This is a genomic window from Lacihabitans soyangensis, from assembly GCF_024343775.1.
Lineage (GTDB): Bacteria > Bacteroidota > Bacteroidia > Cytophagales > Spirosomataceae > Leadbetterella > Leadbetterella soyangensis.
On the sequence record NZ_RJUF01000009.1, the window covers coordinates 1 to 57,671 of the forward strand.

Below are 57,671 nucleotides of genomic sequence, written 5' to 3' on the forward strand. Positions count from 1 at the left end.
CTTGACTGCGAGACAAACAAGTCGAACAGGTACGAAAGTAGGATATAGTGATCCGGTGGTTCTGCATGGAAGGGCCATCGCTCAAAGGATAAAAGGTACTCCGGGGATAACAGGCTGATCTCCCCCAAGAGCTCATATCGACGGGGAGGTTTGGCACCTCGATGTCGGCTCGTCACATCCTGGGGCTGGAGAAGGTCCCAAGGGTTCGGCTGTTCGCCGATTAAAGTGGCACGCGAGCTGGGTTCAGAACGTCGTGAGACAGTTCGGTCCCTATCTGTGGTGGGCGTAGGAAGTTTGAGAGGCTCTGATTTTAGTACGAGAGGACCGAATTGGACTGACCGCTGGTGTATCTGTTGTCTTGCCAAGGGCACGGCAGAGTAGCTAAGTCGGGACGGGATAAACGCTGAAAGCATCTAAGTGTGAAACCCACCTCAAGATGAGACTTCCCTTGAGGAACGTTAGAGATTATGACGTAGATAGGCTACAGGTGGAAGTGCAGTAATGTATGCAGCCGAGTAGTACTAATGAACCGAGAGCTCTTAAATTTTTATTTTCAGTCTTTCTCAATCACAATGTTTCATCGACTCCCTTCGGCTAAGCTCAGGGAGCAGCTCAGATACCGCAAGGTGGGAGTGAATAGATAAGCATTAATGTCAAAAGAATTTAGATGTCCAAAAGACAACCAGAAGATATTCATGGTGTCAATAGGGCGGGTGAACACCTCTTCCCATTTCGAACAGAGCAGTTAAGCCCCGCACCGCCGATGGTACTTGGATCAAACCCGGGAGAGTAGGTAGATGCCAGTTTTTTATTATAATTAAACCTCAACGCGTAAGTGTTGGGGTTTTTTTGTTTTATGCGTAATTGAACAGAGTCATTAAGTCGGAATGCCGCACCAACTTGGTAATTGGATCAAATGGTAGCGGCTAGTTCTGTGTAAGTAGCGGTTCGACGTTTCGATTGATCACTAGGTGTTCTCACCAGTTTTTTGTTTAAAAAATCGCATTGCGAAAGTTTGTTTTTTTTTAAAAGACTTCCGTAAATCCATATATAATGCAATTGTTATAGTGAAATGTTACATCAGGTTGTTTTTTAATTTAGATACTCCCTGTTATTTACTTCCGTATTTTAAGGTTATTTTTGTGTTTTAATTATGCTCTAATTTTCCTTGGATTTTAATGACCGAAATCTCACCCATCGCCCAAAATGTCATCAATTTTGTTAATCAAACGCAAAAATCTATTTTTTTGACTGGAAAGGCGGGTACTGGTAAGACTACTTTGCTTAATTATATTGTTGGTTCTACTTATAAAAATACTGTAGTGGTAGCTCCTACGGGTATAGCTGCACTTAACGCCAAAGGGGTAACCATTCATAGTCTTTTCCAATTGCCTTTTGCGGGATTTATACCTGAGGAGATTGACCCTGAGCATTTTTCTGAATCGGTTAGATTCGAGACAAAACTATCGCTTACTCGGCATTTTAGGATGAGTACCGTTAAGCGGAATGTAATTCAGGAGTTACAGCTGTTAATCATCGACGAAGTAAGTATGCTGCGGCCTGATGTGTTGGATGCCATGGATTATATGCTGCAAAGAGTTCGTAGAAACAGACAGAGCTTTGGTGGAGTCCAGGTACTTTTTATCGGAGATTTGATGCAGCTTCCACCTGTTATCAAAAATGAAGAATGGGCGGTTTTAAAGAAGTATTATTCGGGCAAGTTTTTCTTTCACGCCCATGCTATTTTAAAAGATCCACCTATTTATGTGGAGTTGGACAAGATTTTTAGACAGCAGGATCCCGTTTTTATAGATATTTTGAACAACCTTCGAAATAACCAGATCACCCAAGAAGACCAGATAAAACTTAACGAAAACCTCAATCCTGAGTTTGTAGCTCCACCTGATGGAGGTTTTATTACGCTTACTACACATAACCACAAAGCCGACGAAATCAACAAAAAGGCTTTAGAGGAATTAGATGGCAAAGCTTTGAAGTATTTTGCCGAAATCACTGGAGAATTTCCTGATAGAATTTATCCTCTTGAAGAAAAACTCGAGCTCAAAAAAGGTGCTCAAGTGATGTTTGTGAAGAATGACTTGAGCATGGAGAAGAATTATTTCAACGGTAAAATGGGCTATATTTCTTCAATTTCTGAAAATGAAATTCACGTCAGATTTCCTCAAGAAAACAAAACGATAGAAGTTGAAAAGTATGAATGGAAAAATATTAGATATTCTGTAAATGAGAATACAAAGGAAATAGAAGAAGAAACGCTAGGCACTTTTGTGCACTATCCTATAAAGTTAGCTTGGGCCATTACGGTTCACAAGAGTCAGGGATTAACATTTGATAAGGCCATTTTGGATGTGTCACAAGTGTTTGTGCCTGGGCAATTGTATGTGGCTCTTTCACGATTGAGAACTTTGGAAGGGATGGTTTTGACAGAACCGATTCGTTTGAATGGCATACAGTCAAGTTATGATGTAATTCAGTATGCCAATAATAAAGCAGATGCAGAGCAAATAGCAGAATCTTTGGCACAAGAGAAGTTGGTTTATGTAAAAGATTATGTTGTGCAAAGTTTCAATTGGACCAATTTTGAGCAGGTTGTTAGAAACCATGTGGTGGGTTATCAGGATGAGTTAGACAAAACATCTAAGGCAAAAGAAATAGAATGGGCAAAGGCCTATTTGGCTAAACAAATGGAACTTTCGGCGTTGGCATCAAAATTTACCCAACAACTCAATTTTGCTTTTCAAAATCAAACTTTTGATTTTGCTTACATTAAACAGCGAGTTGATGCTGCCGTAATGTACTTTTTGCCGCTTTTGAAAGAGCATCACATGACTTTGCTTTTGAGGATTCAATTGGTAAAAAGATTGAAGCGTTCGAAATCCTATTTTGAGGAATTGATGGAAATGGACAGCTATCTGACTTCTCTGATTTTGCAAATTTTCAAAGTTGAGCGGTTTGTTGAATGTATTTTTAGGCAAATAGAAGTTACGAAAGAAAATCTCATAACGGAGAGTCAAAAAAGCTACAAACGGGAAATGCTGGATAATTCTTTGGCTAAATTTTTGGAAGAAAGTGAAAGTCTATTAAAAGAATTGGATGATGTTTCTTATTATGAAGTTCCAAAACCCAAGAAGAAACTCAATCAAAGGCCAACCACAGAGGAGACTTTTGAGCTTTGGCAAAAGAAAATGACGATTGAAGAAATTGCCAAAAAAAGAGTACTTTCGTTAGGTACTATTTATACCCATTTTGCAAAATTAGTTGAGCAAAAACGAATTGATATCATAGATTTGATGAGTCCCGATAGAATTTTGGAGATAGGAACAGCCTTCGAAAGTTTTGATTCCAATACTCCGTTGGGGGAAATCAAGGCTGTTTTGGACGACAGCATCACTTGGGAGGAATTACGTATTTACAAGGCAAGTTTAGTAGCGAAGAATTATTTAAACTGATTAGTTTTCAATATGATTCGTTTTGTCAAAATGTATTTGTAAGTTTAAATATTCAACCTTTATAAAAATGAAAAAAATAAGATTTACCCTTCTATTATCTTTTGCTTTTTCTATTGTTTTCGCCCAAAAACCAGTAAGAATGGGAATTGTTGGCATGACACACGACCATGTCTGGCAAATTTTGAACACTCCAAAACATGAAGGAATGGAGTTGGTAGGTTTTGCAGAACCCAACAAAGAATTGGCTCTGAAGTACCTCAAAAGAGCCAATTTGCCCGAAAGTCTTTGGTTTTCTTCTTTGGAGGAAATGGTTGAAAAAGCCAAACCTGAGGCCGTTTGTGATTTTAGAAGTACTATTGAACATCTAGAAACAGTGCAAAAATGTGCACCTTTGAAAATTCACGTGATGGTCGAAAAACCGCTGGCGGTGAATCTGAAAGCAGCAAAGGAAATGGAATCGTTAGCCAAAAAGTATGGAATAAATATCATTACCAATTACGAAACAACTTGGTACGCTAGCCACCACCAAGCTTTTGAAATGATAAATACAGAGGGTAAAATTGGCGAGATTCGGAAAGTGGTCATCATGGATGGGCATAGCGGACCAAAGGAGATAGGTTGCTCGAATGCTTTTTTGAGCTGGCTTACCGACCCTGTAAAAAACGGCGGTGGAGCCATCATGGATTTTGGATGTTATGGTGCTGACATTATGACTTGGTTGATGAAGGGAGAAAGGCCTATTTCGGTTTCGGCCACTGCCCAAACTAATAAACCCTCGGTATATCCTAAAGTAGATGACGAAGCCACCATAGTGGTGCAATATCCCCGAGCTCAAGGGATTTTTCAGGCATCTTGGAACTGGCCTTTTGACAGAAAAGATACAGAGATATATGGTCAAAAGGGTTATATTTTTGCCAATCGAGAACCTCAAATGCGGGTGAGAATGGGTGAAAGAAATGCTCCGAAAGAATGGACAATTGATGCAAAACCTTTGTCTAATCCTATGAATGACGCTTTTAGTTATTTTGCGGCAGTGGTGCGAGGAGAAATAAATCCTGAGAACGATTTAGGCTCTTTGAAAATCAACATGATGGCTATGGAAATTCTGGATGCTGCCGTGAAGTCTTCAAAAACGGGGAAAGTGGTAAATTTGAGGTAGTGAGTTTTTTACAAAACACTAAATGGCCATTTTTGTCGTTTAAAAACCATTACTCATGACCATTTTTTGAAGAAACTATCCCTTTTAGCATTTTTATTTTTTCCGTTTGTCTGCCTGAGTCAAGATTTCTACTTCCTGCGTGGTTATGTGATGACCGAAACCAATGAACCTATTTTAGGAGCAACAATCAGGTCTATAAACTCAAATGTTGGTACCAATTCCGACGAATTCGGAAAATATGAAATCAAGCTTTTGGAAGGTTTAAATCGAATTTCGGTTTCATCAACGGGATATCAAACCGAGATTTTTGAAGTGGTTTTGGAGAAAGACTTGGTAAAGAATATTTTTCTAAAAATTGACCAAAAGCAACTGGATGAGTTAGTGGTGAAAGTCAAAAAGAAGGATTATTCTTATGAAGTGATAAAGCACTTGATAGATAACAAGACAAATGTGTTGAACCAATATCAGAATTTTCAGAGCAAAGTTTACATAAAAGCTGTTGAGAAAGTAGACAGAAAGCCCGTAAAAAAGAAGGAAAATGATGAGAATGATCAACTTTCTGACGTTTTAGATAAAAAACCAATAATTAAGGATTCGATTCCAAATTTGAACATTTTCGAGTGCTCACTTCTGCGGCATCAAAATGTCATCGGACAGCAAAAGGAAGAAAAAGAAGCGGTAAAAAGGATTGGAGATCAGAGTACACTTTTTTATAAGTCCGTGACGGATGGAGAATTTGATTTGTATAAAAATCATCAAAAAATAGCTAAAATTGGAGACAATGATATCGTTTCGTTTCTGAGCGATTTGACTTTTCTCAATTATAAATTCCAACTTTTGAAGTATTATTTCGAAGAAAATCAAAAGGTTTATCAAATAAAAGTTACTCCAAGATCTTTGGGAAATGCACTCTATGAAGGCACAATTGAGGTGATTGAAGACGAATGGGTGCTCAGAAATGTGGATTTGCAATTGACCAAAAGGGCCTTGCTTCGATATGATGAATTTAGTTTTAAGCAAGAATTTGAGAAAATAGAAAGCCGTTGGATGCCAGTAAAAACGACTTACGAATGGACATTAAAAGAAGGTTCATCCAAGAAAAGCGGTAAGACCGAAGTTTTACAATCAGACTTCAAATTTGACTTAGTGTTGCCAAAGCGATTCTTCGGTGCTGAAGTGGGTGTAACTACCGAAAATGCCTACAAACGAGATTCTACTTATTGGGAGAGTATTCGTCCCCAACCATTGAGCAAAGACGAGCAAAAAGTGGTCAAAGAAAAAGAACGACTGGAAATTTTGATGAACTCAAAAGTCTATCTAGATTCAATTGATAAGATTTACAACAAAATTACTGTTCCGAAAATCATTTATTCAGGTATAGGACATATCAATAGAGCCAAAAAGCAGACATGGTTTTTTGATCCGGCACTTGGTTTTCTTGATCCCTTGGCCATCGGGGGTTGGCGTGTTAGATACGGCGTGGCGTATTATAAACGTTACGAAAATCGGAAACAATTCTCTACGAATACTAACCTCACCTACGGTTTCAGGAATCAAGATTTGAAGGGCCAGATAAACTTCAACTATTTCTATAATCCTATTCGAAATTCAAGTGTAAATCTTCGTGTAGGTTCGGGTTTTAATGTGATAAATGGTTCTGCAACCATCAGTGATATTGCCCGTAGAAGCAATTTTTATCAGAATCGGTTCATAGACATAAGGCACAGAACGGAAGTCTTTAATGGATTTTATCTGAACTCCAATCTTTTGTATGAAAGTCGTAGCGATCTCTCGAATTATAAATTTGCGGCATTTGGCGATAAAATTTTTACCAATAACACGCTTCAGACTTTCCCAACCACGCACGTTTACAAAACTAATTTTGGGATAGAATACACGCCAAGGCAGTTATTTCTTCGTGAACCCAACCAAAAGCAAATTTTGGGCTCCAAATTTCCTACTTTTAGTTTTAATTTTGAAAAGGCCTGGCCCATGTCTGGTAAAATTACCAGCAATTACACACAAATTGCAGGTGCTGTTCATCAGACATTTAATATTGGTACAATTGGCACTTCGGAATATAGAATAAATGTTGGGAAGTTTCTAGACACCACACGTATGGCCGTGATGGACTACCGTTATCAGCGGGGTGGCGATAGATACTTTTTCTCGCCTGCCATGTACACTTATCAACTTATTCCAAAGACATTTCCCACTTTTGATTGGTATTTTGAGTCACACTACGTGCATCAATTCAATGGTTTTTTTACTTCGAAAGTACCGCTTTTGAACAAAACGGGTATCAGGGAAATGGCTGGAGCAGGCTTTTTGTATGTTCCTGAAAGAAAATATCAGTATTCCGAAGTTTATTTTGGGTTTAATAGAATTTTTAAAATCGGCCGTGAACGCATCCGTTTGGGCTCATACTACGTTATTGGTCAATCTAACGATTTCGGGATTCGAAATGGTATTAAATTTTCAATTGAGCCATATAACCAAAACCGCAATACTTGGAGTTTTTGATTTAGGTGATTTTTGCACAAGCCTTTGAGTTAAAATTTATCAACCCCTTAATTTTTACAGAAAATTACTTAGTTAGATCCAACTTATCTTCTTTCATATTCGATTGTTAATTAGATTTTGATGCTACCATAATTTAAAATTTATTTCCTAATCTTCAAGTCAAAGAATAAAGCGTATAGGCCTATTAAATAGAGGGTTGAATGAAAAAGAATATTTTTCAAACATCCATATTTATAGTACTATATTAATATTTTCTAAAAATATTTAGGGATTTTGCGTGCTTAAATGTCTATATTGATAAGCCCTAAAATATATAAATGACAAGAGTACATTCAAACGATTCCTTTTTGTTAGAAAGACTTCGAAAAAATGACCAGAAGGCTTTTGAAGAAATATATGATCAATACTGGAGAAAATTATTCAGTGTGGCCTATAATATATTAGGAGACAAAGAAGAATCTGAAGAATTAGTTCAGGATATATTCGAAAACCTTTGGAAAAAGCGAAATGAAAATCAAATTGAGCACCTAGGAGTGTATTTGGTTGTTAGTGCAAAACATAAAAGTTTAAATTTGATTAAGTCAAAAATAAACTTCAGTAATTTCCAAGAATATTTAATCTATCATGAAATTCAACAAAATCACTCACCAGATTCTATTTTAAACTTTTCGGATTTGTCAAATGCAGTAGATAAGGCCCTGATGAATTTGCCAGAAAAATCTTGTGAGATTTTTAGGAAAAGTAGGTTCGAAAATATGCCAGTAAAGAAGATTGCTTCAGAGTATAATCTTTCTGAAAAGGCCGTGGAATACCACATAACCAAATCCTTGAAGGCCTTAAAAGAGGAATTAAAGTATTATAATTCTCCAAACTAATTAAGAATTTAAACGATGAATCAATTCGAATTCGACCAATTATTACAAAAATACCTTTCAGGGACTTGTAATGAAGAGGAAAAGATACTAATAATGTCATGGTATCAGAATCAAGGATATGAGCTAAACGGGATTCCAGAAAGCGAATTAAGCCAGATAAGAAAGGATATTTGGTCAAAATTAACAATCAACAAAGTAAAAGATAGGTCGCTATATTTTTGGGCAAAAAGAGGAATTGCTGCCTCAATTGCAATTTTAGTTCTTTGTTTTTCATATGTCTATACTACCAGAAAGGCTGAGTTGTCTTATACTAATAATTCTGACGGTGTTGAAATGACAAACAATTCTTCTGAAACTAAGCAAATAATTTTAGAGGACGGAAGCGTGATAGATTTGGCCAGTAAAAGCTCAATTAGCTATAAAGAATCATTTGGTAAGGTTTCCAGAGAGGTCTTCTTAAAAGGAGAGGCATTTTTTAATGTAAAGAAAAATCCAGAAAAGCCCTTTATTGTACATTCAGGGGAGCTAGTAACTCAGGTTTTGGGTACAAGTTTCAGAATTAAACCAAATAGCATTAATGGGAATATTGAGGTCTCAGTTAATACAGGAAGGGTTTCGATATACGAGAATAAAGAATTTGAAAAAAATAAGAAAAATGGCATTGTACTTACTCCAAATCAAAAAATAATTTTCAATACAAATACCAAGGAAATTACTCCAAGTATTGTTGATCAACCTCAAATTTTGAAAGGGCAAAATTCAAAAACTGAGTTTGTTTTTGAAAATGAAACTATTGAAAAAATAGTTAAAAAATTAAGTGAATCCTTCGGTATAGAAATAATAATTGTAAACGAAGAAATTAACCGATGTGTATTCACTGGGGATATTTCTGATATCAGCCTGATAACTCAAATAGAAATAATTTGTAAGGCACTTGGAGTAAACTATGAGCAAAGAGGTGCAGAGATATTTATTTACGGAAAAGGATGCAATAATTAATTAATCTTTAAACATAACCTATGACATAAACCTAAACAAAGAAAACCGACTTTGAACGTATCCATTGTCGGTTTTAATTCCCAAAAAAGATTCGCAGTCAGATTGGGAATGGCTTTTAATTTTTAACCTTAAAAACTTATTAAAACTATGAAGAAAAATCTTCTTACAAAACCTTTTTTGCATAAAATTATGCGAATTACCATTTCTCAAATTTTTATTGTAGTTCTTTTTAGCACAATCGGATTGGCTCACAATTCGCTTGGACAAGAAATCCTTGAAAAAAGGATTACTTTAAATCAGGAAAGGGTAGAATTGAAAAAAATCTTGATTAGTATTGAAAAACTGGCTGATGTTAAATTTGTTTACAGTTCAAATACTATTGAAACTACGCAAAAAATTAACGTTAATCAAACCAATGTTAGACTTGAAAAAGTACTAAATGAAGTTCTCTTGAAAAATGGGATTGATTACGAAGTTTTAAACAATAGAATTATTTTAAAACAAAAAAAGCTAAGTAGTATAACAAGTCCAAATTCTAGTCAAATTCTACCAAAGGAAATTATTGAAAATCCAATAAAGGGTACTATTAAAGATTCCAAAGGAGAATTGATGCCAGGTGTAACAGTGCTCGTAAAAGGAACCTCAAAAGGAGTTTCGAGTGATCAGTCAGGTAATTACGAAATTACTGCTAATAAAGGTGACGTTCTGGTTTTCAGTTTCATAGGTTATAAAACCCAAGAATTAGCAGTAGGTGATTCGCATGTTATTAATGTTACTCTTAGTGAATCTGAATCAAAACTGAATGATTTGGTTGTGGTTGGCTCCAGATTTTCAAAGCCTAGAACAGACGTTGATAGACCTGTTGCAATTGACGTAATAAATGCCAAAGAACTACAAACTTCCGGCCAAGTGGATTTGGGTCAATCGATTCATTTTTTGGCACCATCTTTTAATGCAGTAAAATTTGGAATAAATGATGCAGCTCCATTTGTTGATCCAGCCTCATTGAGAGGATTAGGACCAGATCAAGTTTTGGTTTTGGTAAATAACAAAAGAAGACATAAAGTTTCTTTTTTAAGTATCAACGATGGTGTGGGTAAAGGGCAAGTAGGAACAGATGTAAACGTGGTGCCTGCCTTGTCTTTAAAAAGAGTTGAGGTTTTAAGAGATGGAGCAGCAGCTCAATATGGTTCTGATGCTATTGGTGGTGTAATTAATATGGAACTAAACGATGCTTCTTCTGGCGGTGCGGTTAGTGTATTTACGGGGATTGGAAGTTCAAAACCCAACATGGATGTTAAAAACCTTATAGCTCCCGAAACAATTAATGATGGCCTTACCTATAACCTTGCAGCCAATTTTGGTTTGAAAATGGGTAAAAAATGATTCGTTAACACTACAGTCCAGTATAACCATACCGACGGATACGACAGATCTGGACCTTACAAGGCGGCGGCAGGATTTTATGTAAAAGATGCTGTGCAAGATGCTGCTTTGGTGAAACAAAACAATATTGATCTTGATAGAGCTATTTTAGGGTCAGCAGAAAATACTACCATGGGAATTTTCATTAATTCGGGTACTCAAATTAATGATAAATGGAAATTCTATGCATTTGGTGGATACACAAATAAACATGTGGTAACGGGAGTATTTACTCGCCCTCCTTCTAATGCAAGGAGATCAGCCCTTGAAATTTTCCCTAATGGTTACAATCCAATTGCTCCGGCAGATTTACAAGATTACTCAATCACTACTGGCGTAAAAGGTAAAATTGGTAATGGATGGAACACTGACTTAAGCTTTGGTCAAAGCGGAAATAAGGTTGATTTTTATGCTGAAAACACCGTAAACCCTAGTTTAGGATCTGCATCACCAACCGAATTCTATGTTGGACAAACTAAAATTGGACAGACATTACTAAATGCAGATATAGCAAAAACATTTAAAGAAGGCAGCTACCCTAACTTAAGTGTTGGTTTTGGTACTGAGTTTAGATACGAATCTTTTGGTTTAAAAGCAGGCGATCCCGCATCGTATGAAGCTGGCCCTTTAAAGAAAACTAAAGATGTAGGATCAAGCGGAAGAGAAGGTTTTAGTAACAAAGCTGCTGGTGATTGGGGTAGAACCAACGTGGGTTTATACTCGGAGATCGAATCTGACATTACCAAAAAATTCTTAGTTGGCGGAGCAATAAGAGTTGAGAATTACAGCGATTTTGGTTCAAATCTTTCTTATAAATTAAATTCTAGATTAAAAATAGCAGATCCATTTTCAATCAGAGGTTCGGTTAGCCGTGGATTTAGAGCACCATCTATGGTACAAGCATATTATAGTAATTACGTAAACATATCTTTTGATAATGCCGGAAATTCAATAATTAACCCAATCATCCCAGCAACTTCAGACCTTGCAAAATTGATAGGTGTAAATGGTCTAAAACAAGAAACTTCATTTGATATTTCAGGAGGTGTAACTTCAAAAATTGGTGATCACTTTACCCTTACTGCTGACATGTATAGAGTTGATGTTGACAATAGAATTATGTTATCAGGAAACGTTGATGTTTCAAAAATACCTCAATTTGTTGCAGCTGGATTCCCTCAAACTGCCAATGTTTTTGTAAATGCTATTGACACCAGAACCAAAGGTTTTGAATTTGTAGCTGGATATGATAACAATATAGGATCAAAAGGCAAAATTAGTTTAAATGCAGCCTATTCATCAATGGTAACAACTTTAAGAGCTAATCGCAAAACAGATACTGGAGTGGAAGTTGCAGACAAAGTTGCCACTTTATATATAACAGATGGATTGCCTAAAAACAAACTAATAAGTTCTGTTAATTTTGACTATAGCAAATTTGGAATAATGGTAAGAGCCTCAAGATTTGGAGAAGTAAGTGATCCTTTGGCTACTTTAGCAGTAAAACCAACAGATCCTAATGCCTTAACCTACCAAGTATTTCCGGCTAAAACTTTAGTCGATTTTGCGTTAACATTTAGACCTACTAGCAAAACTTCTGCCTCTTTTGGAGTAAATAATTTGTTCGATGTTTATCCTGATTTATTGCAAGTACCACAAACATCAAATGAAGTGGTATTTTCGAGAAGAACCAACCAGTTTGGTACTCAGGGCCGTTTCTTAAATCTTACCTTGAATTACAATTTTTAATTAAATCTTGAGGAGGCAAAATCTTGTGCTTGCCTCCTCAATTAAAAATAATTTATCTTATGTCTGATGTGGTAATTGTTGGAAGTGGAAATGCAGCCTTATGTGCTGGCATAGCTGCACTTGAAAGTGGAAGTAAGGTTACTATTTTAGAAATCGCAGATGAAAAAGAATGGGGAGGAAACTCTAGATACACTGCAGGAGCAATGCGTTTTGCCTATAATTCTATTGACGACATCAAACCTTTACTTTTGCATCCTGATGATGAAAAACTCAAAATCACCGATTTTGGATCCTATACAAAAGATAAATTTTTAGCTGATTTACAACATTTTAATGAAGGTGTTACGCTTACAGATCTACAAAAATACCTTGTCGATAATAGTCTTACAACCCTTCAATGGCTAGGCTCACATAACATAAAATTCGCTCCAATTTACTCAAGACAATCATTTTTAAAAGATGGACGATATGTCTTTTGGGGTGGCTTAAGTTTAGAAGCCGAAGGCGAAGGTGATGGACTCGTACATGAAGAACTTAAAGAATTTAAAAGATTAGGAGGCGAAATTGTTTTTGGTGCTGGCGTTACCAAAATTATTATGGAGTCTGATAAAGTGTCTGAGATACTTTATACCAAAAGTGATCAACAATTATCGATTAAAACAAGTGCAGTTGTTTTAGCCTGCGGCGGATTTGAATCAAACAAAGAACTCCGAGAAAAATACATTGGTGCTAATTGGGGCAAAGCCAAAGTTAGAGGAACTCGACACAATATGGGTCATGGACTTAAAATGGCCACTGACTGTGGTGCAGCCCTAAATGGTTTTTTTGGCGGATGCCACGCAACCCCAATGGATTTGAATATGCCAGAATATGGCAACTTAGAAATCCCTCATATTGAAAGAAAACATTATAGGAAAATTTCCTACCTATATGGAATTATGCTCAATGCAAACGGCCTACGTTTTGTGGATGAGGGCCTAGATTTAAGAAACTACACATACGCCCAGTTTGGTAAAGCCGTTTTGGAACAGCCCAACCAATTTGCATGGCAAATATTTGATGCAAAGGTTTGGGATATATTGTATGGAGAATATAAAACACACGATGCAAGCTTTGAAATTGCCAATACATTAGAAGAACTTGTTGAAAAACTAGAAGGTGTTGACAAAATTCAAGCCTTGAAAACCATACAAGAGTTTAATGAATCTGTAGATGAATCAAATGAATTTGACCCAACTATTAAAGACGGAAGGTCAACCAAAAGCCTAACCTTAAACAAAACTAATTGGGCAAATAAAATCGACACGCCACCATTTAGAGCTTTTCCTGTTACTGGAGGTATCACATTTACTTATGGTGGTGTTAAAATAAATACCGATTCAGAAGTATTAAATGAAGAAGGAGAACCCATAAATGGGCTTTTTGCATGTGGAGAAATGGCCGGAGGTATATTCTTTTATGGATACCCTGGCGGATCGGGCTTAACCTCTGGTGCAGTATTCGGAAGAAATGCTGGCTATTCGGCATCAAAATATATTCAAGCATTAAAATGAAAATTTTATTTAGGTATCAGCTTTATTTACTACTGTTTGTAATTTTAGGTACTTCCAGTTGCAAGGTCTCAAAGGTTGATTCAAAAACAGAATTTGAAAACAATCTGGCCTTAAAAAGAGTACCTGCAACATATATGAGAGGAGGAACTTCCAAGGGCCCTTTTTTTGATAAACGAGAACTTCCAAAAGATAAAGCTACAAGAGACGCTATCATTTTAAAAGTGATGGGCTCTCCTGACCCAAATCAAATTGATGGCCTTGGAGCTACTGTAACAGTTACTAGCAAAGTAGTCATGGCTGAGCCTTCAAAACGAAAAGGAATTGATGTTGATTACTTATTTGCCCAAGTTGATATTGAAAATCCAATAGTAGACACCCTACCGCCGTGTGGCAACATGATGGCGGGTGTTGGTCCGTTTGCAATTGAAAAAGGCTGGGTAAAAGCAACTCATCCTGAAACAAGGGTTATGATTTATAATATCAATACAAATTCAACTATTGAGGAAATTGTACAAACCCCAAATGGTAAGGTTACCTATGAAGGGAATGCTCAAATTGACGGAGTTCCTGGCACCGCGGCACCAATAATTATGAATCTTTTTGATTTGGTAGGCGGTAAAACAGGCAAGCAGTTTCCTACCAGACAAACCAAGGAAGCTATCAACGGTGTACCAGTAACTATTATTGATGCTGGTAGTACTATGGTTCTTTTGAAAGCTACAGATGTTGGACTCAAAGGAGATGAAAACGAAGCATTTTTTGCTGAAAATAAAGCGATCATGCAAAAACTAGAAGCCATAAGAATTGAAGCAGGAAAACGTGCTGGTATGGGCGATGTAAGCGATAATGTACTTCCGAAAATCGGAATCCTTTCTGCTCCTAAAAATCCTTCTCATAATATACAGTCGAGGTATTTGACCCCAAAAACCTTGCATCCTAGCCATGCTGTTACTGGTGCGATTTGTATTGGTGCTGCCTTAAAAATACCCGGTACGGTGGCTTCGGAAATTGGAAAAAATAATGGACAAAATAGAGAAATGGTCATAATCGAACATCCTTCTGGAATTATTGAAGTAAATATCGAAATGATAGAAAAGGAAGGAAAGCTTCTACTTGAAAAGGCTGGAACGATTAGAACGGTCAGAAAAATTATGGAAGGCTATGTCTATTACTAATTTTCAATTTACCAAAGGCATAAAATATATGTTGATAAGCACTTTCTGCTTTTCGGCAATGCAATCTTTGGTAAAATACAGTACCGAAATCCCAATCTTCGAACACATCTTTTTTAGGTCAATAATTGGATGGCTTTTGTGTGTATTTTTTTTAAAAAGAGAAAGAATTTCACTAATTGGAAAAAACAATAAAATGCTACTGTTTAGAGGATTAGTTGGCTCGGGATCCATGTTTTCTTTTTTTTACTTATTGAGTAGAATACCGTTTGGAACTGCTGTAGCATTTAAATATTTATCACCAGTATTTACAACAGTTTTGGCAGTTTTGATTCTAAAAGAAAAACTAAAACTCCCTCAATGGTTTTTCTTATTTCTTTCATTTTCAGGAATACTCTTGGTAAAAGGCTTTGATCCAAGAATTAGTTTTACAGACTTGACTATTGGCTTGCTGGCAGCTTTTTCTGGAGGATTGTTGTTTATTATTATCCGAAAAATAGGAGAAGACGACCACCATCTTGTCATACTCCATTATTTCATGCTGATATCAACTATTATCAGTGGCGTACTATGTTTCGACAATTTTGTTTGGCCCAATTTATTTCAAGCCTCCATAATTTTAGTCATTGGACTCATTGGGTTTACGGCTCAAAACTTTTTTACCATAGCTATTCAACAACAAGACCAAGTAAGCTTTTTATCAATACTTAGATATACCGAGGCTATATATGCTCTTGTTATTGGCTATATATGGTTTAATGAATCTTATTCATATTTAAGTATGCTCGGTATGTTCATGATTTTTTTGGGAGTAATTCTTAGTATGATATATAAATCAAATTTGAAAAAAGCAGCAATAGAAAATATAAATTAACTAAAAACCCTAATTTAACTATCAATGAAAAAACGTTATCAACTCGTAATAATATTCGTAATATTTGCGATTATTACCTATTTGGATAGAAATTCAATATCAAGTATCGGAGATGATATAACAACCGAATTGGGTCTTTCTGACCAACAATGGGGTTTTATTCTTTCTGCATTTTCATTTGCCTACGGTGCTTTCGAAATTCCGACTGGCATCATGGTAGATAAAATCGGGCCTCGAAAAACATTGTTTAGAATAGTGATTTGGTGGTCAATATTTACAATTCTTACTGGTTTTGCCTCAGGGTTTTATTTCCTATTGATAGTAAGGTTCCTTTTTGGAGCCGGAGAGGCTGGTGCATTTCCGACAATTTCTGTAGCCATTGCAAGATGGTTTCCGACGGTGGAACGAGGCCGTATTCAATCAATAGTTTGGATGGGAAGTAGAATGGGTGGAGCATTAGCACCAATAAGTTCGATTTGGTTGGCTGAGTCATTTGGCTGGAGAGGAGTATTTTATATTTTTGGTGCTATGGGCTTAATTTGGGCTGTAGGTTGGTATTTTTGGTTTAGAGATGAGCCAAGCGAGGTAAAAGGAATTACACAAGAAGAAATAAATTTTATTGAATCAGGTCGTAGTATAAAAAAAGTTACCCATAGTGTTTTGCCATGGAAAGTTGTATTGAAGAACCCAAATTTATGGGCATTGATGGGCATGTATCATTGTCTTTTGTACGGAGCTTATTTTTATATGTCGTGGATGCCAAAATACCTCCAAAATGGCCGTGGAATTCCTAAATCAGAGCTTGGTTGGATGGTTTCGTTACCTTTTGTGATGGGCATGGTTGGATGTTTGGCTGGAGGCTTTGCTTCAGATTATTTAGCAAAGAAAAAAGGATTGAAATTTGGAAGAAGATATGTAGGTATGTTTGGATTAGTTATGGCTGGAATCTGTATGATTATTGGCTCTTTTTCTCAAGATACCAGTACAGCAATTATATTTTTGGCCTTAGGATTGGCATTTAAAGACTTTACCTTGCCTGTATCTTGGGCTGCAGCAACAGACATTGGAGGCACAAACGCTGGATCGGTTTCAGGAACTATGGGCTTGGCAGGTCAAATGGGATCGGCTATTATGGCATCGGCATTTGGCTATATCTTAACACAAACAGGAAGTTATGAATTACCTGTTAGAATAATCGGATTAATTGTTATTCTTGGTGGTCTTTTATGGTTTAGAATCGACGCCTCAAAGCCTTTAGTTCAAGAATGAATGTCTGGCAAGCGTCAATAGATTATTTCTCTATTGATGCTTGTTATTTCTTGAAAACAACTTTTTGTTAAACAAAAGATTTATTTGAAACTAAAATATGAAATTGAAGCCTGATTACTTTTCCCTTCTGATGAAATTATCAAATCCCCATTTGGCGTAAAACAAATTCCTTCGGGTTGAGGAAATTGGTCTTCATCTAAATTATACTGGTCTAATTTTTTACCGCTTGAATCAAAAACTACAAGTTTTTTGCCAGCCGATGCTAGAACATAAATTTCGCCCGAAATTGGGTGAACGGCTATTCCCGAAGGCTTAAATTCTTTTCCATGTTTTCCATTTTTCTTAATGTCATCTTTCGAAATTGAGAATTTCTTGGTGAGGATTTGATTTTTCAAATCAAACTGAAATATGGCTTTCTCGCCTTTCATTTCTTTGGCAGCCAAAAGCAACGAATTTGATTTTGGATCATAGCCCAGTCCTTCGAATTCTTCTACTTCGTCGTTGCTACAATCATATTTTGTGGTGTTTTTACTGTTTGTTTCAAATGCACTTATCTGCCCATCGCTTCTCAAAACATAAGAGATGCCGTCCAGGAAAACTACGTCTTCATAATCTCCATCGGCCTCAAATTCTAAGGTATCAATGATTTCTTCTTTTTCATAATCATAAACAAACAAATGACCCACTTCGTCATTAATGCAAATAATTTGATTTTCAGCAAAATATGAAATACCCGAAATCTCTTTTAGGTTTTTAGATAAGTTTTGTTGGAAGTTTGGCTTGTCAATTTCGTAAGGTTTATGAGCTTTATTTTTTTTGATAAAATAAAAAATCACCAAAAAGGAAATCAGCAAGGCAAGAGCGAGGAGAATCAGCATTTTCAAGGGTGTTAATGTATTTTTATTACGCAATTTAGTAATAAGTTTGTTTGAATATGTAAAGTGTTTTTCTTTGGGTAGTTCATTTTTGTGTCATCATTTGTATTTTATGTATATCATGTAGGGTATAAAAATAAGTTATTTCTTATTTGTAGTCTATTATAGGGTATAATTTTAAAAGAAAATATTATTAATATACCTGATGTAATATAAAAAATTAATATATTTGTATTGTTGTATTTTATAGGGTATAGAAATGAAAGAAAATAGCAGGCTAATAAGATTTGTAAAGCAAAAACGCAAACTTGCAGGCATTACACAAGTGGAGTTGGCCGAAAAAGCCGACGTCGGGTTGAGGTTTGTGAGAGACCTAGAGCAAGGCAAAAAAACACTTAGGATGGATACCGTAAATAAGGTGTTGGCTCTGTTTGGGGCGGAGTTGGCACCAGTAGCTCAAGATCAAGAAAATGAATAGGAAAGCCAATGTATTGTTGCATAATCGGTTAGCCGGCATACTTGCCGAAACCGATTCAGGCTATGCGTTTAGTTATGATGAAAGCTATGTCTTGTCCTCAGAGGCCATGTCCATAAGCAAAACATTGCCCGTAACATCAAAAGCCTATCAAAGTAAGGTACTTTTTCCTTTTTTTGATGGGCTGATACCTGAAGGTTGGCTGCTGGACATAGCCATAGACAATTGGAAAATAAACGCAAGAGATAGATTTGGCCTACTGTTAGCATGCTGCAAGAACACCATAGGGGCCGTCAGTGTAATACCACAAGACGATGAAGAATTATAAAAACAAGAATCCGCTTTACAAGCTGCAGACTCAGAATCATGTTTTTGAGCCAGTGGTGCCCTATGGAAACTCCAAAGATAGGTGCTTGTATTGCTATGATTTTTTGAAAGAAGATGAAGTGAATTATCATCAAGCTTGTAGCAAGCGTTTTTTTGGTCAGGCTTACGTGCCCAAGTTTGAATACGACAAAGAAGCTTTGGCAGCTTTGGCCCAGCAATTTGTAAACGCCAACATGGCCGTTACAGGCGTACAGGCCAAGGTAAGCCTGAGCTGGCATCGCAAACAAGAAAGAAATGCCCTAAAAAAGTTGACGATAGTAGGTCTTTATGGCGATTATATACTCAAACCTCCATCAGATTATTATCGCTCTTTGCCGGAGTTGGAAGATTGCACCATGAAAATGGCTGAAGTGTGTGGGCTCAAGACTGTACCGCACACTTTGTTTCCTTTGCAAGATGGCACCTTGTGTTATTTGACCAAACGGGTTGACCGCACACGCTCAAGTATGCGGCATATGGAAGATATGTGCCAACTTACAGAACGCCTTACGGAAGACAAATACAAAGGCAGCCATGAGCAAATAGCCAAGGTTCTGGTAAAATATTCGGATGCTCCTCTGCTGGATGTCACAAACTTTTACGAGTATGTGGTTTTTAGTTATTTGACAGGGAATGCCGACATGCATTTGAAGAACTTTTCGTTGCTCGAAACAGACGAAAGAGGGAAATATATGCTCAGCCCAGCATACGACATGCTCAGCACTGCTCTTGTAAACAAAGCCGATACTGAAGAACTAGCACTGACTTTAAATGGAAAGAAAAGCAAACTAAAATATGAGGATTTTTTAGCGGCTTACAAACTATCAAATCTTTCACAAAAGCTTTTGGATAAAACTCTCGAGAACTTTTACTACTGTCGGTATGAAATGCTGGAGGTGGTTCATAAAAGTTTTTTGGCTGATGATTTAAAAAATGATTTTGAAGTTCTGTTGTTAGATAAATACAAAAGACTTGGGATGTAAAACTTCTGAAAATAGATGTTTCTTTTAGAATCCTATCTCTAAATTGCAATCAAAAAATATTCAAACTATGCTTGTATTCAAATTTGGTGGTGCGTCTGTTAAGGATGTTGAAGGGGTTATAAACCTCAAAAGTATTGTCCAATTATATGAAAACCAAACCATTCTCGTGGTGGTGTCTGCCATGGGAAAGATGACCAATGCCTTGGAGGAAGTTGTGAAATTGTTTTACAAAAAGGAGGAGTACGCCCAAAAGTTAAAAGAAATAGAAGACTACCATCAGACATTGATAAACGGACTTTTTGAAGACAAAACAGAAATAACGGCTTCGCTAAAAAAACATATTCAAAGAATTCAGGATTATTTAGAAAGTGTTGATGGTCAGAGGTATGATGAAATTTATGATCAGGTTATTTCTAATGGTGAATTGATTTCAACGCTCATTATCAGCACTTATCTCAACCAAGAAGGTGTTAGCAATAGATGGTTAGATACTCGAAAATACTTGAAAACAGACGCTACTTTTAGAGAAGCAAAAGTCAATTGGGAAGCCACACAAAGTAGCATAGATTTGTTGGAGCAAAATGTCAATCTGTTTATAACCCAAGGCTTTATTGGAGGTGCCTCTGACAACAAAACAACTACGCTTGGACGTGAGGGTTCTGATTATACGGCTTCGATATTTGCTCATTGCCTAAAGGCTGAGTCGGTTACGATTTGGAAAGATGTGCCCGGTGTCTTGAGTGCCGACCCTAGGCTATTTTCCGAATACCAAAAGTTTGACCAATTGTCATACACAGAGGCTGTTGAAATGACCTATTATGGAGCTACAGTTATTCATCCAAAAACGATTAAACCTCTTCAGAACTCCAATATTCCATTGTATGTCAAACCATTCTTGCATCCCGAGGAAGCCGGAACAGTTATAAACTCAGGTGAGTTTTTACAGAAAAATATTTCAGCTATCATTGTCAAAAAGAACCAATTGCTGATTTCGATTTCGACCAAAGACTTTTCTTTTATTTCCGAGCTCAATATTTCGCATATCTATGAGATTTTTGCCAAACTGAATCTCAAATGCAACGTTAGTCAAAACTCGGCCCTGAGTTTTACAGTTTGTTTAGATTATGACGATATGAAGTTTGAGGAATTGATAAAATTACTTGAAACATCGTTTAAAGTAAGATACAATGAAAATGTAACGCTCTACACCATTCGGCACTACGACTCCAATGTTTTGCAAAAAATATTAGAGGGAAAAATAGTGATATTGGAGCAATTAAGCCGAAGTACGGCACAAATAGTGGTGAAGTAAAGAACTTGAAATTATTAATAAACTTTTCCGGCATCAATCTGGGTTGATTTCGGCGTTTTTAAATTTTACTTTTCTAAATTTACAATCTAATACCATCAATCAAAAATGAAATCATCAATCAAACTCATTGCATTTGCATTAATTCCATATTTTTCAATGGCTCAATTAAAATATCCAGAAACCAAAAAAGGTTCTCAAATAGACAATTATCACGGCACCGAAGTGAAAGACCCTTATCGCTGGTTAGAAGACGATAAATCGGCAGAAACCGCCGCTTGGGTAAAGGCCCAAAACGAAGTTACATTCGATTATTTGTCTAAAATTCCTTACAAAAAGCAGCTTCAAGACCGCCTTGAGAAGGTTTATAATTATCCCAAATATTCTGCACCTTCTAAGAAACACGAGTGGTTTTATTTTTACAAAAACGATGGCTTACAAAACCAGTCCGTTTTATACCGACAAAAGGGCTTAGAAGGAGCTCCCGAATTGGTTATGGATCCCAATAAACTTTCGCCAGATGGTACAACACGTTTGATGCAATTTAATATTTCAAAAGACGGAAACTATGCGGCTTATGCACTTTCAAAAGGTGGTTCTGACTGGATGGACGTTTTTGTGATGGACTTAAAAACGCTGAAAACTTTAGAAGATAAATTAGAATGGGTGAAAATATCAGGTCTCGCCTGGCAGGGAAGCGGTTTCTATTATAGCCGTTATCCAAAACCAGAGGGTAGTGCCTTGGCTGCTAAGAACGAGAATCATCAAGTGTGGTTTCATGCAGTGGGTACTTCGCAAGAAAAAGATAATTTGGTTTATCAAGATCCAGCCAACGGACAACGTTTTCACACTTTGAGTACTTCTGAAGACGAACAGTTTGCCTTTTTGTATCTAAGCGATAGAGGAAAAGGTTTAGATGGTAATGCTCTTTTTTACAAGGCAAAAGACCAAAAAGAATTTACACCCGTGGTGAAAGAAATTACGAATTCGTCTTATTCATTTATTGATAATGTCAAAGGCAAATTTATTATCCAGACCAACGACAAGGCACCTAATGAAAAGCTACTTTTGTTTGACCCGAAAACCAGTAAATTCTCTGATTTCATTGCTGAAAAACCTGAACCACTACAAGGTGCTGGAACCGCAGGAGGAAAACTTTTCTTGAATTATCTGAAAGATGTAACGTCAAGAATATATGTGTACGATTTGAACGCAAAGCTTGAGAATGAAGTAAAACTTCCAGGATTAGGTACGGCAGGTGGTTTTGGTGGAGACAAAGACGACAAATTCGTTTTCTATTCATTTACCTCATTTACTTTTCCTCCAACTATTTACCGATACGACATTGCTACAAAGAAAAGTACTGTTTTTCGAAATCCTGAAGTAGATTTCAAAGCTGATGACTTTGAAACGAAGCAGGTTTTTTACACTTCAAAAGATGGCACAAAAGTGCCCATGTTCATCACTTACAAAAAAGGCCTAAAGCTCAATTCACAAAATCCGACTTTGCTGTATGGCTATGGTGGATTTAATGTGAGTCTTAATCCTGCTTTTAGTCCATTGTTGATTCCATTTTTGGAGTTTGGGGGCGTGTATGCTCAAGCCAACCTGCGTGGTGGTTCTGAATATGGCGAAAAATGGCACGAACAAGGAATGAAACTTAAAAAACAGAATGTTTATGACGACTTTATTGCGGCGGGTGAATATCTGATAGCCAACAAATATTGTGATTCAGAACATTTGGCCCTTCGCGGTGGCTCCAATGGCGGACTTTTGGTAGGTGCAGTCATTAATCAAAGGCCAGATTTAGCCAAAGTGGCAATCCCGCAAGTGGGTGTAATGGACATGTTGCGTTTCCACAAATTCACTATTGGTTGGAACTGGATAGCCGACTACGGCTCAGCCGACAATGCCGACGAATTTAAAGTGCTTTACAGCTATTCGCCGTTGCACAATATCAAGTCAGGAATAAATTACCCAGCAACACTGGTAACCACCGCCGATCATGACGATAGAGTTGTGCCAGCTCACTCGTTTAAATACGCAGCTGAACTACAAGCCAAAGCCGCCGAAAGCACCAAAAATCCATTGTTGATACGCATAGACACCAATTCTGGCCATGGAGCCTCCAATACCAAAAAGAACATAGAAACCATGGCCGATATCTATGGATTTATCTTTTGGAATATGGGGGTGAAGGGGTTATGAGGTGTATTAAAATAATTAAATTTTCTGAAGTTAAATTATTAAAATATGAAAGAGAATCCATTTTTATTTATTCTTAAAGAACTAGAAGTCAATGGGTTTGGTAAATATTTTAATATATCACCAATTCTAGCGAACTATTATCCTAAGCATGGAAATGAAAAAGATGAGAAAAATATAGGGGAGGTAAAAGAACTACTAAACATAATGCAAGATGAAAGGCTTCTGGTTTTACATCCTTCTGGTTTTGGTTCGCTTGGTAATAGCTCTGCTGGAATATTTTATGGTCTGGGAGAAGTTGAAATAAAAGTAACGATTTCCACAAAAGGCCTTAATTATTTATCTGAACACAGAAATCTAGAAATGAGTAAAAGTATTAATCAATCGGTTATTGATACGAACATTGCGACAAAAAAGTTTCTTTGTTTTCAAAAGATAACAATTATAACAACTCTCATGGTTTCTATTGTAACTTTGATTTTTTCAGTAAAAGACAACGAAAAAGAAATTCGAAATTTAAATAGAAGTATTTCTGAAAAACTTGAAAAAATAAATATAACAATGAGTAAACTAAATGAAAAATCGTTAAAAAACCCCAAGGTTAAATAAAATTGTGTTTTTTTAAATTTTTCTAATTTGATGTTCTATTTGAACTAGTTTAATCGCCAACAAAAGTAAATATGATTCAATTCTTTAAATTAAATAAAGTCAGTTTTGTTACTTTCTGCAAAAAAAATTCTATAGACGTTTCATTTTTTATCAATATAATTAGTTTACCGATTATTGGAAATCTTGTTGCGTTGTTATGGATTGAAGAGAGTACTAATTTACTTCATTTTTTTAAATTAGAAAAGATAAATCAAACTGTCGTTTTCTGGTTGGTATTATTATTATTAAGTATTATTTATTACTTAAGAAAAAGAAAATATAAAATTGGTATTACTTTAATTACATCGTTAATAGTATATTTTGTTTGGGGAATAATCTTTCCATCTAATTATACTTTCAAGTTAAAACCAAACTATTTTGTTTTTGAATCACATCTACCAAAACAAACTGAAGAGAATTTTGATGAATATTTTGATAATGTACATTTCGATGATTATGATTTTCCTGAAGCCAATGTAGTCTTTTCATTAAAGGAAGAAGATTGTGTGGAAATTGAGAAGCAGCTCAAATTAGATGGGAAGATATTCCATTTAAAGAGAATTTTATTTTGGCAAACAGGGTATTTGTATGGAGCGAAATATCAAAAATTCGAGGATGAAAACGAATTTGATATAGTTTCTATATTTTTTCTTTTTGGTCCGGTGATAATTGTCGAAATAATAATTAACTCACTATTAAGGTATTCTGTTGGTCTCTTTTTGCTTTCGATAATATTAATAATTTTTAAAAAATCACACTTGTTGAAAGTTAATTTTACTTAATTTTTTTTAGAACTATACAGAAATTAGGATGTGTTTACTTTTTTTTGGTATTTTTTGATTTCTTGTGATTAATCAAAAAGGTATCAATCCTTTGTTAATTAATAGGACTTTTCAAAACTAGTATTATTTTCAATTTTACGTTTTATTAAATGAATTACAAACAGGCTTTTACCTCAAATTATAAAAAAATATTTGTTGGAATTATAATTTTGGCTTTTGCTGTTTTATTTTATTCAAATAATTTTGAAGAAAAAGAGTCATTAAACAAGGTAGTCGATTGGCCCGAAATAACTACAGCAAATAATTTAAAATGTAATTTAAAGACAAAATATTTTGAAGGTAGGATTTATAATCAGCTTAATTTAAGTATAAATGATAGTTCAAAAGAATCAAGAAGAATAAAGGGTTGTACTCTTAAGTTTTTGGATCAAGAAAATTTTTTAATTCGGGAGTTCGATTATTCGGAATTAACTAATCTAGTAGATGAGAATGGAATAATTGTTGGTTATGAGATAAATGAATCCTTTGAAATTAGTAAAGAAGAATATAAGTCATATTCAAATTATTCAGTAGCAGTTTTAGAACGGTAACTTGATTTAAATTATTTCATTAAGCATTTTTATACAACTAATCATAAACCACTTAAATTTGTTAAATGGAAAAACCAATTTTCAATAAACGCATTTTCTGGGATGTGGTATTCGAGAATATCGATTACGACGCTAAGGCCAATTTTGTAATTGAGCGTGTGTTTGAGCGTGGTGACGTGCCAGATATAAGAAATTGCTTCAAATATTATGGTGTGGAGAAAGTAACTGAAGCCTTGCTGAACGCCAAGTTTTTGCCAGAAACTAGAATGTATTTGGCCTCAGCTGCTATAGATAGACCCTTAACAGATTTTAGATGCTACACCTTGAGACAGTCGAATCCGACACTTTTTCCTTACTAGAAGATTTGCTCACTATGCCTGAATTAAAGGATTTTTCTTTAGTTGGCGGCACAGCACTTTCTCTATTATATGGGCATAGAATATCAGTAGATTTAGATTTGTTTTCCAATTCAAAATTTGAAAATAACGTCATAGTTAAAGCACTTGCCAAAAAATTCAAAAGTGATTTTTTGTTGGAGCAAAAACCACCACAGTTTGGTATTTTTTGCTTCATAAAAGATGTAAAAATTGATTTAGTCAGGCATCCTTTTGAAATGTTAAAGCCACCCTTAATCATCCAAAATATTAGATTGTTTTCGAAAGAAGACATAATTGCGATGAAAGTTCAGGCCGTTTTAGGTCGTGGAAAAAAGAAAGATTTTTGGGATATTTCGGAGTTGTTAAAACATTATTCTGTTCAAAATTTTATTGATTTCCATACAAACAAATACAGTCATCAAAATTTATTAATTTCTGTTCCTCAAGCCCTTACCTACTTTTCAGACGCCGATGAAAGCGAAGACCCTGTAAGTCTAAAAGGCCAAACTTGGGAAAGTGTGAAATCTGAAATTCAGAAAAAAGTAAGGGAATATCTACGGAAATAGGCTCGATTCGATCTTTAAAGCATAACAATCTTCCTCACCTCGCCCAACTAGGAGCAGCCGTTTTCTCGTCAAAGAGTTCATCGATGTAGTATTTTCGGCGGTTGGTTTTGTTGCAGAGCGTTGGGTTTTCGTCGAAGGTGTAGATACATGGCCCGTAAAGATCGGTGTTGTTGGCAACCATTATGCTTTTGGGCGATCCGTCCGTAAAGGTATCGTTTTTATGAGCAATTCTGTTTAAAAGGCAATGTCCCAATTCGTGAAAAACTAAGGCTTCCTTATCATTTTCAGAGATATTTTTCCAACAAGGCGAACTCGCCATATTTATTTCCACCGTCCGTTGGAGCTCTGGGAATTTGGTGTTTTGTGTGCATTTGCCACAAATGTCCGTAAAATTTGCTGTGTTGGTAGCTGGCTTAACTATCAGATTCTCCTTCGGGATTGTTATACCTCGGCTATTGGCTTCTTGAAAGAATTTGTCAACGTATTTTGCTAAAGAGGCATCTACGTCATAAATGGTTGGCTCATTTATTTCTTCGGGTTTACAACCGATGGTAAGTGCCAAAAAAAGCAGAGGCCATTTTACTGATTTCAAGAGGTTGAAGTTCATTTATTATAAAAAATTATATTCCGATATTATAAAAAATTATATTCCGAAAAATCGTTTGGTTTGATTGGTTGACTCTCGTTGCGAGAGCTGGACCTTCAGGGTTTGCAAGGGTGTTTTTGTGATTTGTCCCAAATGCATCTGTGAAATTAAGCAATTTATGGCTGCTTTTCCTAAGTCGTAGGCTGGCACGAACACGCTTGAAAGCGAGGGCGAAAAGGATTTCATGACGGGTTCGTCGTAGTATCCAATGATGCCAATGTCCTTGGGAATATTGTATCCGGCCTCTTCAATGGCACGATAAACCCCGATGGCTATTTGATCATTCGCCGCAAAAAAAGCGTCTGGACGGTCGCTCATCCGTAATATTTCTTTGGTTTTTTCAAATGCACTCTCTATATCAAACTCTCCGAAAAACATCTTTTTGTCGTAATTGTCTAACTTGGTTTCTTTAAGGGCCTCCAAAAATCCGTTCTCAATGCTGTATTTTGAGTAGGAATATGACTTGGCTCCTAAGAAACATATTTTGCGATATCCCTTCTCTATCAAATACTTAGTGGTGGTATAGCCACCTTCGAAGTTATCAATAATCAGTTGAGGTACTTCCACGTTTTTACATTCTCTGTCGAGCATCACAAGGGGCTTGTTGGCCTTGATAATTTGATGATAATGTTCAAAACTAGAGGTCTCAAAGGCCTTCGCAACAAGGAATCCGTCTATATTGACAGCCAACAGTCGTTGAATAATACTTACTTCTCGCCCGAAAGATTCCTTTGATTGGCAAACCAATAATGAGTATCCCGCATCTAGAGACGCATCGTTCATTCCTTTTACTATTTCCGAAAAATAGTAATTATCGGCTGGTAGTATGGCCGCCAGAAGACTTGTTTTTGAAACAGAGACTTGGTTGTGATTAGAGGGAAGTTTATACTCGAGATTTTTTGAAAGGTTCAATACCGCCTCTCGAGTTTCGTAATTTATTTCGGGCATACCTCTTAAAGCACGCGAGACTGTAGATATGGACAGGCCCAATTCTTGGGCAATAACTTTTAAAGTTGGGGCTTTGGCCTTCATTTTACTTTTGGTTTTATGGGACTTTTCACAAACCTGGGTCTAATTAAGATCCTTACTTTTAATTGTTTATGAAATTCAAAAGTAATAATAAAAAATTAAATTGCAAGAGTTTTGCAATTTTCCGCAAAAACCACAAAAAGCTAATTTTATCCATAAAAAAAGGCTGGAATGTTCCAACCTTTAATTTTAATCGATTTTGAGGTTTTCAGTAGCCCCATTTTTTCATCATCGCCAAATCTTCTTTTATACAATCTAAGGGTGCTTTGCCTTGATAAGACTCCTGTTCTATAATAAACTGTGTAGTACCTCCAGATTTTTTACCCATATCAATGATGTCTTTTACGCCAATTACTCCAACACCCAATATCGCACTTTCCCAACCACCGTGTTCGCCTGTTGACTTTATCTCGTCTTTAACGTGCATGAGTTCAAATCTACCCGGATATTGTGCCAAAAGCTCAGCCGCTCTACCACCACCGCCATACATGTTACCTATATCGAGTTGTTGGGCTACCAGTTTTGGGTCGGTGTTTTGAAGCATGATGTCATACACTTTCACGCTACTGAGTTTCAGACTAAACTCAAAGTCATGGTTGTGATATCCAAACTTCATTCCCGCTGCTTGGCATAGTTCTCCATTTTTGTTAAAAACCTCCATGAATCGTTTTAGCTGGTCAAAATCTTTGCGGTAAGCAATATCCAGCCATGGGCTAATCACATATTTTTGACCACAAATGGCCGCATCATCTACCAGTTTTTTCCATGTATCGGTAAATTGTTTTTTGTCTTCGTCGTAGTGTCCTTTGCCAAAAACCGTATGGCCTGATGGCATTTTTAGGCCCAAATCGTCTAAAACTTTTCTAAACTCTGAGGCTGTCCAGCCATAAAATTTGCCGTTGACATAGTTGGCATGCTCAACGTTTTTGTAACCCATTTCAGCTACTTTTTTTAAGGTAGACAGTGGGTCTTTTTTCATGTCATCGCGAACAGAATATAATTGAATACCCACAGTATGTTTCGCTTTTTTCTTTGCAAAAACGCTTTGTGAAAATAACACACTACCAGCAAATGCCTTGGCAGAATTGCTTACGAAATCTCTTCTATTCATTTGTTTTTTATTTATGGTTGATAATTTCTAAGACTAAAATTAGACATTTTCTATTCAGAATAAATTAATTTTTCATGGGATTTTGTCTAATTTTAAATTTTAATGAAATTTTATGCAAAACATCAAAGTCATAGCTTTTGATGCTGACGATACGCTCTGGGTCAACGAGCCTTATTTTCAAGAAATTGAGAAAAAATTCTGTGAAATGTTGGAGGATTTTTTGCCTCACCACTCGGTAGCCAAGGAGCTTTTCAAAGTAGAAATGGATAACCTCGGACTGTATGGTTACGGAGCAAAGGCATTTGTATTGTCGATGGTGGAGACCGTTCTTAAAGTAAGTAATAATACAGCACCGATTGGGTTAATCGAAAAAGTAATACAATACGGTAAAGAGCTTATAAACAAGGAGATAGAGTTGTTAGGCGATGTGGAAGAGGTTTTGGGAAAACTCCAGCCGAAATATAGACTGGTGGTGGCAACAAAGGGTGATTTGCTGGACCAAGAGAGAAAACTGATGAAGTCTGGCTTAGAAAAATATTTCCATCACATAGAAATCATGAGTGATAAGCAAGTGAAAGATTATCAGAAACTTATCAAACATTTGGACATTCAGCCAGACGAATTTATGATGATTGGTAATTCTTTAAAATCTGATGTTCTGCCTGTTTTGGAGCTTGGTGGGGTAGGTGTTCATGTGCCCTATCATACCACTTGGGCTCATGAGGTGGTGGATGTAAAGATTGAAAACCCCAATTTTTATCAGATCTCAAGATTGGGCGAAATTCTAAATTACTTCGGAGATTGAAACAAAAATTAGACATAGAAAACTGGCCAAGAAGGGACCATTTTAATTTCTTTTCGCAATTCGAAGAACCCTTTTTCGGAGTGTGCGTGGAGGTAGATTGTTCAAAAGCTTATGAAAATGCCCATTTAAACGGTCAATCGTTTTTCTTGAAATACTTACATGCATCTTTGGTAGCGGCTAACAGAATAGAACCCTTCAAGTATAGGATTTCGGACGACGAAGTTTGGGTTTATGACCAAGTAAATGCTTCGCCAACCATCAATAGGCACGATAGTACTTTTGGTTTTGCTTACATGGACTATTTCGAAGATTTTGAAGAGTTTAATGCTGCTGCTCAGGTAGAAATAGAAAGAGTTCAGAATAGTACAGGTCTTGTTCCGGCTGGTTCTGGCCAGAATGTTATTCATTATTCTTCTTTACCTTGGTTGAATTTTACGGCTATTTCTCACGCCAGAAGTTTCTCATTTAAAGACAGTTGCCCGAAGGTATCTTTTGGAAAACTCTCAGAAAATAAACGAATGTCAGTATCAGTTCATGTGCATCATGCTTTGATGGACGGTTTTCATGTCGGACAGTTTGTAGAGGCTTTTCAGGAAATTTTGAATGCCGGATAAATGGAAGGATTAAAAAAGGTAGCGGTAATTTGTATACTTAAACACCAAGATAAATTTTTGCTTTTGGAAAGGTTAAAAGAACCCAATAAAGATCTTTTTACGCCTTTGGGAGGTAAATTAGACCCTTTCGAAACACCATTGGATGCCGCAAAAAGGGAAACTTGGGAGGAGTCAGGAATACATGTAGAAGATATGGATTTTTGTGGAATTCTGACTGAGACTTCGCCCACCAAATACAATTGGACGAGTTATGTTTACATAGCAGAAATCGATTATCAAGACGCTCCCGAATGCAATGAAGGTACTTTGAAATGGATAAATGCAGATGAAATCTTGAACATCCCAACTCCGATAACGGATTGGCATATTTATGACTACGCCCTAAAAAAGCAGAAATTCATTTTCGATGCGGTTTATGACGAAGAATTGGTTCTTCTGAGAATGGATGAGCTTATTGAAAACAAAAATATATGTTAGAATTTTTAAAGGCCTTTTTTGCTAAAAAGAGTACCCAAATCGTACTGGTTGCTTCAGTTCTTGTCGCTTATTATTTTTATTCATTTGGCAAAACAGACATCGTTTCATCAGAAGACGACGTGCATTTGTTTAGTGCTTTAAATCTCAACCTACCGCTCAAAAACTTTGGGAATTTGGGTTATTATTTGTTTTTGTTCATTGTTTCAAAATTTGCCCATAACCCGCTTGGAACTATATTTTTAGGCTATTTTATACTATCAGCATTGGCTTTTGTCTCGCTATTTTTTGTTTTGAAAAAGTATACTCAGTCTTTTTTTATAGCATTTTTTATATCAACATGTTTTCTGTTTTCTGATTTTCAGCTTTTGCTAGTTCCGAAACTTACTTATCTCAATTTTATAATTATTTGTTTAAGCTTGTTTTTTTTAGATTCGAAAAAGTACACTTTTCAAAACTATTTCATACTTTCAGTTGGTGTTCTTGCAAACGCCTATGTCGCTCGGCCTGAGTTTGTTTGGTTTTTGGCTCCTGTAGTTTTATTAACTTTATTTAGTCATTTTAAGCTTAGGCCTAAACTCGCTCAGACGGTTTCTCTTTCTGGATTATTGTTCTCAATTATAGTTCTGTATTGGCTCGGTGGAGGCTTATACCCAGCGGGTTATCTAAAGGAGATATTTATCCAACACTTTTTTGATAACTACGAAGTCTGGACCGGAAAGCATTTTGATTTAGCTGATGAATTTAGCCAGTTTAATGCCATTTATGGCAAAGTTGAGACTGATTTCCAGATATTTACAGCAAACCCAGGATTGCTACTGAAACATAGTTTATACAATTTCAAAAACCTTATTTTGGGTATTCTGAAAGTATTTAAAAGCACGTTTTATGATGTTTTTGTGGGTATTTTTTCGAGCAGAACTAAATATTTTATTGTACTTCTGGTTCTAATTTTGGGCTTAATAATTGACTTCAAAAACTCTATTAAGACATTAAAAACGAACCTTTCTTTACCAAAACCCTTACTAAAATTCATCGTTTGGTTGCTGTTGCCATGTTTGCTGCTGGTTTTAGTGATTTTCCCGAGAGAGCATTTTGTGCTTTTGCTTTTGCCTTTTGTTTTTATAAGTTTAGGGCATTTATTGAAATCTATCTCATTACGACAAAATTTGTTTTCTAAAATAGGCATGGCTGTTTTACTAAGTGCTGTCTTTGTTGGATTGTTTATGAAGTACCCCGTGAAAGCCAATCATCCAAACAATGTTGATTTTTATAATTATTTGAACAACGTGAAGGTAGAAAAGCCGCTGAAAATGCTTTCAAACGATAATTTTGGCTATTTGTATTTTGGTAAAAACTTCGAAAGAGTAGGATGGAATCCGTCAATAGAAGCGATTCTAGACAAAGTAAAAACTGAAAATATTGACTTAATAAGCATTTACCGACTTGACCTTGAAGTACCAGCAACGAGAGCATTTGTGGATAGCTTGCACACACAAACGGGTTATTTACCAATCAAGAATTTTGAAGCTCAGAAAAGATATTTGTGGGTGAAGCCAGAGTTGATTTCTAAATTTCAATAAATAGCTAAAATCTGTATTGGACGGCTATTCATGGTGACGGAATCCTTGATTTTTTTGCCCGTAAGTTCTGTCCCCAATGGCGATGCCGACGAGATGAGCATAACATTAACACCATCTTCTACAATTTTCCCGAGACTAACCGATACCAAAATATAGCCAATTGAAGTTTGAACCAAACTCCCACTTTTGATAAATTCTGTCTCCTGCTCAAAGTTGATGTTTTCAAATGTGCTTATGTCTTTTAGTAGCTCGTTTTTCTGATTTTCGAGCATGGCACGGTCGTTTTGGGCCATGGCTCGGCCCGTTTCGTATTTATCGCCCATACTGCTCTTAGACTCTTCGTTGGCAGCATTCTGAACATTGAATATCGCTTTTTCTAGTTCTATTAATTTCGATTGTAGCAAATTCCGTGCTGTTGCTATTATGTTTTCTTTTTTCAAATCTTTCAATGCGTTGGTTTGTCCGGGGCAGGAGCGGAGGCGTGAAGGCCCAAATCAATCACCATTTTGGCGTATTTGTCCAGCAATTCTATCACTCTTTCGCGGCTATCGGCTTTTACTATAAGCCCCACATGATATTCTTCGTTCATTTTCCAGAAAATTTCTTTGTCATCAAAGACATCCATGTTTGGCCATTGGTGCGATGAGAGTGAAATCAGAATACCTGAATATTTCTTTTCTCTTTTTGGTAAAACATAAGGTTTTTTTTCTGCAACGGCCGTTTCTATTTTGGCCCATTCTTTCCAAATATTTATGCTGGATGAAGCCTCTACCATTTCGGCCAAATGAGCTCCTCCAACTCTAGAGGCAGTTTCTAAAAAGTAGTAATTACCGTCTTTATGACATTTTATTACCTCTGTATGAGATGCACTGAACTTCATGCCGAAGGCTTTCATGACTTGGTGATTGATCAGTGAAAGTGCCTGTTCGTCAAGAGACCCAAATTCAACTGTAACCGAACGAAAAATACCTCCGCCATGAGCTACATCAAATGGTGTACTCAGGTATTGACTACATCTTTCAAAAACCACTTCTTTGTTAATAATCAATGAATCAATGTGATATACATCTCCGGGCTTGAATGTTTCTATCAAAAAATTGTGGCGGGCTTCGCCCAAGCTGTGTATCCAATCCCAAGCTTCGTTTTTCGAATATACCTTTTTAATACCTGTGGCCGAGGCCTCAGAGCGGGGTTTAACCAACCAAGGTCCTGTGGTGTTTTCAAGAAAATGCGTGATTTCCACATCGTTAAATAAGGCACTAAAACCAGGAACTGGTATTTGATTGTCCTCGGCCTGCACTCGCATAGCCAGTTTGTCTCTAAAGTATCGGGCCGTGGTTTGGCCCATGCCGGGTATTCTGAAATGCTCCCTTACAAGTGCTGCTTTTTCCACATCAAAATCGTCAAGAGCAACCACAAGGTCTATTTTGCGAGTACGCATGAGATGTGCGGAGCCTTCTATGAGTTTTTGATAAGTGTCAAACGAATTGTCGTTGTTTTCTAAATAAAAAAACTCGTCGATACTTTCTCTTGGCCATGGTTTGTTTTCAATCTTTTTGTGTGTTAACAAAAAAACCGTGTTGCCTTCTTCTTTGGCGGCTTTAAGGAACTCCACGCCTTTGAAATATGTACAGATACAAAGTATAGTCATCTCAATATTTTTTTCTAAAAATAAGCTTTAAAGCTTAAATACAAAAAAAGCCACCCAATTATTTTGGATGGCTCTCAATATCTGATTGAAGAAATTTATTTTCCTCCAGTCGCTTTCGGCGTTACGTTGCCTTTGATAGTCAAAATAACAGTTCCGTTTTCTGCATTACTTACTACTGTGATAGTTTTAGTAAATGCACCCGGACGGCCAGAAGTATTGTAACCTACTTTGATTACACTTTTAGCACCTGGCATAATAGGCTCCTTAGACCACTCTGGAGTTGTGCAACCACATGAAGCCTGAGCGTTTGTGATTACCACTGGAGCAGTACCTGTGTTAGTTACTTCAAATGAGTATGTAGCCAATGGGCCTTCCGAAAGTTTTCCGAAATCGTGTGTTTCTTTGTTGAACTTCAAAACACCTTGAGCGTTAGTAGCCGCTGCAAACAAAAGAACACTTACTAGAGTGAAAAATAATTTTTTCATGTTACTGAATATTAAATGTTTAAAAATGATTCGTGCTTAAAACCATTACAAAGTAAATACCAACATTAGATATATTAAAAACTTTTAACAATGTATTAACAATCCAATTTTCGATTCTCAAATAGTGATTTGTATTAAAATATGAATTAACTTTACATAAAGATTTGTATATTCACTCCGAATTCAATCATTGAATTTACGAATTATTACACTTTTTCAATCTGAATACTGATTAAATCATGAGTGAACTGCTTACTGGTTTTTATACATCAAATGAGGTAATTCTATCAAAAACAGAGGTTTTGGCTGATTATCAATTGGTTTGTGAGAGTAGGGCAGTGAGTTTAATGGGACGCAAAGACGTATTCATGGGTCGTGCAAAATTTGGTATTTTTGGCGACGGAAAAGAGCTCGCACAAATTGCACTATCCAAAGTTTTTAGAAAAGGCGACTTCCGATCGGGGTATTATCGCGACCAAACCTTGGTTGCGGCTACTGGTGGCCTTACTTGGCAACAGTTTTTTGCACAATTGTATGCACACGCCGACATCAATCACGATATTTTTACGGCAGGTAGATCAATGAATGCCCATTTTGGCAATCATTGGGTGGACGATAAAGGACATTGGTTAGACCAAACCGAAATGTTCAACGGAGCCGTAGATGTTTCTTCTACTGCAGGTCAAATGCCCCGGAGTTTGGGTCTTGCTTATGCTTCAAAGTTGTTTCGCAAAAATCCATATTTAAAGAAGTTCAAGAATTTCTCCAATGGCGGTAACGAAGTTTGTTTTGCTACGATTGGTGACGCCTCTACTTCTCAGGGTATGTTTTTTGAAACCATTAACGCAGCTGGAGTTTTACAAATACCGCTTGTGGTCTCTGTTTGGGACGATGGCTACGGCATATCCGTACCTATAGAATACCAAACCACCAAAGGGAGTATTTCTGAAGCCTTGGCTGGATTTGAGAAAACCGATGGTAATGGCATAGAAATCATTAAAGTAAAAGGGTGGGATTATCCAGCACTTATTCAAGCCTATCAAAAAGCGGCAAGAATCGCACGTGACGAACACACACCAGTGTTGGTACATGTGGTAGAAGTCACTCAGCCGCAGGGTCACTCGGCATCGGGCTCTCACGAAAGATATAAATCAAAAGAAAGACTTGCCTGGGAACTAGAATACGACTGTAATTTGGTTTTCAGAGATTGGATTCTCAAAAATAATTTTGCTGATGAAGCCGAGTTGAAAGCCATTGAGAAAAAGGCTGATGATAACGCCAAAGATGCTCGTAAAAAGGCATGGGACGCTTGTCGTGAAGCCATCAATGCCGACAATGTCTTGGTTACCTCCTTACTAACAGAGGCTCTTGAAAGTAGCAAGGGTGACTTGGAAATAGCCAAACTTGTTTCGCAGTTCGAAACAAACACCAATCTGCAGAAAAAGGATGGATTAAAGACTTTGAAATTACTTTCAAGGATTGTTTCTGGTGAAAAAATCAGGAAGGAAATTGGCAAATTGATAGAGAGTCTTCAGGCAAAAAACACACACAGATATAGCAGTCATCTTTATTCTGAATTCGAAACCTCGCCCATGCGAGTAAAACCTGTAAAGGCCATTTACTCTGACAAAAGCCCGATGGTGGACGGACGCGAGATTGTTAACAGATTTTTTGACTATGTTTTTTCTAAAAATCCATTGGTATTTGCCTTAGGTGAGGACATTGGGAAAATAGGAGACGTAAACCAAGGCTTCGCCGGTTTACAAGAAAAATATGGTGAACTGAGAATCACAGATACGGGAATAAGAGAAACCACCATTATTGGTCAAGGAATAGGTGCTGCCATGCGTGGTTTGAGGCCTATTGTCGAGATTCAGTATTTCGATTATATTTATTACGCCCTTCCAACACTTACCGACGACCTAGCTTCCTTACGTTACCGTACCTTTGGAAGGCAACTGGCTCCAGTGATTGTGCGTACTCGCGGTCACCGTTTAGAGGGTATTTGGCATTCAGGTTCTCCTATGGCTGTTATGATTCATGCTTTAAGAGGAATGCACGTGTTAGTGCCAAGAAATTTCGTAAAAGCAGCAGGTTTTTATAATACATTGCTCAAAGGCGATGATCCAGCATTGGTCATAGAGAGCCTAAATGGTTACAGACTTAAAGAAAAACTGCCCGATAATCTGCACGAAATATGTGAGCCATTGGGCGTACCAGAAATTTTAAATGAAGGTAACGACATAACTATAGTGACTTATGGCTCCATGTGCCGCATAGTAGTTGAAGCCGCCGAAGATCTTCGCAAAGTTGGAATTAGTGCCGAAGTAATTGACGTTCAATCGCTTTTGCCGTTTGATATCAACAAAATGATTCTGAAGTCAGTAAAAAAGACCAATCGTGTCATTTTTGCTGACGAAGATATGCCTGGAGGAGGCACAGCCTACATGATGCAACAAGTGCTTGACGAGCACGGTGCCTACCATTTCCTTGACTCCAAACCTGTGTGTATCAGTGCACAAGCCCACCGACCAGCTTACGGCACAGACGGCGACTATTTCTCTAAACCCAACGTCGAGACAATCTTCGATGCCGCCTACCAAATTATGTCAGAGGTAAATCCTGCTAAGTATCCGGAGTTGTATTGAGGTGTGTTTTGTTTCCGAAAAAATACTTATATTTGAATCATTAAAATCAAGAATATGGTTTCAGAAGTAATTATTGACGAAAAAAAATATGTGATTTTGCCAAAAGAAGAATTCGTGGCTCTACAAAAAGCAGACTTTCATGAAAAGTTCAAAGGCAGATTATTTTCAATTGATGAAGCTAGAAAAAAAAGTGAAGAATTGATTTTGGAATGGGCAAAACAAAAATAATTTTTCTTGATACTTTCATCGAAAACCTAGCGTCTGTTTCATTTTTTATCGAATCAAAAGGTTTACCACAAACTGCAATTTTGTTTAAAGAAAAAGTTTATGATTTTATTGAAGACTTGAATTTTGACAAAACTGAATATGCTAGATGCCGTGATCCCGAAAGAGCAAGTTCTGGATTAAAGTGCATTCCCTTCAACAAAAAGTATACAATAGTTTTTTACCAAATAGATGATGAAGTCATAATAATTGAGTTCGTTGCATCTAAAATGATACATTGGTGATAAACATGAGTAAAAGATATTCTTGATGCTTTACAAACACACATTTATTTTTCCCTAAAATCAGAATTTGGATTAAGCAATGTAAGAAGCGTGGAATTAGGTCATGCAGATAAGAGAATAACTGACTTTGTTATCAAAAATGGCTCTAATGCTGATAAAGCGATGGAATATAAATATTGGTCAACCCCAGACTTCGCTTTGCTAAAAAAGACTTTGAAAACGAAATAGCCAAAGACATAGTGGCCGGCCGAAATTGGCAAATGAGGGTTTTTAGGACTCCATCGGGCTGTTCAAGTGATGCAGTTCTTCAAGATAAAATTATTGTAATGGTGGAGAATGGGCAGTTGTTGAATGTTAAAAATGCTTTAATTAATTGTGGCAAAACCAACCCAGCAAGTAGAGCATTATTATTAAGGGATAAAATTAAGACACTATGAATTATCGTAAATTGTATGGAAATCAGAAATATTTAATGAAGGACTTAAATATTGATTTAAATATTATCCAAGCGAAGTATTATACGGCCCCAACAATTGTACCTAATGAAAATGGATATTCTTTTTATCAATGGATTTCTTATCCATCCCCAAATCAACCTTTGATTATTGGCCTCGATTTAAATTTGAATAAAATTTTTGAAATTACTAGTAACATTTCGCTTTGGTCAAATTTAGATGAAATTATATGTTCAGAAAATGGGAATTCAGATATTGTAGTCTTTAGCAATGAAACTGGAAATGAAATTAAAAGATATAAAATTCCCTATGAAAATGACTATCCAACTTTAATTTTTAAAAATATATATTATTCAGATTTGGATTTTAATGGTTTATTAAAAAAGTCTTTTGATGGAAAAACTTTCTGGAAGATTGAACTTCCTTATGTCAAAATAATTGCTTCAAAGGAAAATGATTTAATTGTAATTCAAGATCAGGATAAAAACTCCTTTCACGGTCGAGTCGGCCTATTTTGTATTTCTGATTTAGACGGTTCTATTAAGTGGAATTTGCATGAATCTTTTTTATTCAAGAAAACGCAAATTTCAGACCTCTTGGATAGAAATATTTATTTGCATGATAACGGTATTTTGTTAGTCCAAAGCCGTTCGCAAGGTATATTGGGTGTTAAAGCCACAACAGGCAAAATACTATGGAAATGGAAGCCAGATTTAAAGAAAATAGAACCTATTCGTCAAAAAAATCTTGCACATCAAAATGACCCTAAGCCCAATGTAAAAAAAATGAATTTGAATACATTTAGCTTTACGATTGATTATGAAGGTATTGTCCATATTTTGAACCATGAATTTTATACGCAGCTAAATAGCCTAACGGGTGGTATTATTAACGAATTTGAGATGGATCCCTCGTTAATACAAGAAAAGCCATATTTTAAATACGGATATTCTTATTATGAAAAATTCATAGGTTCAGAGGTAACGGTTTCAAAAACTCATGTCATTGGCTCAAATTGCGAGAGGATTATTTTTATGAATAAAACTACAGGCAAATTAGAAAAGATAATATCTGGGGAGGATCCAAAACATGGCGTCATTCGAAGAATACTTATTACAGGTGAAAATAAAATGATAACCATTGAAGAATGTAGCTCCAAAAAACTTAACCCTTATTATTTGAAAATTTGGAATGCGGAGTAATCCAAAAAGTGATTTCAAAATTCATTTGTATTTTTGAGATTCAATTCAACCGTCAATGCACCCTTCGTGACATTTTTTTCCTCCAAAAAAATAGTCTAAATTTGGTATTATTTTAAAATGCCTTGATGAAAGATTATATAGCTTCAAACAAACAACGATATTTAGACGAACTCTTCGATTTTTTAAGGATTCCTTCGGTCAGTGCGGACTCCAAGCACATTCCTGACATGATTACTGCTGCTGAATGGGTAAAAGATAAATTGCTAGCAGCAGGACTTGACAAAGCTGAAATTTGCCCTACAGAAGGTCATCCGATAGTTTTTGCTGAAAAAATTATTGACCCAAGTTTACCTACTATTTTGGTGTATGGTCACTATGACGTACAGCCCGCCGACCCTATCGAACTTTGGAATAGCCCACCTTTTGAACCAACAGTTATCATAACACCAAGTCACCCGCAAGGAGCTATTTTCGCTCGTGGTGCTTGTGACGACAAAGGCCAGATTTACATGCACGTTAAAGCAATCGAAGCTATGATTTTGCATAATGAACTCACTTGCAACGTAAAAGTGATGTTTGAGGGCGAGGAAGAAGTAGGCTCTGAAAATCTTGGAACTTTTGTAAAAAACAATAAAGAAAAACTCAAGGCCGACATCATTCTTATATCCGATACTTCTATCATCGGCAACGATATTCCTTCGGTAGAAACTGGCTTGAGAGGCTTGGCATATATGGAGGTTGAAGTGGAGGCTGCCAACCGTGATTTGCACTCGGGCGTTTATGGTGGTGCAGTGGCGAACCCGATTAATGTTTTGTCACAAATGATAGCCTCCTTACATGACGCCGACGGCAAAATCACCGTAAAAGGATTTTATGACAAAGTGGTGGAACTGAGCCAGGTAGAAAGAGACGAACTCGAAGCTGCTCCTTTTGATTTGGAAGAATACAAAAAAGACCTCAACATTGCCGAGGTAACAGGTGAAAAAGGCTATACCACCAGAGAAAGAGCGGCCATAAGACCTACGTTGGATGTCAATGGAATTTGGGGTGGCTACACAGGTGAAGGTTCAAAAACCGTTTTGCCTTCAAAAGCATTCGCCAAAATATCGATGCGATTGGTGCCTGACCAAGACTGGGAAGAAATTTCCGACTTGTTTATGACACACTTCAAGGCCATAGCTCCTCCGACTGTAAAAGTTTCTGTAAAAAAACATCACGGAGGTCAACCTTATGTTACGCCAACAGATTCAATAGGCTATAAAGCCGCCTTTATGGCTTTGGAGGAGAGCTTCGGCAAGAGACCTGTACCAACCAGAGGCGGAGGAAGTATTCCAATCGTAGCACTTTTTGAACAAGAACTGGGACTGAAGTCTATACTTTTCGGATTTGGATTAGATTCTGATGCCTTACATTCGCCGAATGAGCATTATGGCATTTTCAATTTTATGAAAGGAATCGAAACCATTCCGTTGTTTTACAAGTATTTCAGGGAATTGAGTAAATAGAACTTATTTTTTATCAATATTCACAGTTGTGTAGAATTTTTCTTTCATCAAAATCCGTGTAAATCAGCATTACGAAGTATCAGTTTAATCAGCTTGCCATTTTTGAATTTCAATGGACGTTTTAATTAAAAGAGTAATCAAATGAGGGACAAATTAAACTTAGAAAGTCTATCGACGGAGGCAACCTCAAATCACGATAATCTCGAGCAAAAATCGGTGTTTGAACTAATTAAGGGAATGAATGATGAAGACAAGACCGTTCCTTTTGCAGTTGAGAAAGCTTTGCCGAAGATTGAAGTCTTTATTCAAAATGCTGTTGAAAGAATGCTCAATGGAGGTCGTTTGTTTTATATCGGTGCTGGTACAAGTGGTCGCTTAGGTATTTTAGATGCATCAGAATGTCCGCCGACCTACGGAGTACCGCATGGATTGGTGGTTGGATTGATTGCTGGTGGAGATCACGCTATAAAATTTGCAGTAGAAAATGCCGAAGACGATATAGACCAAGCTTGGGAAGATTTAAAGAAATACGACATTAATCAAAACGATACGGTTTTGGGAATAGCCGCTTCTGGTAGGACGCCTTATGTGGTGGGAGGTCTAAAGAAAGCCAATCAAAATGGCATTTTAACGGGCTGTCTAGTGTGTAACAAAGGCAGTGAGGTAGCGGCAAATGCACAGTTTCCAATCGAAGTAGTTGTTGGGCCAGAATATGTAACAGGCTCAACTAGAATGAAATCAGGAACGGCCCAAAAGATGGTTTTGAATATGATTTCTACCTCCATAATGATAAACTTAGGCAAAGTAAGAGGCAACAAAATGGTGGATATGCAGCTCAGCAACGAAAAACTCATCGAAAGAGGCATCAAGATGATTGTCAGCGAGATAGGTGTTGATTATTCCGTAGCTAAGGAACTTCTAATTACGCAAGGAAGTGTAAGAAAGGCCGTGGATTTTTACCAAAACATAAATAGATGATATGGTTTTCACTCAAATGGTTTTCAACTTCCGCTCTTAACAAATTTGAGTGGGCGAATCCGTATTTTTTCTGGCTTTTCCTCCTTATTCCGATATTGTTTTTTTTGAAATGGGTATTCAAATCCCAGAGAAAGCAGACTTTGGTTTTGAGTGTTAGCAATTTGTCTATTCAAGCTTCGCTTTTCGTTTGGTTGCGTTATTTTGTGCCATTTTTTTATATTTTGGGTATTGTTTGCTTGATTCTAGCTTTGGCGAGGCCTCAGTTGGTTAACTCTGACAAGGAAAAATATGCCGAAGGAATTGACATAGCATTGGCCATTGATATTTCAGACTCTATGTTGGCCAAAGATCTACAGCCTAACCGCCTTGAAGCAGCAAAAAATATAGGTAAAGGATTTGTAGAAGGCAGAGTAAACGACAGGATAGCCTTGGTGGCTTTTGCGGGTGAAACAACTACCTTAAGTCCGCTTACTACCGACTATGACTTGCTCAAAGAATATCTCAATAGCTTAAATACTAGTCTTATAAAAACCTCAGGCACAGCTATTGGAATGGCTCTTTCGTCTTGTATCAACAAGCTCAGAGACGTGCCGAGCAAATCGAAAATAGCCATTATTATCAGTGATGGAGACAACACTACGGGTGCCATAGCCCCTGAAACAGCGATCGAGTTAGCCAAAACTTTTGGGATCAGAGTTTACACGATAGCAATAGGTAAAAATTCAGCAGAGGAAGTTATTGATGAAAAAACACTGAAAATGTTGGCTGAAAAAGCCGATGGACAGTTTTTTAGAGCGACCGATAACAACGCCCTTATCAAGATTTTTAGCAAAATAAATCTTCTAGAAAAAACAAAATTCAAGGACCAAAACATCAAGGATGTTTCTGATTATTACTACATTTACCTCAACTGGTCCATTCTCTTTTTCTTGATTTCCTTATTCCTGAAATTCACTTTTTTAGGTAATATTTTGGAGGATTAATTACCAATTGTGTGAAATATTTCTTCTTTTTTGGAGAAAACGTCAAAATAATATTACAATTCGAATAATTTACCTAAAAACACATCTGAAAATTTTATAGGTTTGTGCTAACAACCTTAATAATGATGTTTAGAGTATTTCTTCTGGTTTTATTGTGCTTTCAGGTCTCTTTTGCACAAAAATCTCGTACTGAAAAACGAGTTCTAATATTTTCAAAAAATGCAGCTTGGGCTTACAGGCATGCTTCCATAGAATACGGAGCAAAAAAACTCAAAGAGTATTGTGAGAAAAATGGCATAAAAGCCGATGTTTCAGAAGATGCAAGTCTTTTTAATGACGAAACGCTTCAAAAATATAGTGCGTTGGTTTTCCTTAGTGCCAATCAGGACATTTTTGATGCCGACCAAGAGGCTGCTTTGCAGCGTTACATTCGTGCAGGAGGCGGTTTTGTCGGTATTCACTCCTCGTCTGGAGTGGAGCGAAACTGGAAATGGTTTAATCAGATGCTCGGTGCTACTTTCAAATTTCATCCTCCTTATCAGGATGGTACGGTGAGGGTGGTTGACAAAAAACATCCTTCTACCAAAATGCTTCCAACGGAGTGGAAAAGAACCGACGAATGGTATTTCTTTGGGCCAATGACCAATAAATTGAATGTATTGATGGTTTTGGATTCAACTACTTTCAAGTCCAATGTTCATACTCAAAATTACCCTAACGCTTGGTATCATGATTTTGAAGGTGGACGTTCGTTTTACACAGCCGGTGGGCATAGCGAAAAGGATTTCGACGATCCGCTTTTTATGCAACATCTTTTTGGAGGAATTACTTACGCCATTGGCAAAAATAAAATGCTTGACTATTCAAAAAACGCCAAGTTCGAGAAAGCCCCGGCTCGCATAATTACCCTGGATCCTGGACATTTTCATGCAGCCTTGGTTCAAAAAACCATGTTGGCTGGCCTAAATCCAGAGGTTCAGATTTATGCTCCGGCAGGAGAAGATTTAAATCAACATTTGCAAAGAATAAATTCTTACAATACCCGTAAGGATGCTCCTACTTCTTGGAAAACAAATACTTACACAGGTTCGGATTATTTCGAAAAAATGATTTCAGAGAAAAAAGGTGATATCGTTGTAATGGCTGGTAACAATGCCAAGAAAACAGACGCCATTCTGAAATCTGTGGAATCCGGTATGAATGTGCTGGCTGACAAACCCATGTGCATTGATGCCGAAGGATATGAAAAGCTCAAAACTGCCTTTAAGGTAGCCAAAGAGAAGAATATTCTTTTGTATGATATCATGACCGAGCGGTCAGAAATCACGACCACGCTCCAAAGAGAATTGTCAATGATGAAAGGGATTTTTGGAGATTTATTGCCTGGAACTCCCGAAGATCCTTCTATAATCAAAGAAAGTGTTCATCATTTTTTCAAATATGTTTCTGGTAGTCCGCTTATCCGTCCACAATGGTTTATGGATACCAAACAACAGGGCGAAGGAATTGTGGACGTGACCACCCACTTGGTCGATTTGGCCCTTTGGGCGGCATTTCCAGAAGTACCCTTGGATGTAAAAGATGCCAAAGTTTTGGCAGCTAAACGTTGGCCTACCGAAATGACATTGGATGAATTCGGTAAAATTACAGGAGCAAAATCTTTCCCAGATTTCTTGAAAAAGGATTTGAAGGATGCCAATACGCTTAATGTTTTTGCCAACGGAGAGATTGATTTCAAAGTTAAAAATGTACATTCTAAAGTAAAAGTACTTTGGAACTACAGCACTGATAAGGGTGGTGACACACACTATTCTATCATGAAAGGTTCTCTTGGAAATATCGAGATAAAACAAGGTGAGGAAGAGAAATATACGCCAACATTGTATATCAAAAACTCAAAAATTTCAGAGGCAAATTTGAATGCCGAATTCGAAAAATTGAAGGCAAAATACCCAGGAATCACTTTGTTGAAATCAGGAAGTGATTATGTTGTGGATATTCCTACAAAATACAGAACGGGTCATGAGGCTCATTTTGGAGAAGTAATGGAGCGTTATTTGAAATTTTACAAAGTAAATAACCTGCCAGACTGGGAAGTTCCAAACATGCTTTTGAAATATTATATCACCACAAGTGCTTTAGAATTAGCCAACAAACAAAAATGACAAATCCTTTTTCTTTAGAAAACAAAATAGCCTTGGTTACGGGCGGAGGTTCGGGTATAGGGTACGAAATCACGCGTTGCTTAAGAGATGCAGGTGCCAAAGTGATCATCACGGGTCGCAGAGAAAATATGTTGCAAGAGGCCGTAAATAACATTGGAGACAATGTGTTTTATGAGGTAAACGATGTGACGGATTTGAATAAAACCACTGAACTGGTTGAAAGTATAACCCAGAAATACGGCGAAATAGATATTTTGGTTAACAATGCAGGCATAAACATGAAAAAACCTGCGGTTGATGTTACCGATGCAGAATTTAACAATATTATTCAGACCAACCTCACTTCTGTTTTTGCGTTGAGTAGGGAGGTAGCAAAACGTATGATTTCCAGAAAAACTGGCTCGATTATCATGATTTCTTCGATGGCAGGTTATTATGGCATAGACAGAGTACCTGCATACACGGCATCCAAAAGTGGTATAGAAGGGCTCACGAAAGCCTTGGCATCGGATTGGTCCAAGTTCGGAGTAAGAGTAAACGCGATAGCCCCTGGTTTTATAGAAACTGCCATGATGCAAACCGCCATGAATTCCGACCCTGACCGAATGAATAAAGCCCTTGGTCGCACTCCCATGGCCAAATTCGGAAAACCCGAGGATATTGGTCACGCTGCAGTGTTTTTGGCCTCCGAGGCCGCATCTTATATCACGGGAGTATCGTTGAGAGTAGATGGTGGAAATGCCATCGGATTCTAAACTTCCGGATTTACTAATATTTTGTGGTCTTAAAATTTCAATTATTCATATATTTGAGAAAATTTCAAGACTTTAAATTTCTTGTCTCTCATGCTCGAAGTTCTCCGTACCAATTCTTCAAATGATCATTTTGTGGCTTTGGTAAAAAAGTTGGACGCCTATCTAACTATTACCGATGGTGATGAACATGCTTTTTACGACCAATTCAACAAAATTGACAATATAAATCACGTTGTGGTATATTATGAGAATAGAATCCCCGTAGCTTGTGGTGCCATCAAACAAATGGGCTCGACGAATGTCTGGGAAGTAAAGAGAATGTTTGTGGAAGAAAATATGAGAGGAAAAGGCGTAGCTTCGCTGGTAATCAATGAATTGGAAAAGTGGGCCAAAGAGCTGAATGCCGAAAAGTTAGTTTTGGAGACAGGTAAAAGACAAACTGAAGCTGTGGCGTTTTATCATAAAAATGATTATCAGATTACAGAAAATTTTGGCCAATACATCGGTGTTGAGAATAGTATTTGTTTCGAAAAGTTACTTCAATAAGCATAAATATTTCTTGAATTATTTATAGAAAGCAATATTTCTTATATTTGCTAAATAATATTATGCTTGCATACTAATGGAAACTTACGCCAAAATACTTCTCATCGCTTCTCCCATATTTTTGTTTTTGGTTATGGCCGAAAAACTCTACGGATATCTGAGGTTTAAGCATGAATTCAGAACTATGGATACCATTTCGAGTCTTAGTTCGGGTTATACAAATACCTTAAAGGATGTTTTGGGCCTAAGTATTACCATCATTTCTTACAAATGGTTTTATGAGCATTTGGCAGTATTCGATATAAAATCTACCGTTTGGGTTTATATTATTGCTTTTATTGCCTTGGATTTTTCGGGTTATTGGGTACATCGATTAGCTCATGAGGTTAATTTCTTTTGGAATAAACACGCCATTCATCACAGCAGCGAGGAGTTTAATTTGGCGTGTGCCCTGCGTCAGAGCATTTCTACTTTCGTGAATATTTTCACATTTTTTCTTATTCCAGCCGCTATTTTTGGTGTGAAACCAGAAGTGATAGGTGTTGTAGCCCCTATTCATTTATTCGCTCAATTTTGGTACCATACAGTGTATATCGATAGAATGGGTTTTCTTGAAAAAATCATTGTAACACCCTCTCATCACAGAGTGCATCATGCACTTAATCCAGAATATCTAGACAAAAATCACGGGCAGATTTTTATCATTTGGGATAAACTTTTTGGTACTTTTCAGGAGGAATTACCCAATCTGAAGCCAGTTTATGGCATTACAAGACCTATGGCGACTTGGAACCCCATAAAAATAAATTTTAAACACCTTTGGCTATTGATTTTGGATGCTTGGAGGGCTGATTCTTGGAAAGATAAGGTCAGAATTTGGTTTATGCCAACGGGCTGGCGTCCTGAGGGTTTTGAGGAAAAATATCCAGTTGATAAAATTACAAATCCTTATAATTTCCAGAAATATACAACAGAGTTCTCACTGGGAGCCAGAACCTGGATTTGGGTTCAGTTTTTTATTACGCTTGGCTTTTTGTCTATAATGTTTTATTATTTCGGAAATCTTTCATTGTCACAGTTAATGCTCTATGGCTTGATGATTTTCCTCAATATCTATGCGTACACCGAATTCATGGACAAAAATCCAGGATTTCTATTCTTTGAATTAGTAAAGAATCTTTATGGAATCGGTGTAATTGCCTTTAGAGATTTATGGAATCCATTGTTTGAGCAATTGGCCATTTTGAAACCAATGTTTTTGGCTTATTTCATAGTCTCAACATTGGTTTCAGTGTATTATTTTAGATCCAAAGAAGTCTTTGATTTAAAGACCAAAATAGCTTAATTTTCGAGATAATCTAAATCTTTATCGTGGGTTTCTGCTATGCTAAGCGTTGAATAAAAGCCGATTATGTAAATAATTAGGCCTACCGCTGCTGCTGCCCATATAACCCCAAAGTTTGGCTTCCAAAAACCAAATAAGGTGGTCATACCAGCCACAGAACCTCTAACCATATTGGGTACAGTAGTAGCTGCTGTAGCTCTCAGGTTTGTTCCAAACTGCTCGGCACCAACGGTTACAAACATGGCCCAGTAGCCTGTCCAGAAACCTAACCAAACGCATGTAGCATAAAGTGTAAAGGCATTTTGCATTCCGCCAAAAAGATAAAATAGAACACCTAAAAGTGACATCCCCATCATAAAAGCGATGGCTTTTTTGCGAGAAGCCAGCCAATGGCTTAGGAACCCACTCAGAAAATCTCCTGCCGATATACCTACATAAGCCCACATGATGGCTAGGCCTGGTTCTACTTTCTCGGTAAATCCAAAAGTTTCTCCAAATTGATTGCTGAGATAGACCAAAATACCTATGCAAAACCATGTAGGCATGCCTATGCCGATACACCTTAAGTATTTGGTGAATCTATTCCAATCTGTAAAAAACGCAAAGAAATTGCCTTTCGAAACATGGGCTTTGTCCGTAATGCTTTTGTACATTCCCGACTCCAGAACTCCGACTCTTAGCAACAATAGCAAGAAGCCCATTCCGCCACCTATGAAGTAAGCAATGGTCCAGTCGCCTGATAATTTTACGGTAAATGTGGCCACTACAGCACCCAAAAGTCCGACTCCCGCAACAAGAGAGGTTCCTTTTGCTCTGAGATGTTTTGGTAAAGCCTCCGATACCAGCGTAATACCCGCCCCAAGTTCACCAGCCAATCCAATTCCTGCCAAAAATCTCAACCATTTGTAGGCTTCCACTTTATCTACAAAGTCCATTTGAGGTATGAATCCACAAAATATATTGGCCAATGAGTAGGTGATAATAGAGCCAAATAGCACCGAAAGTCTTCCTTTTTTGTCGCCCAAAGTACCCCACAGAATACCTCCGATAAGAAGTCCAATCATCTGAATGTTTATGATGCTCGTGCCGATAGAATCTACTTCTTGTTTGTTTAATCCAAGGCTTTCAAGGCTAGGAATTCGAACGATTCCGAAAAGTTGGAGGTCGTAAATATCTACAAAATAGCCTAATGCGGCCACTATAACGGGCATACTAAACAAGTGCTGCAGGTCTGATTTTTCGTTTTTCATTCTTTCGGGTTTATAATTTTAGGGTAGTTTTTGAATCGTTAAATTTTCACACCAAACGCCAAGTCTCCTGCGTCACCAAGACCCGGAACTATGTATGATTTGGTGTTGAGTTCAGGGTCTATGTCACCAATCCAAAGTTTACACTCGGGCATTCGAGCATGGATGTATCTGACGCCTCTTTCGCTGGCTACTACTGAAACAATATGTGTTTTGGCCGGAATTCCGAACCTGAGCAGAGCGTGATAAGCTTTTTCTAATGATTTACCTGTGGCCAACATCGGGTCGCAGATGATGAGGGTTTTACCTTGTAAGTTGGGACTGCTGATGTAGTCCATTTCTATTTCAAAGTGTTCCTTCGAGTCATGAACCCCTCTGTATGCTCCTATAAATGCACTGTCGGATTTGTCGAAAAAATTCAATAAACCTTGGTGTAAAGGCATGGCAGCTCGCAAAACTGTAACGATTATGGGGTATTCACTCAAAGTAGAAGATTCCTTGATGCCGAGTGAAGTCTCGGTTGTAGTGTTACTAAACGACAATGATTTCGAGATTTCGTAGGCAAAAATTTCACCTAAGCGTTCGAGATTTCTTCTGAATCTCATGGTGTCTTTTTGGATGTCTTTGTCTCGTAGTTCGCTAAGGAAATTATTGGCGATAGAGTTTTGCTCGGCTAATACCCACATTGGAATGTTATTGTTTCAACAAAAATAAGAAAATACTTTATTCTGATTCTATTTCTGCAAAAAAACAAATCCAAAACCGGAGCCCTTAAAACACAAAACCTCTTTTCCGAAAGAAAAAGAGGTTTTAAAATGTCGATTCTTACGAAAACTACACTTTGATTTCAACGTCAACACCTGCTGGTAGTTCCAATTTCATAAGTGCATCTACAGTTTTTGGACTTGCAGAGTAGATATCTATCAATCTCTTGTAAGTACAAAGCTGGAATTGCTCTCTTGATTTTTTTGAAACGTGAGGAGAACGCAAAACCGTAAATTTCTCAACGCGAGTAGGCAACGGAATTGGACCGCTAACTGTAGCTCCTGTAGATTTTACCGCTTTAACGATTTTCTCAGATGAGTTGTCAACCAACATGTGGTCGAAAGACTTCAATTTGATTCTGATCTTTTGTGACATTTGGTTCAGTTTTATTTGGTGAAAAATAAGCTTGCGAAAGAACCATTTACTCCGACAAGCCAAAAATTGGAGTGCAAAATTAAGGATAATTCTCTAATCACAAAAGTTTTAGGGAAAATCAATTTCGGAAACCATATTCACCGCCCAAGTTTCTGTTCTCACAAACTTCACCCAGCCTTCATTCATTTCTTTGTTTCGCGGAGCCCTTTTCATAAATTTGCCAAAAATACAAGTATGGTCACTTTTCCGAACGCAAAAATAAATCTCGGGCTGAATATCATAGAAAAACGAACTGACGGATACCACAATATAGAATCCGTTTTTTATCCTATTGCCTGGTGCGATGCTCTCGAAATGGTTAAGGCCGATAGTTTTTCTTTTCAATCGTCTGGTTTGGAAATACCTGGAAATCAAGATAACAATTTGATTTGTAAGGCATATCGAATTTTGGAAGAAAAAGGATACTTCGGTGGAATGTCGGTGAATATACATTTGCATAAAGTATTGCCCATGGGGGCAGGCATAGGTGGTGGTTCGGCTGATGGAGCTTTTGCTTTAAAAATGCTTAATGAATTGTTTGACCTTGATTTGGGCGTGAAAGAGTTAGAAAAATTGGCTGAAAAGTTAGGAAGCGACTGTCCTTTTTTCATTGAAAATAAGCCGAAGTTTTGTTTTGGTAAAGGAACTGAATTTGAAGAGATAGAGATTTCTTTGAAAGGTAAATATATTGTTTTGGTAAATCCTCTAATACACATTTCTACGGCTGAGGCCTATTCTGGTGTTCGACCAAGAAAACCAGAGGTCCCGATAAAAGATATTGTTTCTGGGCCAGTTTCAATGTGGAAAAATACTTTGAAGAATGATTTTGAAGCAAAAATTATCGACAACCATCCCAAAATAGGACAGATTAAGAATAGTTTATACCACAATGGAGCAATTTATGCTTCTATGACAGGAAGCGGTTCTACAGTATTTGGGATTTTCGACACCAAGGTAGAGGATCTGGAAAAAATCTTCTTGGATTGTGTTATTTGGCAAGGTCAGAGCCAGTTTTAATTTCAACTTACTGCTATTTATTTGGCTTTACTCACTGGTTTTTTTGTTACTTATTTTTAAGGCGGTGGTCTAAAACCTATAAAAATGATTCAGTTTTGTAAATATTTTTAAAACTCTAACCACATAATAAATTTTCCTTTTAAGGTAATTCACATTTCTTATTTTTGCAAAGTCCACTTTTGCTATAAACCATGTATAAAATAACACTGACATTACTTTTTGTTGCTCATTTTGTATTTGGGCAATACCCATCTGGTTTTCAGGAAGAGAGTTTCGGTTCATGGAATTTGCCCATGAATGTAATTTTCGATCATGCCAATAGGATGTACGTCACTGAGCGTGATGGTAGATTCTATTTGTATCATAACAACCAAAAGACGTTGCTAATTGACCTGAGGGAAGAGGTGGCTACTTATGGTGACTTTGGGTTGTTAAGTGCTGCCCTTGATCCAAATTTCTCCCAAAATGGTTTTGTTTATCTTTATTATGTAGTTGATCGCCACCATTTGCTATATAATGGCACTAACAATTATTCCCCTTCGGCTGACGAACAAGGTGCCACCATTTGCAGAGTGACAAGATTCACGCTTAATCCAGCGAACGGATTTAATTCTCTTTTGCCAAATTCAAGGCTAGTTTTGATAGGTGAGACCAAATCGTCTGGTTTTCCCATGACAGGAATTTACCATTCGGGGGGTGATATAAAATTTGCCATTGATGGTTCGCTGCTGATATCATGTGGTGACGGTGCTAGCGGAGCCGATTACGAATATCAAGCATTGGTAGATGGTATCATTACGCAAGAAGAGTATAATGCTCAGAGGCTTTGGCGATGCCAAATACCAAATTCGTTGAACGGAAAAATAGTTAGAATAAACCCTGCCAATGGAGACGGCATTACATCGAATCCATATTACAATGCCTCCCTACCAAGATCGCCACAGTCCAGAGTGTATGCGTTGGGATTTCGGAATCCATTCAGGTTTACTATAAAACCAGGTACGGGCGGTCATAGTTTGGGAGAGGGGAATGCGGGGGTCTTATATGTGGGAGATGTGGGGCAGGATACCAAAGAAGAAATAAATGTAGTCACTGCCGCTGGTCAGAACTTTGGGTGGCCCAGGTGGGAAGGAATTGACCAGACGTACGACAATAACCCAACTTACAACCCCACGAATCCCAAGAAGCCCACCATTGAGTGGGGTAGGGCAGGTTCCACAGCTAGAGTGGTAATAAACGATGTGGTTCATAATGTTGGTTCTGGAGCATTTCCATATTCCAATTTTGTGGGAGGAGGCTCTATCGGAGGTGTTTTTTATGAAGGAGATGATTATCCGAGCCAATACCATGGGAGCTATTTCTTTGCAGAATTTAATAATAGATGGGTCCAGAACTTCCAGTTTGATGGTTCGCAGAATCCTACATCAAAGATTGACTTTCATCCCGAAATCGCGGGTTTAATAAGCTTCGTGTATAATAAACATGATGAATGTATCTATTTTACGGCAGTAACTGGAGTCGTAAAAAAAATCAAGTACGCACCCTTTGGAAATCAAGCACCTACTGCCAGGTTTACGAATAATCCTGCATTCGGAACTAGTCCGCTTAATGTAAGTTTCAACGCCACCACATCTACTGACCCAGAAAACGGACCATTAACTTACAGTTGGAACTTTGGTGATGGGGGCTCTGCCACAGGACCCACTCCAACTCATCAGTTTGTGGCTGGAAACGGCAGCCCGCAAGCATTTACGGTCATTCTTACAGTCACCGACAATCAGGGAGCTGCTTCTCAATTTTCCAGAATAGTTTCCTTAAATAACACACCACCGAATATCTTATCGACGAGTTTAGACAATGTGCAGGTTTTTGCAACATCTGGAACCCAAAGCTTGAATTTGAACGCTCAGGTTTTGGATAATGAGCAAAGCAGCGGAAGTCTTTCTTACAAATGGCAAGCCTTTTTGTATCACAACGATCACCGGCACCAAGAACTGAATGTACAAACATCGTCGACAAATTTTATAGTCGGTATGGTGCCATGCGACAATGTTTTATATTTCTATAGATTTATTCTTACCGTTACAGATTCATATGGCTTGGAGACAGTTTTTCAAAAGGATTTATTTCCCAATTGCAATGTTTCTGATAACAGTCCACCTACTTTTCCAAATTTAAAAGTTGAGGAAATAAATTCTTCTGGTTTTAAGCTTACCTGGAATGCCATTTCTGATAATGATGGCGTGAAGAATATTGAGGTTGTAATCAATGGCAAAAGTGAAGGCTTTATTAGCTCTTTGGCCACCAGTTATACTTATCAATCTACCGGCAACATTTTGGGGAGTAATTTTAAAGTCTACATAATTGCCAGAGATTTTGCCTCGAATAAGACTGAAAGTTCGGTGATAGATTTTACTCCACTTTTAGCTTGCTCAGGAGGCAGTGCCTCTATTTATCTGTCTAATCTTCAGGAAGCATCATCGACTAACGGCTACGGGCAGTTTGAGAAAGACAAAAGTAATGGGGAGTATTATCCGAATGACGGAAATACGCTCACCTTAAACGGAGTAACCTTTGCCAAAGGGCTTGGGGTGCATGCCTATTCAGAGATAACTTACAACATTGCCGGTCAAGGTTACGAGAATTTCAGTGCTACTGTAGGTATAGATGATGAGATATTTGGCAATATCTGTGGTACGGTGATTTTTAAGGTTTATCTCGACAATAGTTTGGCTTTTCAAAGTGCGGTTTTAAATCAAAATTCGGCTCCACTTCCTATCAACCTCAGTGTAATAGGTAAAAGTATCGTTCGGCTTGTGGTAGAAAACGCCGGCGATGGAAACTGTGGAGACCATGCAGATTGGGCCGATGCCAAATTTTCAGTAGCTTGTGTGAGTAATGATTATTTAGCACCAGGAACACCTCAGAATCTTTCAGTGACTAATCAACCTTCTGGATATTTATTTTCGTGGCAGGCTGTTACAGATAACCTAGACCCACAAGTTGAGTATGAAGTATTTTTAAACGGTCAGTTTTTGGGGAATTCATTTACTCCGAATTTTCCCGCGACAAGTCTACCTGCTGGCAACAATTATTTTACTGTTCAGGCCAAAGACGACAGTGGAAATAGGTCTGTTAGTCAAGCTTTTATTATCAATAATTGTCCATCGAGTTTGAATATTTTTCAAACTGGAAACATTTCTAACCAAACAATTATCAGAAAGGCCTCGCAATATATCACTGCTGCCAACTCCATTAATAATCAGTCGAATGTGGAGTATCGTGCAGGGAATTCGGTTACGTTAAATCCTGGGTTTTCGATTACTCAGAGCGTTTTTTTGGTAAAAATTCAGGGATGTGATAATTGAAAGTTCATTTTGATCTCGGATTTTAGTAAATTTTACTAAATTTAGCCTTTAGTAATTCAACCATTCCCCGATCAGAAAATGTATACCATTAAAGATATCTCCAAAATGATTGACCATTCGTTGTTGCACCCTACAATGACGGATAAGGACTTGCAGGAGGGCTGTGAAATAGCAAAGCAGTACGATGTTGCTGCTGTTTGTATTAAACCCTATTTTGTAAAAGAAGCAGCCGAAATATTAAAAGGTTCCGATGTTAAAGTATGCAGCGTAATTGGCTTTCCGCATGGAAACGGCACCATTCAGGCCAAAGTTTTTGAGACTAGACTAGCATGCAAAGATGGAGCAACGGAGATTGATATGGTGGTAAATGCAGGGAAGGTTTTGGGAGAGGACTGGCGTTATGTAAAAAAGGAAATAAATGCCATCAACAAAGAATGTCTGAAGCATGGAGCGGTTTTGAAGGTTATCTTTGAGAACGACTTCATTACAAAAGACAAGTACAAAATCAAACTCTGTAAGATATGCTCAACAGTTGGTGTGGCGTTTATTAAAACTTCCACAGGTTATGGTTACGTAAAGCAATCCAATGGCGATTATAATTACAAAGGTGCCACTGAGCATGACCTTATTTTGATGCGTAAACATGCATCTCCAGAGGTTCAAATAAAAGCAGCAGGAGGTGTAAGAACGCTTGATGGCCTGCTGAAAGTAAGAGAATTGGGTTGTACCAGGCTTGGAGCTACGGCCACTATTACTATCATCGAAGATGCTAAGAAAAGGCTTGGAATAGCCACAGATGTCGTTAATACTAAATCTGAGATTTCGGGGTATTGAGTTTTTTAAAACTGAAATCCTAACCGAACTTGAAAACGATTTAGATTTTTGGTTTCAACACTCGCAATATTGTAGAAATCAGATTCGTCGAAGTTTTGGCTGACTTCCATGTATTGATATTTGTAGCCAAAGTTAACTAGCCAGGCAGATCCGTTACGGGTTGGAAACTTAAACCCTATGGTAGGATTTATTAGAATTCCCCCAGTTACATCTTCGTAACTGTTTTTACTAGCACCAAAAGTAGCTCCATATCCAGCGTCTATTCCAGCTTGAAGTTTAGCCCCTTGTTCGTTTTTCTCGTAGATAACATGCCTCAATCCAAGTGCTACGGGAACCAAAACCGATGATGAATACATGTCAAATCCTGTGGTTAGGCCGACTGTGGTTTTTTTTCTTACCTGAAAACCATTAAATGTTTGAATGCTCAAATTTGCAACGTTTTGAAGGCTATAACCGTTTGGTGTTGGGTTGGGCCAATAGCTGGAGTAGCTGGGATAATAATAAGAATAATTGGCGTTTTTTACTCTTCCAAATAAAACACCAAACTCAGTCTGATTGACAAACGGATATTTGAATAATTTCTCTTTCTGTGCAAAAGAAATGTTCAGAACCAAACTTCCGATTATCGCGAGGATAAATATCTTTTTCATTTCTTAACTTCTATTTTACTAAGTAATTTCAAGTTCTTTGGGTCGCTATTGTCATATTGATAGAGTCCATCTTCGCCAATCATTAACAATAGTTTATCGTTTAGTTGTATCACATCAAAAGCATGTATGTTTTTGATATGTTGCTGCAATTTTAAGTCGGTTGATTCTTTTGCATCATAAGACTTAAGGCCATATTTGCCCTCACAGACTGTCAGTTTACTATTTAAAACTGAAAGCCCATGTGGATTTTCCATTTGATACGATTTAATCAAAAAAGGTGAGCCCAAGTTTCTAACATCCACCACATCGAGCTGGTTGGGGGCAGCACCGCACCATCCTTGTCTCAAGGTTACATATGCCTTGTCGTTTTCCACCACTACTGGGTCGCAGGCTCGTGCATGTTGAAATATCGAAAGCCTTTGTGGAGAAGCTGGGTTGATGTTATCATAAATATACATACCCGTGTTGGAGCCGATAAATAGTTTGTCTTTGTAGGGGAAAATGGTTTCAATTCCCCAGCCTAAGTTTATTTTGTTAACCGAGTCAGGTTTTTGACCTGTTTTTATGCTAAATACCAAAAGGTCAGATTGGGTTGCTGCGTATAGGTAATCGTCGTGTATCGTGAATCTTGCCATTGAGCCTCCAGTTCCAGTGCCACCTGATGTGTTGCCTGAGCTGTTGGTATTTCCTTGGAATGAGTCAAATGCCACCCCACCTCTAAATACTGGCCAAACAGTTCCATTCTGGCCGCAGTTTGTGGAAACAGTTTGTGTGACTGTCTTGAATTCGTAATCTGTAACGATTTTAGAATAAGGGTCATAATACCAACTTATTCCATCTACCAGGCCATAATTAAACATGTTCCGCACTCTGCCCACTTCTTTGATGCTCTTTGGGTTGGTAATGTCTAAAGCCACAAGATCGGTGTAGCTATCGGCGTACAGAATATTGTTTCTGACCGCCATGTCTATTACTCCAGGTATTTTCAGAAAAGAAAGCTTTACTGGGCTCGAAGGATTGGTATTGTCAATGATGTGTAGTCCTTTCTTTACTTCGTTTATGATCAAATAGTTGTCATAAGCATAGATTTTGCCTGGTTTCACCAAATCTTGAGGTCCCTCTGTTGAAATGCCGGCTCTAACTTGTTCTATGCCCACTTGAAAAGGAACAGTAGCTCTGTAGGTACGTGTTTGGGTGCAATCGTCTACGCAACTCCAGCTTGTAAATGCTGCGAAAAGTATAATCAATAGTTTTTTCATAGATTTGAAACTTTACCAATGAACATAATGGTGTTTGAGGTCTTTTCTGTGATCAAGAAGGCAAAAGGTTTGTTGCAGATAATTTCTGGATAAACCGGCAAAGAAGTTAGCTCTATTCCTATGGTTGTCACCGCTGCGGCTTCTGTTCCTTTTTCGTCTACAGCTACGTAGGTATCTTGCTTTACAAATCCAACTTTAAGTTTTCCGGCTGGCTTGGCAATTTTTGATAAATCAGCTTGGCTTCCAAATGCCTTCACCATGCCCATTTTTTGCAAAATAGAATTCAATTTTTTAGAATACTCTATCGTGAATTTTGGTAAACCTATTACTACTTTTCTTTTAGCCATAGAATTTTGAGCAGCCTGCCAATTGGTAGCATCAAGC

Annotated in this window: 53 protein-coding genes and 2 rRNA genes (1 of these 55 running past the window's edge); 42 read left to right on the plus strand and 13 right to left on the minus strand. The window is 37.3% G+C overall.

Translation table 11 applies throughout. The features are described 5' to 3' along the window. From EGI31_RS05100 to EGI31_RS05170, 13 genes are all read left to right on the plus strand, one after another. Nucleotides 1-546: ribosomal RNA gene (locus EGI31_RS05100) — 23S ribosomal RNA — on the plus strand; the annotation flags it as partial. 148 nt (nucleotides 547-694) lie between these two features. Next, nucleotides 695-806, plus strand: a 5S ribosomal RNA gene (gene rrf / locus EGI31_RS05105). A gap of 372 nt (nucleotides 807-1,178) precedes the next feature. Continuing rightward, on the plus strand, nucleotides 1,179-3,470 hold the full coding sequence (locus tag EGI31_RS25285) for a helix-turn-helix domain-containing protein (RefSeq protein ID WP_310586165.1): 2,292 nt from the start codon (nucleotides 1,179-1,181) through the stop codon (nucleotides 3,468-3,470). A gap of 67 nt (nucleotides 3,471-3,537) precedes the next feature. Next, complete coding sequence (locus EGI31_RS05125) at nucleotides 3,538-4,629, plus strand: Gfo/Idh/MocA family protein (RefSeq protein ID WP_255036094.1); 1,092 nt, start codon at nucleotides 3,538-3,540, stop codon at nucleotides 4,627-4,629. Nucleotides 4,630-4,695: 66 nt separating this feature from the next. Beyond that, nucleotides 4,696-7,152, plus strand: a complete 2,457-nt coding sequence (locus EGI31_RS05130; RefSeq protein ID WP_255036096.1) for a DUF5686 and carboxypeptidase regulatory-like domain-containing protein — start codon at nucleotides 4,696-4,698, stop codon at nucleotides 7,150-7,152. A gap of 317 nt (nucleotides 7,153-7,469) precedes the next feature. Then, nucleotides 7,470-8,027, plus strand: a complete 558-nt coding sequence (locus tag EGI31_RS05135; protein ID WP_255036097.1) for an RNA polymerase sigma factor — start codon at nucleotides 7,470-7,472, stop codon at nucleotides 8,025-8,027. Nucleotides 8,028-8,042: 15 nt separating this feature from the next. Beyond that, nucleotides 8,043-9,026 carry a FecR family protein gene (locus EGI31_RS05140; protein WP_255036098.1) on the plus strand — a complete coding sequence of 328 codons (984 nt, stop codon included), beginning with the start codon at nucleotides 8,043-8,045 and terminating at the stop codon, nucleotides 9,024-9,026. A gap of 147 nt (nucleotides 9,027-9,173) precedes the next feature. Further along, nucleotides 9,174-10,412 carry a SusC/RagA family TonB-linked outer membrane protein gene (locus EGI31_RS05145; protein ID WP_255036099.1) on the plus strand — a complete coding sequence of 413 codons (1,239 nt, stop codon included), beginning with the start codon at nucleotides 9,174-9,176 and terminating at the stop codon, nucleotides 10,410-10,412. Between the two features lie 93 nt (nucleotides 10,413-10,505). Continuing rightward, complete coding sequence (locus tag EGI31_RS05150; RefSeq protein ID WP_255036100.1) at nucleotides 10,506-12,200, plus strand: TonB-dependent receptor plug domain-containing protein; 1,695 nt, start codon at nucleotides 10,506-10,508, stop codon at nucleotides 12,198-12,200. Between the two features lie 59 nt (nucleotides 12,201-12,259). Beyond that, on the plus strand, nucleotides 12,260-13,753 hold the full coding sequence (tcuA, locus tag EGI31_RS05155; RefSeq protein ID WP_255036101.1) for an FAD-dependent tricarballylate dehydrogenase TcuA: 1,494 nt from the start codon (nucleotides 12,260-12,262) through the stop codon (nucleotides 13,751-13,753). Continuing rightward, the gene (locus tag EGI31_RS05160) at nucleotides 13,750-14,928 is read left to right on the plus strand and encodes a 2-methylaconitate cis-trans isomerase PrpF family protein (RefSeq protein ID WP_255036102.1); all 1,179 of its coding nucleotides are present in this window, start codon (nucleotides 13,750-13,752) and stop codon (nucleotides 14,926-14,928) included. The genes tcuA and EGI31_RS05160 overlap by 4 nt, the downstream gene beginning before the upstream one ends. Beyond that, the gene (locus EGI31_RS05165; protein ID WP_255036103.1) at nucleotides 14,915-15,799 is read left to right on the plus strand and encodes a DMT family transporter; all 885 of its coding nucleotides are present in this window, start codon (nucleotides 14,915-14,917) and stop codon (nucleotides 15,797-15,799) included. The genes EGI31_RS05160 and EGI31_RS05165 overlap by 14 nt, the downstream gene beginning before the upstream one ends. A gap of 24 nt (nucleotides 15,800-15,823) precedes the next feature. Continuing rightward, nucleotides 15,824-17,068: an MFS transporter gene (locus EGI31_RS05170; RefSeq protein WP_255036105.1), complete on the plus strand. Its 1,245-nt coding sequence runs from the start codon at nucleotides 15,824-15,826 to the stop codon at nucleotides 17,066-17,068. Nucleotides 17,069-17,148: 80 nt separating this feature from the next. Here the strand turns inward: EGI31_RS05170 and EGI31_RS05175 are convergent, their stop codons facing one another. Further along, on the minus strand, nucleotides 17,149-17,946 hold the full coding sequence (locus EGI31_RS05175) for an SdiA-regulated domain-containing protein (protein WP_255036106.1): 798 nt from the start codon (nucleotides 17,944-17,946) through the stop codon (nucleotides 17,149-17,151). 256 nt (nucleotides 17,947-18,202) lie between these two features. On the opposite strand from EGI31_RS05175, the gene EGI31_RS05180 reads away from it, so the two are divergent. From EGI31_RS05180 to EGI31_RS05225, 10 genes are all read left to right on the plus strand, one after another. Beyond that, a complete protein-coding gene (locus tag EGI31_RS05180) occupies nucleotides 18,203-18,421 on the plus strand; it encodes a type II toxin-antitoxin system Y4mF family antitoxin (protein WP_255036107.1) in 219 nt (72 codons plus the stop codon). After that, complete coding sequence (locus EGI31_RS05185) at nucleotides 18,414-18,746, plus strand: HipA N-terminal domain-containing protein (RefSeq protein WP_255036108.1); 333 nt, start codon at nucleotides 18,414-18,416, stop codon at nucleotides 18,744-18,746. Before EGI31_RS05180 ends, EGI31_RS05185 begins: the two co-directional genes overlap by 8 nt. Then, on the plus strand, nucleotides 18,733-19,767 hold the full coding sequence (locus EGI31_RS05190) for a HipA domain-containing protein (RefSeq protein WP_255036109.1): 1,035 nt from the start codon (nucleotides 18,733-18,735) through the stop codon (nucleotides 19,765-19,767). The genes EGI31_RS05185 and EGI31_RS05190 overlap by 14 nt, the downstream gene beginning before the upstream one ends. A 67-nt stretch (nucleotides 19,768-19,834) precedes the next feature. Then, nucleotides 19,835-21,079 carry an aspartate kinase gene (locus tag EGI31_RS05195; RefSeq protein WP_255036110.1) on the plus strand — a complete coding sequence of 415 codons (1,245 nt, stop codon included), beginning with the start codon at nucleotides 19,835-19,837 and terminating at the stop codon, nucleotides 21,077-21,079. 105 nt (nucleotides 21,080-21,184) lie between these two features. Continuing rightward, on the plus strand, nucleotides 21,185-23,284 hold the full coding sequence (locus EGI31_RS05200; protein ID WP_255036111.1) for a prolyl oligopeptidase family serine peptidase: 2,100 nt from the start codon (nucleotides 21,185-21,187) through the stop codon (nucleotides 23,282-23,284). Between the two features lie 45 nt (nucleotides 23,285-23,329). Further along, nucleotides 23,330-23,890, plus strand: a complete 561-nt coding sequence (locus tag EGI31_RS05205) for a hypothetical protein (RefSeq protein ID WP_255036112.1) — start codon at nucleotides 23,330-23,332, stop codon at nucleotides 23,888-23,890. A gap of 71 nt (nucleotides 23,891-23,961) precedes the next feature. Next, nucleotides 23,962-24,711: a hypothetical protein gene (locus tag EGI31_RS05210; protein ID WP_255036113.1), complete on the plus strand. Its 750-nt coding sequence runs from the start codon at nucleotides 23,962-23,964 to the stop codon at nucleotides 24,709-24,711. Nucleotides 24,712-24,860: 149 nt separating this feature from the next. Beyond that, complete coding sequence (locus tag EGI31_RS05215; protein WP_255036114.1) at nucleotides 24,861-25,301, plus strand: hypothetical protein; 441 nt, start codon at nucleotides 24,861-24,863, stop codon at nucleotides 25,299-25,301. A gap of 65 nt (nucleotides 25,302-25,366) precedes the next feature. Next, a complete protein-coding gene (locus EGI31_RS05220; protein WP_255036115.1) occupies nucleotides 25,367-25,660 on the plus strand; it encodes a DUF6922 domain-containing protein in 294 nt (97 codons plus the stop codon). A gap of 14 nt (nucleotides 25,661-25,674) precedes the next feature. Next, complete coding sequence (locus EGI31_RS05225; RefSeq protein WP_255036116.1) at nucleotides 25,675-26,244, plus strand: nucleotidyl transferase AbiEii/AbiGii toxin family protein; 570 nt, start codon at nucleotides 25,675-25,677, stop codon at nucleotides 26,242-26,244. Nucleotides 26,245-26,278: 34 nt separating this feature from the next. Here the strand turns inward: EGI31_RS05225 and EGI31_RS05230 are convergent, their stop codons facing one another. From EGI31_RS05230 to EGI31_RS05240, 3 genes are all read right to left on the minus strand, one after another. After that, nucleotides 26,279-26,851, minus strand: coding sequence for a putative metallopeptidase (locus tag EGI31_RS05230; RefSeq protein WP_255036117.1), 573 nt, complete (start codon nucleotides 26,849-26,851; stop codon nucleotides 26,279-26,281). 36 nt (nucleotides 26,852-26,887) lie between these two features. Next, a complete protein-coding gene (locus tag EGI31_RS05235; protein ID WP_255036118.1) occupies nucleotides 26,888-27,922 on the minus strand; it encodes a LacI family DNA-binding transcriptional regulator in 1,035 nt (344 codons plus the stop codon). Nucleotides 27,923-28,127: 205 nt separating this feature from the next. Then, nucleotides 28,128-29,030: a sugar phosphate isomerase/epimerase family protein gene (locus EGI31_RS05240; RefSeq protein ID WP_255036119.1), complete on the minus strand. Its 903-nt coding sequence runs from the start codon at nucleotides 29,028-29,030 to the stop codon at nucleotides 28,128-28,130. A gap of 112 nt (nucleotides 29,031-29,142) precedes the next feature. On the opposite strand from EGI31_RS05240, the gene EGI31_RS05245 reads away from it, so the two are divergent. Genes EGI31_RS05245 through EGI31_RS05260 form a run of 4 tightly spaced genes read left to right on the plus strand, consistent with a single transcriptional unit; the run spans nucleotide 29,143 to nucleotide 32,506 of the window. Then, complete coding sequence (locus tag EGI31_RS05245) at nucleotides 29,143-29,835, plus strand: HAD family hydrolase (RefSeq protein WP_255036120.1); 693 nt, start codon at nucleotides 29,143-29,145, stop codon at nucleotides 29,833-29,835. Next, entirely contained in the window at nucleotides 29,832-30,449 is a 618-nt protein-coding gene (locus EGI31_RS05250) for a chloramphenicol acetyltransferase (RefSeq protein WP_255036121.1), read from the plus strand. Before EGI31_RS05245 ends, EGI31_RS05250 begins: the two co-directional genes overlap by 4 nt. Then, nucleotides 30,450-30,926, plus strand: a complete 477-nt coding sequence (locus EGI31_RS05255; RefSeq protein ID WP_255036122.1) for an NUDIX hydrolase — start codon at nucleotides 30,450-30,452, stop codon at nucleotides 30,924-30,926. It begins immediately after the preceding gene. Then, on the plus strand, nucleotides 30,920-32,506 hold the full coding sequence (locus EGI31_RS05260; RefSeq protein ID WP_255036123.1) for a hypothetical protein: 1,587 nt from the start codon (nucleotides 30,920-30,922) through the stop codon (nucleotides 32,504-32,506). The genes EGI31_RS05255 and EGI31_RS05260 overlap by 7 nt, the downstream gene beginning before the upstream one ends. On the opposite strand, the gene EGI31_RS05265 is transcribed toward EGI31_RS05260, so the two are convergent. The 3 genes from EGI31_RS05265 to EGI31_RS05275 form a co-directional block, all read right to left on the minus strand. Beyond that, complete coding sequence (locus tag EGI31_RS05265; RefSeq protein WP_255036124.1) at nucleotides 32,500-32,946, minus strand: 3-oxoacyl-ACP synthase; 447 nt, start codon at nucleotides 32,944-32,946, stop codon at nucleotides 32,500-32,502. The two genes, EGI31_RS05260 and EGI31_RS05265, sit on opposite strands and share 7 nt — an antisense overlap. A gap of 5 nt (nucleotides 32,947-32,951) precedes the next feature. Next, entirely contained in the window at nucleotides 32,952-34,157 is a 1,206-nt protein-coding gene (locus EGI31_RS05270; protein ID WP_255036125.1) for an ATP-grasp domain-containing protein, read from the minus strand. A 95-nt stretch (nucleotides 34,158-34,252) separates the two neighbouring features. Continuing rightward, complete coding sequence (locus EGI31_RS05275; RefSeq protein WP_255036126.1) at nucleotides 34,253-34,642, minus strand: DUF1573 domain-containing protein; 390 nt, start codon at nucleotides 34,640-34,642, stop codon at nucleotides 34,253-34,255. 239 nt (nucleotides 34,643-34,881) lie between these two features. On the opposite strand from EGI31_RS05275, the gene EGI31_RS05280 reads away from it, so the two are divergent. The 12 genes from EGI31_RS05280 to EGI31_RS05335 all read left to right on the plus strand — a co-directional run bounded on the left by EGI31_RS05280 (nucleotide 34,882) and on the right by EGI31_RS05335 (nucleotide 47,733). After that, nucleotides 34,882-37,290, plus strand: a complete 2,409-nt coding sequence (locus EGI31_RS05280) for an alpha-ketoacid dehydrogenase subunit alpha/beta (protein ID WP_255036127.1) — start codon at nucleotides 34,882-34,884, stop codon at nucleotides 37,288-37,290. Nucleotides 37,291-37,344: 54 nt separating this feature from the next. After that, complete coding sequence (locus tag EGI31_RS05285) at nucleotides 37,345-37,518, plus strand: hypothetical protein (protein WP_255036128.1); 174 nt, start codon at nucleotides 37,345-37,347, stop codon at nucleotides 37,516-37,518. Beyond that, complete coding sequence (locus tag EGI31_RS05290) at nucleotides 37,500-37,799, plus strand: hypothetical protein (protein ID WP_255036129.1); 300 nt, start codon at nucleotides 37,500-37,502, stop codon at nucleotides 37,797-37,799. The genes EGI31_RS05285 and EGI31_RS05290 overlap by 19 nt, the downstream gene beginning before the upstream one ends. Nucleotides 37,800-37,975: 176 nt before the next feature. Further along, nucleotides 37,976-38,236: a hypothetical protein gene (locus EGI31_RS05295; RefSeq protein ID WP_255036130.1), complete on the plus strand. Its 261-nt coding sequence runs from the start codon at nucleotides 37,976-37,978 to the stop codon at nucleotides 38,234-38,236. Then, entirely contained in the window at nucleotides 38,233-39,456 is a 1,224-nt protein-coding gene (locus EGI31_RS05300; protein WP_255036131.1) for a hypothetical protein, read from the plus strand. The genes EGI31_RS05295 and EGI31_RS05300 overlap by 4 nt, the downstream gene beginning before the upstream one ends. 125 nt (nucleotides 39,457-39,581) lie before the next feature. Then, the gene (locus EGI31_RS05305) at nucleotides 39,582-40,961 is read left to right on the plus strand and encodes a dipeptidase (protein ID WP_255036133.1); all 1,380 of its coding nucleotides are present in this window, start codon (nucleotides 39,582-39,584) and stop codon (nucleotides 40,959-40,961) included. Between the two features lie 141 nt (nucleotides 40,962-41,102). Further along, a complete protein-coding gene (gene murQ / locus EGI31_RS05310; RefSeq protein ID WP_255036134.1) occupies nucleotides 41,103-41,939 on the plus strand; it encodes an N-acetylmuramic acid 6-phosphate etherase in 837 nt (278 codons plus the stop codon). Next, entirely contained in the window at nucleotides 41,936-42,922 is a 987-nt protein-coding gene (locus tag EGI31_RS05315; RefSeq protein ID WP_255036135.1) for a vWA domain-containing protein, read from the plus strand. The genes murQ and EGI31_RS05315 overlap by 4 nt, the downstream gene beginning before the upstream one ends. A 122-nt stretch (nucleotides 42,923-43,044) precedes the next feature. Then, the gene (locus tag EGI31_RS05320; RefSeq protein WP_255036136.1) at nucleotides 43,045-45,087 is read left to right on the plus strand and encodes a putative oxidoreductase C-terminal domain-containing protein; all 2,043 of its coding nucleotides are present in this window, start codon (nucleotides 43,045-43,047) and stop codon (nucleotides 45,085-45,087) included. After that, nucleotides 45,084-45,842, plus strand: a complete 759-nt coding sequence (locus EGI31_RS05325; RefSeq protein ID WP_255036137.1) for an SDR family NAD(P)-dependent oxidoreductase — start codon at nucleotides 45,084-45,086, stop codon at nucleotides 45,840-45,842. The genes EGI31_RS05320 and EGI31_RS05325 overlap by 4 nt, the downstream gene beginning before the upstream one ends. 90 nt (nucleotides 45,843-45,932) lie before the next feature. Further along, nucleotides 45,933-46,388 carry a GNAT family N-acetyltransferase gene (locus EGI31_RS05330; protein WP_255036138.1) on the plus strand — a complete coding sequence of 152 codons (456 nt, stop codon included), beginning with the start codon at nucleotides 45,933-45,935 and terminating at the stop codon, nucleotides 46,386-46,388. 76 nt (nucleotides 46,389-46,464) lie between these two features. After that, entirely contained in the window at nucleotides 46,465-47,733 is a 1,269-nt protein-coding gene (locus tag EGI31_RS05335; RefSeq protein WP_255036139.1) for a sterol desaturase family protein, read from the plus strand. Here the strand turns inward: EGI31_RS05335 and EGI31_RS05340 are convergent. The 3 genes from EGI31_RS05340 to rpsJ all read right to left on the minus strand — a co-directional run bounded on the left by EGI31_RS05340 (nucleotide 47,730) and on the right by rpsJ (nucleotide 50,120). After that, nucleotides 47,730-48,983, minus strand: coding sequence for an MFS transporter (locus EGI31_RS05340; protein WP_255036140.1), 1,254 nt, complete (start codon nucleotides 48,981-48,983; stop codon nucleotides 47,730-47,732). The two genes, EGI31_RS05335 and EGI31_RS05340, sit on opposite strands and share 4 nt — an antisense overlap. Nucleotides 48,984-49,021: 38 nt before the next feature. Continuing rightward, nucleotides 49,022-49,666: a uracil phosphoribosyltransferase gene (upp, locus tag EGI31_RS05345; RefSeq protein WP_255036141.1), complete on the minus strand. Its 645-nt coding sequence runs from the start codon at nucleotides 49,664-49,666 to the stop codon at nucleotides 49,022-49,024. Nucleotides 49,667-49,814: 148 nt separating this feature from the next. Further along, nucleotides 49,815-50,120 carry a 30S ribosomal protein S10 gene (gene rpsJ / locus EGI31_RS05350; protein ID WP_255036142.1) on the minus strand — a complete coding sequence of 102 codons (306 nt, stop codon included), beginning with the start codon at nucleotides 50,118-50,120 and terminating at the stop codon, nucleotides 49,815-49,817. 234 nt (nucleotides 50,121-50,354) lie between these two features. Here rpsJ and ispE point away from each other — a divergent pair, with 234 nt between their 5' ends. From ispE to deoC, 3 genes are all read left to right on the plus strand, one after another. Continuing rightward, nucleotides 50,355-51,176, plus strand: a complete 822-nt coding sequence (gene ispE, locus EGI31_RS05355; protein ID WP_255036143.1) for a 4-(cytidine 5'-diphospho)-2-C-methyl-D-erythritol kinase — start codon at nucleotides 50,355-50,357, stop codon at nucleotides 51,174-51,176. A gap of 191 nt (nucleotides 51,177-51,367) precedes the next feature. Next, nucleotides 51,368-54,544 (plus strand): NPCBM/NEW2 domain-containing protein, encoded by a 3,177-nt coding sequence (locus tag EGI31_RS05360; protein WP_255036144.1) that lies wholly within the window; start codon nucleotides 51,368-51,370, stop codon nucleotides 54,542-54,544. Nucleotides 54,545-54,622: 78 nt separating this feature from the next. Continuing rightward, nucleotides 54,623-55,378, plus strand: a complete 756-nt coding sequence (deoC, locus tag EGI31_RS05365) for a deoxyribose-phosphate aldolase (RefSeq protein WP_255036145.1) — start codon at nucleotides 54,623-54,625, stop codon at nucleotides 55,376-55,378. A 5-nt stretch (nucleotides 55,379-55,383) separates the two neighbouring features. On the opposite strand, the gene EGI31_RS05370 is transcribed toward deoC, so the two are convergent. The 3 genes in view from EGI31_RS05370 to EGI31_RS05380 are tightly spaced (each overlapping or abutting the next) and all read right to left on the minus strand, a layout consistent with a single transcriptional unit that may run on beyond the window. Continuing rightward, nucleotides 55,384-56,028, minus strand: a complete 645-nt coding sequence (locus tag EGI31_RS05370; protein WP_255036146.1) for a hypothetical protein — start codon at nucleotides 56,026-56,028, stop codon at nucleotides 55,384-55,386. Continuing rightward, nucleotides 56,025-57,287, minus strand: a complete 1,263-nt coding sequence (locus tag EGI31_RS05375) for an LVIVD repeat-containing protein (RefSeq protein ID WP_255036147.1) — start codon at nucleotides 57,285-57,287, stop codon at nucleotides 56,025-56,027. The genes EGI31_RS05370 and EGI31_RS05375 overlap by 4 nt, the downstream gene beginning before the upstream one ends. After that, nucleotides 57,284-57,671, minus strand: partial view of a serpin family protein gene (locus EGI31_RS05380; RefSeq protein ID WP_255036148.1) — the end only. It continues 815 nt past the right edge of the window; only the last 388 of its 1,203 coding nucleotides appear in the window; its start codon lies beyond the right edge, outside the window; the stop codon is at nucleotides 57,284-57,286. Before EGI31_RS05380 ends, EGI31_RS05375 begins: the two co-directional genes overlap by 4 nt.

Excerpts from the sequence above, each read along its gene's own strand:
- EGI31_RS25285 (WP_310586165.1), top strand. The coding sequence starts at position 1,179 with ATGACCGAAATCTCACCCATCGCCCAAAATGTCATCAATTTTGTTAAT.
- EGI31_RS05125 (WP_255036094.1), top strand. The coding sequence starts at position 3,538 with ATGAAAAAAATAAGATTTACCCTTCTATTATCTTTTGCTTTTTCTATT.
- EGI31_RS05135 (WP_255036097.1), top strand. The coding sequence starts at position 7,470 with ATGACAAGAGTACATTCAAACGATTCCTTTTTGTTAGAAAGACTTCGA.
- EGI31_RS05140 (WP_255036098.1), top strand. The coding sequence starts at position 8,043 with ATGAATCAATTCGAATTCGACCAATTATTACAAAAATACCTTTCAGGG.
- EGI31_RS05145 (WP_255036099.1), top strand. The coding sequence starts at position 9,174 with ATGAAGAAAAATCTTCTTACAAAACCTTTTTTGCATAAAATTATGCGA.
- tcuA (WP_255036101.1), top strand. The coding sequence starts at position 12,260 with ATGTCTGATGTGGTAATTGTTGGAAGTGGAAATGCAGCCTTATGTGCT.
- EGI31_RS05160 (WP_255036102.1), top strand. The coding sequence starts at position 13,750 with ATGAAAATTTTATTTAGGTATCAGCTTTATTTACTACTGTTTGTAATT.
- EGI31_RS05165 (WP_255036103.1), top strand. The coding sequence starts at position 14,915 with ATGTCTATTACTAATTTTCAATTTACCAAAGGCATAAAATATATGTTG.
- EGI31_RS05170 (WP_255036105.1), top strand. The coding sequence starts at position 15,824 with ATGAAAAAACGTTATCAACTCGTAATAATATTCGTAATATTTGCGATT.
- EGI31_RS05175 (WP_255036106.1), bottom strand. The coding sequence starts at position 17,946 with ATGCTGATTCTCCTCGCTCTTGCCTTGCTGATTTCCTTTTTGGTGATT.
- EGI31_RS05180 (WP_255036107.1), top strand. The coding sequence starts at position 18,203 with ATGAAAGAAAATAGCAGGCTAATAAGATTTGTAAAGCAAAAACGCAAA.
- EGI31_RS05185 (WP_255036108.1), top strand. The coding sequence starts at position 18,414 with ATGAATAGGAAAGCCAATGTATTGTTGCATAATCGGTTAGCCGGCATA.
- EGI31_RS05190 (WP_255036109.1), top strand. The coding sequence starts at position 18,733 with ATGAAGAATTATAAAAACAAGAATCCGCTTTACAAGCTGCAGACTCAG.
- EGI31_RS05195 (WP_255036110.1), top strand. The coding sequence starts at position 19,835 with ATGCTTGTATTCAAATTTGGTGGTGCGTCTGTTAAGGATGTTGAAGGG.
- EGI31_RS05200 (WP_255036111.1), top strand. The coding sequence starts at position 21,185 with ATGAAATCATCAATCAAACTCATTGCATTTGCATTAATTCCATATTTT.
- EGI31_RS05205 (WP_255036112.1), top strand. The coding sequence starts at position 23,330 with ATGAAAGAGAATCCATTTTTATTTATTCTTAAAGAACTAGAAGTCAAT.
- EGI31_RS05210 (WP_255036113.1), top strand. The coding sequence starts at position 23,962 with ATGATTCAATTCTTTAAATTAAATAAAGTCAGTTTTGTTACTTTCTGC.
- EGI31_RS05215 (WP_255036114.1), top strand. The coding sequence starts at position 24,861 with ATGAATTACAAACAGGCTTTTACCTCAAATTATAAAAAAATATTTGTT.
- EGI31_RS05220 (WP_255036115.1), top strand. The coding sequence starts at position 25,367 with ATGGAAAAACCAATTTTCAATAAACGCATTTTCTGGGATGTGGTATTC.
- EGI31_RS05225 (WP_255036116.1), top strand. The coding sequence starts at position 25,675 with ATGCCTGAATTAAAGGATTTTTCTTTAGTTGGCGGCACAGCACTTTCT.
- EGI31_RS05230 (WP_255036117.1), bottom strand. The coding sequence starts at position 26,851 with ATGAACTTCAACCTCTTGAAATCAGTAAAATGGCCTCTGCTTTTTTTG.
- EGI31_RS05235 (WP_255036118.1), bottom strand. The coding sequence starts at position 27,922 with ATGAAGGCCAAAGCCCCAACTTTAAAAGTTATTGCCCAAGAATTGGGC.
- EGI31_RS05240 (WP_255036119.1), bottom strand. The coding sequence starts at position 29,030 with ATGAATAGAAGAGATTTCGTAAGCAATTCTGCCAAGGCATTTGCTGGT.
- EGI31_RS05245 (WP_255036120.1), top strand. The coding sequence starts at position 29,143 with ATGCAAAACATCAAAGTCATAGCTTTTGATGCTGACGATACGCTCTGG.
- EGI31_RS05255 (WP_255036122.1), top strand. The coding sequence starts at position 30,450 with ATGGAAGGATTAAAAAAGGTAGCGGTAATTTGTATACTTAAACACCAA.
- EGI31_RS05260 (WP_255036123.1), top strand. The coding sequence starts at position 30,920 with ATGTTAGAATTTTTAAAGGCCTTTTTTGCTAAAAAGAGTACCCAAATC.
- EGI31_RS05270 (WP_255036125.1), bottom strand. The coding sequence starts at position 34,157 with ATGACTATACTTTGTATCTGTACATATTTCAAAGGCGTGGAGTTCCTT.
- EGI31_RS05275 (WP_255036126.1), bottom strand. The coding sequence starts at position 34,642 with ATGAAAAAATTATTTTTCACTCTAGTAAGTGTTCTTTTGTTTGCAGCG.
- EGI31_RS05280 (WP_255036127.1), top strand. The coding sequence starts at position 34,882 with ATGAGTGAACTGCTTACTGGTTTTTATACATCAAATGAGGTAATTCTA.
- EGI31_RS05285 (WP_255036128.1), top strand. The coding sequence starts at position 37,345 with ATGGTTTCAGAAGTAATTATTGACGAAAAAAAATATGTGATTTTGCCA.
- EGI31_RS05290 (WP_255036129.1), top strand. The coding sequence starts at position 37,500 with ATGGGCAAAACAAAAATAATTTTTCTTGATACTTTCATCGAAAACCTA.
- EGI31_RS05300 (WP_255036131.1), top strand. The coding sequence starts at position 38,233 with ATGAATTATCGTAAATTGTATGGAAATCAGAAATATTTAATGAAGGAC.
- EGI31_RS05305 (WP_255036133.1), top strand. The coding sequence starts at position 39,582 with ATGAAAGATTATATAGCTTCAAACAAACAACGATATTTAGACGAACTC.
- murQ (WP_255036134.1), top strand. The coding sequence starts at position 41,103 with ATGAGGGACAAATTAAACTTAGAAAGTCTATCGACGGAGGCAACCTCA.
- EGI31_RS05315 (WP_255036135.1), top strand. The coding sequence starts at position 41,936 with ATGATATGGTTTTCACTCAAATGGTTTTCAACTTCCGCTCTTAACAAA.
- EGI31_RS05320 (WP_255036136.1), top strand. The coding sequence starts at position 43,045 with ATGATGTTTAGAGTATTTCTTCTGGTTTTATTGTGCTTTCAGGTCTCT.
- EGI31_RS05325 (WP_255036137.1), top strand. The coding sequence starts at position 45,084 with ATGACAAATCCTTTTTCTTTAGAAAACAAAATAGCCTTGGTTACGGGC.
- EGI31_RS05330 (WP_255036138.1), top strand. The coding sequence starts at position 45,933 with ATGCTCGAAGTTCTCCGTACCAATTCTTCAAATGATCATTTTGTGGCT.
- EGI31_RS05335 (WP_255036139.1), top strand. The coding sequence starts at position 46,465 with ATGGAAACTTACGCCAAAATACTTCTCATCGCTTCTCCCATATTTTTG.
- EGI31_RS05340 (WP_255036140.1), bottom strand. The coding sequence starts at position 48,983 with ATGAAAAACGAAAAATCAGACCTGCAGCACTTGTTTAGTATGCCCGTT.
- upp (WP_255036141.1), bottom strand. The coding sequence starts at position 49,666 with ATGTGGGTATTAGCCGAGCAAAACTCTATCGCCAATAATTTCCTTAGC.
- rpsJ (WP_255036142.1), bottom strand. The coding sequence starts at position 50,120 with ATGTCACAAAAGATCAGAATCAAATTGAAGTCTTTCGACCACATGTTG.
- ispE (WP_255036143.1), top strand. The coding sequence starts at position 50,355 with ATGGTCACTTTTCCGAACGCAAAAATAAATCTCGGGCTGAATATCATA.
- EGI31_RS05360 (WP_255036144.1), top strand. The coding sequence starts at position 51,368 with ATGTATAAAATAACACTGACATTACTTTTTGTTGCTCATTTTGTATTT.
- deoC (WP_255036145.1), top strand. The coding sequence starts at position 54,623 with ATGTATACCATTAAAGATATCTCCAAAATGATTGACCATTCGTTGTTG.
- EGI31_RS05370 (WP_255036146.1), bottom strand. The coding sequence starts at position 56,028 with ATGAAAAAGATATTTATCCTCGCGATAATCGGAAGTTTGGTTCTGAAC.
- EGI31_RS05375 (WP_255036147.1), bottom strand. The coding sequence starts at position 57,287 with ATGAAAAAACTATTGATTATACTTTTCGCAGCATTTACAAGCTGGAGT.